The following is a 57671-nucleotide window of genomic DNA, read 5'->3' as shown; positions in this document are numbered from 1 at the left end:
ATAACAGATGAAAAAATCACGGCTCCTCTTACCCTTGTAGGCATTGGCCTTGGTACAATAGGTTTTGGACAACTGTTTACTAACTTAATTATCAAGGCATTTGCTGGTACAGAAATATTAAAAAGTTCCATGGACCTCTTACAAAATGTCTTTAACGCAAAGGGACTTGTTGACGGAATTGCTATACTTATAGTAACAGTAATAGGAGCTCCTTTAGTCGAGGAATTACTTTTCAGGGGAGTTTTATTTGAGGAATTAAGAAAAGAGATTTCGTTAAAAGTCACTATATTTTTAACAGCTTTAGTTTTTGGGATATACCACTTTAATATCTTACAAAGCTCTAACGCTTTCTTCTTAGGTCTTGTCCTAGCTTATGTATATTACAAAACTAGATCTATTAAAGCTTCTATAATAGTTCACGCTACTAACAATATGATTGCCATGATTCCATTTTTGGATCAGGGTTTGAGTCCTATCGGAATTTGTATCTACACAGTATTTCTAATAATTGGAATATATTCACTAATAACACTTAGGCAAAAAGCCTAGGTGTTTTTTTGTTTCACAAAATTAGATTTTACCAACATTGGGAGTAAAATATAGGTATAAAAGTTTCGTGTGAAACATTAAGGTGGATTTATGAAAGCTATAATTTATTCGGTAGGAACAGAAATCCTACTAGGTTCAATTTTGGATACAAATTCTAAATTTATTGCAGAAAGGCTACAAGACCTTGGCATAAATTTATATAAGATGGTGACTGTTGGAGACAATCCAGAAAGACTTTACCAAGCACTCAAGGAAGCTAATGGAAAGTATGATTATGTATTTGTAAGTGGAGGGCTTGGGCCAACAGAAGATGACCTAACAAAGGAAACTGCAGTAAGAGTGCTGGGATTAGAGGATGAAATGGTCCTAGATGATGACTCTTATGAAGAATTAAAAAAATATTTCAACGACGAAAAGAAAGCGATGACTGTCAACAAAAAGCAGGCGATCTTTCCTAAGTCAGCTACTATTTTAAAAAATAACCAAGGCACTGCCCCTGGTTGCATAATTGGAGATAAGACAAAATATATTTTGATGCCAGGGCCACCAAATGAAATGTGTCATATGTTTGACGAAGAGGTGGTGCCAAGAATCCATACCGACCTTATGATAAAATCAGTTAATTGTAAGATTGCGCTCTTGTGCGAGTGGGAAATATCAAAAAGGATCGACATATCTGGCTCAGACCCAACCATTAGTCCCTATGCAAAAACAACTGGCGTTGAGTTGAGGGTAACTGCAAGTTCAACTAATAAAGACCACTTGGAAGCTTCGCTTAAAAAGGGCGTTGACTTAGTGAAAAATACTTTTGGTCCCCTATTATTAACTACAGAAGATAAATCTCGTGAAGAAGTTTTAATAGATGAACTAAGAGCGAAAGGCGAGTTTGTTTCGGCTGCAGAATCTATAACAGGAGGCTTGGTTGCTTCTTCTATAGTAGATATTCCAGGCGCGAGCGATGTTTTAAAAGAATCTTACATCACCTATGCGAACGAAATAAAACATAAGTTGCTAAATGTTTCATATGAAACAATTGAAAAGTATGACGTAGTTAGTCCGGAAGTTGCAGGAGAAATGCTTGATGGACTACATAAGGCTACGGGCTCTGACTTGTGTCTAGCAACAACAGGCTACGCTCATTTGGGAGTTGCTTATGCTGGCGTCCTATATAAAGGAAAGAAATATATTAGAAAAGTTAAAGCCAAGGGTGACCGAAACAAGGTAAGAAGAGTTGTGAAAAATAAACTGATAGATATGAGTATTTTGATTGTGAGAGGTGAATATGAAGACTATATCGGTATTTAATCAAAAGGGAGGGGTAGGCAAGACTACTACGGTTGTGAACTTGGCTGTAGCTCTCTCCTACTTAGACAAAAAAGTTTTAGTAATTGATATGGATCCCCAAGCTAACGCTACAACAGGACTAGGTATTGATAAAAACAAAGTTGATACTTCTATTTACGACCTCTTCTATATTATGGCTGAAGAAGTTCAAAATAAAGAAGCCAACCATGATGAAGAAATAAGTAAAGAAACTAAGGAAGAGGACAAAGAGGTTGCTGATGAAGGAAAGAAAGCTAGGTTTATTGATCTAACTGGCAAAAAGGATTCAGAAGCAAAAATCGAAGAAAAAACCGAAGAAAAAATTAAAGAAAATGATAGGGGGGGACTTGCTCAATACATTATAAGAAGTAAGTCCGGTGTAGACTTAATCCCTTCTGAAAACTCCTTGTCAGGTCTAGAAGTTGAGCTAGTTGACCTTGATCCCCTAGAAAGAACTCAAAAACTTAAAGAAATAGTTGAAGAAATAAAAGCACCTTATGATTTTATCCTTATAGATTGTCCACCATCCTTGGGACTCTTATCTATAAATGCTCTTGTAGCGAGCGATTCAATTATTATCCCAATCCAAACAGAATACTACGCTCTAGAAGGTGTTAGCGAATTAATGAATACCTTCGAACTTGTAAAGGAAAGTTTGAATAAGGACCTCTATGTAGAAGGCGTTTTGCTTTCAATGTTTGACAAAAGGACAAAGCTTGCTTATGAGGTAGTTGAAGAGGTCAAAAAGTTCTTTAAGGATAAGGTGTTTATGACTATGATTCCTAGAAATGTTAGACTTGCAGAGGCTCCATCACATGGAGAATCAGCGATAGAATATGATACAAAAAGCCAAGGGGCTATGGCCTATATTAGCCTTGCATCAGAATTAATAAAATAGGAGGGGATATGACCAACAGAAGATCTTTAGGGAGGGGTTTAAGTTCCCTAATACCGGATATAAAGGAAGAAAGAAAAGACTCTATTCGTGGATTTGATGAAGTAGATTTTTCAAAAGTGGCAAGCCTTCCTATAGAAAAAGTAAAACCAAGGCCAGGGCAACCAAGAAAAGATTTTGATTCAAAGGCTCTTGAAGACCTAGCCCATTCTATAAAAGAATACGGCCTCTTAAACCCTATTACAGTTACAAAGAATGGTGATTACTACGAAATCCTTGCAGGTGAAAGAAGGTATAGGGCGACTCTTCTAAATCAGGCTGATACAATTGATGCGATTGTAAAAACCTATGAGCAAAAAGATATTGAAGTCCTATCCTTAATTGAAAATGTCCAGAGAGAAGACCTATCTGCCATAGAAGAAGCGACAGCTTATAAAAAGCTAATTGATTCTTATGGCTTAACCCAGGAGGAAATAGCTAAGAAAATGGGTAAGTCACGCTCTTATATAGCAAACACCATTAGGCTATTAAAATTAAATGAGGAAGAAAAAGCAGCCCTAAGGGACGGGTCTATATCACCATCACAAGCTAGAAGCCTCTTGTCTCTTGATGATGGAGAAAAAAGGGATAAGGCCCTTGATGATTATATAAATAAAAAAGTTGTAGTTCGAGATGTTGAGAAAATTTCGAGGGAAGATAAAAACCCACCTCGCAAAAATTTTATAGACCTAACAGGCAAGTCCGATAATAAGCCAAAAGAAGAAAAAATTCCAAACCTTGACAGTCTTTTATTTGATGATTTTGAAGAAAAATTCATGGATAAACTAGCAACCAAGGTTGCCATAGAAAAAACCAAGGATGCCTATAAAGTGGTTATAGATTGTTATTCTATAGAAGATATAGAAAAAATTTACGACAGGATTTCTTATGAAGATTAATGACCTAAGGGTGGGAGAACTCATAGAAGAAACGCGAAAGGTCCATGCCAAACCAGGTGGGGGCGCTATTGTAATTCTGACAGCAAATCTTGCAGTAAACTTAGGTCTTATGATGGATAAAAATAATTGGGGAGACTTTGAGGAAAAGGCGAAGGAAAATCGCAAGGTCATGGAAGAAATCTCGGATTTGTTGACTAAGTGTGCTGACGATGATATCTACTATGCAAATCTTTTGATAGACCAATATAAAACGAAGGCACCAATAGATGAGAAGTTTTATGTAGATGCGTCAAAACCCCAGATAAGGTTAAATACTCTTGCCCTTAAGGCTTTGGAAGTATTAAGTTTTTTTCTAAAGTACGGCAAGGCATCAACCTTAGCTGACGGAGAGATAGCTAATGAGTTAATTTACAACTCAATAAAATCATCTGAGCCTACCCTAAAGGCAAATTTAAATGAAACAAACTATAAGTATAATATAGGGGAAGTTTTAGATGAAGCTTATAGATTATATCAAAATAATAGGAATATTATAGAAAGAAGGAAAGCTTGACTGGAATATATGTAGGATTGGGCTTGTTGGCCCTCATAGTAATCTTGCAATTTGCGATGTTAAAAAGTCTTCAAGACAGAACACGTAGGCAAAAGCAAAGATATGACCATTTACTAAGGGGCAATGACCCAGATGTAAATATTGAAGAATTGTTAAACAACTTAAATGATCAGATAGAATCCTCCCACAAGGAGCTAAGAAATATAAACAAAACTGCAGCAGATGCTAAGGATACAACCATGGGAGCTGTGTCAAATATGGCTGTTGTTCATTTTGATGCCTTTGAAGGCCAGAGCCGTGAACTATCCTTTGCTCTTTGTATGCTAGATAATTTCCATAACGGAATTATCCTTACAAGTCTATACGGAGATGACGGAGCAAATGTTTACCTCAAAGAGATTGTAAATGGGGCATGCAAGGGTGAATTATCTGAAGCAGAGACCAAGGCTCTTAATAAAGCAAAAAGATAAAAATTTGCAAATAAAGCTAGCTTTAATTGAGATTTACAATATAATAAAAGTAGTTAAAAAACAAGGAGGATTTAATGGCAAGAATTGGAATTCTAGAAGAAGCTATTAACATAATAAAAGGAAAAAACCTTACCATAGTCTTACCAGAAGGTAATGACCCTAGAGTATTAGAGGCAGCTATTAGGCACCAAGAAGAGGGACTTATTAAGCCACTTGTCTTAGGGGACCAAGGTGAAATCCAAAAAACAGCAAATAAATTAGGAAAAAGTATTTCTGCAATTAAAATTTTAAATCCAGAAACTTTTGAACACTTTGAAGAAATGGTTGATGCCTTTGCAGAAATTAGAAAAGGCAAAATCGACAGGGACGAAGCAGAATTTATCCTAAAGAGAGACCTAAACTACTTTGGCGTTATGCTAGTAAAACTTGGTTATGCAGACGGACTTGTTTCTGGTGCTATCCATACAACAGCAGATACAATTAGACCTGCCCTACAAATCATAAGAACAATTCCAGGTAGAAAGAGAGTATCTGGTGTTATGGTAATGTTAGGACCAAACGGTGAACAATTAGTATTTGCAGATACAGCAGTAAATATCACCTTAGAAGCAGATGAGCTTGCAGAAGTAGCAGTAGAAACAGCTCATACAGCAAAAACATTTGGTCTTGACCCATATGTAGCTATGCTATCATTTTCAACACATGGCTCTGCTCACCACGACCTTGCAACTAAGGTAGCCAGGGCAACAGCTATTGCTAAGGATATAAATCCAGATATGAAAATAGTTGGTGAAATCCAATTCGACGCAGCCATTGATCCAGAAACAGCAAAAAATAAAGCTCCTGAATCTGATGTAGCTGGCAAGTGCAATGTATTTATCTTCCCAGACCTACAAGCAGGTAACATCGGCTATAAGATAGCTCAAAGACTTGGTGGTTACAAGGCCCTAGGACCAATACTCCAAGGATTAAATGCACCAGTTAACGACCTTTCAAGAGGTTGTTCAGCTCAAGATGTGTATGAAATAGCTATCATCACAGCCATGCAAGCAGCAGAAAGAGCTAGAGAAGCGGCTGAAGCAGCTAATAAATAAGTAAATATTTAAGGGCAATCATTTTGGTTGCTCTTTTTTTATGAAATTTTTTAAGGAAGAAGGTGAGCGTTATTTTTTAGACGAAATAAAAAATACGTCCAAGTCCGTAATACCCATTGCGATTTTAGTAGTAATTTTAAATTTTTTTGTAGGGGTTGAAAATGGACTCCTAGTCAATTTCTTTTTAGGATGTGTCGGGGTAATCGTGGGGCTTGGAGTTTTTCTCACAGGTGTAGAAATCTCTGTATCTGAAATCGGATCTATGATGGGAGAATTTCTTGGAAGGTTTGATAAGCTAATAAAGGTAATTGTTTTTGGAGTTTTTATCGGTTTTACAATTTCAATCGCAGAGCCAGACCTTTTAATACTTGCAGGTGAGGTAACATCTGCCATAGGTATCCCTGCCCAGGTTATTGTAATGATTATTTCCCTTGGAGTTGGAATTATGATTTCTGCTGGACTTTTTAGGATTTTTAAGGATATAAGCCTTTCTACTATGATGTGTGTGATTTATGGATTGGTATTTATTCTTATGATTTTTACAGAAGAAATGGGCCACGCCATAGCCTTCGATGCCTCAGGGGCTACTACAGGAGCTATGACTACTCCTTTTATAATAGCTTTGGGGCTTGGGGTTGCAAACCTTAAGGGAGAAAAGAGCGAAGATGATTCCTTTGGCTTAGTAGGGCTTGCCTCAACAGGACCAATACTCGCAGGTTTATTGATGAGCCTATTTAAGGGTGGAGGCGGAGAAATTGTGGCAGAAGAAGTAGCCCATACCCCACTTATGTCAGGATTTATTAACTCAACCTTTGCCATAGTGCCAATTGCCCTTGTATTTTATATAATGAATCATCTTTATTTCAATACAGAAAAAGATGAGTTAAAGTCAATTACTCTGGGTCTTATCTATACCTATATCGGCCTAATTATTTTCCTAACTAGCGTTGAAGGTGGATTTATGGAACTCGCTAGAGTTATGGGCGAAGGTCTAGCTGATAGTAAATTTTTGCCACTGATTGGCTTTGTCCTTGGACTTCTTGTTGTCTTGGCAGAACCAGCTGTGGCTGTTTTGTCTGAACAGGTAGAAGACGTGACCGGTGGCTCAATTCCAAGGAAAAATATCCTAACCGCCCTTTCAATAGGAGTCGCCTTTGCAGTAATGCTTGCGATTTTCAGGATAAGGATAGAAGGTTTTGCTCTTTGGATGCTAATTGTGCCAGGATTTTTGATTTCCCTTATCCTTTCTAGGAGGGTTGATCAAATTTTTGTGGGCATTGCCTTTGACTCAGGTGGAGTTGCATCAGGGCCTATGACTGCGACTTTTATTCTAGCTTTCTGCCAGGGCGTTGCTGGAAATATTGCCGATGGTTTTGGAGTAATATCCTTTGTAGCCATGATGCCAGTTTTAACCATTATGATAATGGGCAATTTGTATAAGGGGGCAAGATAATGCAATTATTAAGAATAATCCTACCTAGGGGTAAGGGCTCTAAGTTTATGAAAATCCTCAAAGACGACGGGGCAACAGCTATTGGTTGTTTTTATGGAGAAGGCTCGGCGCCAAGTGAAATTCTAAATGCCCTTGCTATAGATAAGACAAAAAAAGAAATAGTTACAGCTCTTATTGAAGAAGAATCTGTAAAGAAGATAATAGAAGAAATTTCTGAAAAACTAGCAGCAGTTAATTCGGCTGTGGCTTTTTCAACATCATTAGAGGGAGAAAATAAAATGGAATATGTTTGTTTGTATGTAATTGTCGACAGACACCAAGGCCAAAAAGCCATCCACATTGCCCAAGACCATGGTGCTAGGGGTGCAACAGTTATCCACGGCAGGGGGTCAGGAGAGGCAGTTAAAAGCAAGTTATTTTTGTCAATGAATATAGAACCAGAAAAAGATTTGGTAATTATGCTTGTAAAAAAAGACCTAGCCGAAAAAATTCGCCAAGAAATTTATGATCAGATGGATTTAGCAAGCCAAGGAAAGGGTATAATATATTCACTACCAGTTAATCATGTAGCTGGTCTAGTAGAACAAAGCGACAATTAAAAAATTAAGGAGCATATATGCAAAAATTAGATACATTTGAATTTAGAGAAAAGGTAGAAAACGGAACAGGACTCTCTCTAGTAGATTTTTCTGCAACTTGGTGTGGGCCATGCAAGATGCAAGCGCCAATCCTAGACCAATTAGCAGGCGAAGTTGACTATAACATTTATACAGTAGATGTGGATGAGTCAAACGAGATTGCAGCCCAATATAATATAAATGCAGTGCCATCTCTCCTAATATTTAAAGATGGAGTTTTAAAAGGAAACCTAATAGGCTTCCATCCTAAGGAAGCTCTTGTAGAGGAAATGGCAAAATATCTCTAATGACCTATGATATTGCAATAATCGGCGCAGGTCCCGCAGGACTTAGCGCCGCTTTAAATTCTAAAATAAGAAATAAGTCGGTAATAATTTTTGGAAAAGATTCCGAAAAACTTGTTAAAACTAAGAAAATCGCTAATTATTTGGGTTTTAAAGATATTACAGGCTCTGACCTGAATGAAAATTTCAAAAATTCCATAGAAGGTTTTGAAATTAAAAGGGATAGCAGAAAGGTCAAAACTATTTATGCCATGGGAGATTTTTTCGCTATAGAAATCGAAAATGAAAGCGAAATGCTAGAAGCAAGGTCTGTGATAATGGCAACAGGCATAGAACTAAAAAAAGACTTGCTTAATGAAGATAAGTTTTTTGCTAAGGGAGTAAATTATTGCGCAACTTGCGATGCTGCCCTCTATAGGGGAAAGAAGGTCGTAGTTATAGGATATAATGACGAAGCAGTAGGTGAAGCAAACTTCACTTCAGAGATTGTGGGAAGTTTGGTATTTGTAAACATGACAGGCAAGGAAGTTTCCCTAAATTCAGGTATAGAAGTGATTGAGGGAGAAATTCCTATTGGCTTTGATGGTGAAAAAAGAGCCGAGAAACTAATTTTTAAATCTGGCAAAGAGATAATAGCTGATGGTTTTTTTATAGAAAAAGATTCGTCCAAGCCAGAAAGATTGGTGCCAGGTATAAAAATGGAAGGAAACCACATTCAAGTAGCAAGGGACTTATCAACATCAATCAAGGGACTTTTTGCGGCTGGAGATATCACAGGCAAGCCATATCAGATAATGAAAGCTGTTGGCGAAGGCCAGGTCGCAGCTTTGAGTGCAGCTAGTTACCTATCTAAAAACAATTGATAAAAATATAATATGTGTAAAATATAGCTATTTATATTGAAATTAAATTTAAGATATGTAAAATAATATAGTAAATAGGAGGTGGCTATGCCAGATAAACACATAAACTTTTTTGAATTTAACAATACTATTTTCTCTATGATTAGAGAAATATCACACAAAATAGATTTGTTACTTCAGGACACAGCCAATAAATTAGACCTTACACCTTTACAGTTAAAGATAATAATAGCCCTGTATTCATCCGATGAAGACGTATCTATAGGCAATCTTGGTAAGGCCATAGGAGTAACAGGTGGAAATATATCTAACATCTGCAAGAAGCTTGAGAAAAAAGGCTTTGTGGATAGGATAAGAAGCGAAGAAGACGAAAGAGTGGTTAATGTCAGGTTGACCAAGACTGGTATTACAGCAAGCAAGGACTTGGGAGAATATTTCAATAAGATAAGGAAAGAATTCCCAGACGATGCTGTAGAGGTAAATTTAGAAACCATAGTAGAAGAATTAAAAGAACTTGACTTATTACTTGATAAGTATATATCAAGGAGACTTATATGAATCAAAAACCAAGAAAAAATAGGCCCTTACTCTATTATTGGGTAGGTGCTATAATAATTTATTTCATATTTTCATATGTATTCAGCCCTATTTCAAGCCAAGATGGCGCCAAGGAAGTGTCCTATAGCCAATTTGTAGAGATGATTGACAATGATCAGGTTACTGAAGTTAGCAAGGATAACTTAAAATACACTTTCAAGGCCAAGGTTGAGGGAGTTGAAAAGACTTACCAAACTGGTCTTTGGGAAGATACAGACCTTACAGAAAGGCTGCTTGCGGCTCAAAAGCGCAACGATAAATTGAGATTTGGTAAGGAAATAGAAACAAAAATGAATCCATACTTGTCACTTTTCCTTACAAGTGTGTTGCCTTTTATTTTCCTAATCGGTATTTTCTACTTTGCATCTAGGTCCCTATCAAAGACCATGGGTGGCAGAGGTGGAGCCGACTTTATGAATTTTGGTAAATCGAATGCCAAGATTTATATGGAAAATGAAACAGGTAAGAGCTTTAAAGATGTGGCAGGCCAAGAAGAAGCCAAGGAAAGTTTGGCAGAGATTGTTGACTTCCTCCATAATCCAGGAAAGTACAAGGAAATCGGAGCAAGAGTGCCAAAGGGAATTTTACTTGTAGGCCCTCCAGGAACTGGTAAGACCCTTCTTGCAAAAGCTGTTGCCGGTGAAGCCAAAGTACCATTTTTCACTATTTCAGGATCTGAATTTGTGGAAATGTTCGTAGGTATGGGAGCTTCTAAGGTAAGAGATTTATTCAAACAAGCCAAGGAAAAGGCCCCATGTATAGTCTTTATAGACGAAATCGACGCGATCGGTAAAAAACGTGACGTTTCTGGATATTCTGGTAATGACGAGCGTGAACAAACCCTAAACCAATTACTAAATGAAATGGACGGTTTTGATGCAGCAGAAGGAGTTGTTCTTCTTGCTGCAACTAATAGGCCAGAAATCCTAGACCCAGCCCTCACCAGACCAGGCAGGTTTGATAGGCAAGTCCAGGTAGAACTTCCAGACCTAAAGGGTCGTGAGGATATCCTAAAAGTCCACGCCAAAAAGATTAAAAAAGAAGAAAATATAGACTATGAAGAAATAGCCAAGAGGACTGCAGGAACATCTGGTGCAGACCTTGCTAATATCGTAAACGAAGGTGCTTTGAGGGCTGTAAGGGAAGGCAGAAAGAAACTAAGCCAAGAGGACCTAGAAGAATCAATCGAAACAGTAATAGCAGGTATGCAAAAGAAAAATGCGGTAATATCAGATGACCAAAAGAAAATCATAGCCTACCATGAGGTTGGCCATGCCCTAGTAGCAGCTATTCAAACCCACAAGACCCCAGTTACAAAGATAACCATAGTTCCAAGAACTGGTGGGGCCTTAGGTTACACTATGACAGTCGACAAGGACGAGAAATATATCATGACCAAGCAAGAGTTAATCGACGAAATCGTGACTTTTGCAGGTGGTAGGGCAGCAGAAGAGCTAATCTTTAACACCAAGACTACTGGTGCTTCAAATGATATAGAAAAAGCCACAGCTATGGCAAGAAATATGGTCACAATCTACGGTATGGACGATGAATTTGACTTTATGCAGTTAGAACAGATCCAAGGAAGATACCTTGGTGGACAAAGAGCCATGATTGTCTCAGACGGCACAGGCAACAAGATTGACCAAAAGGTAGCAAAAATCATAGCCGATGCCCACTATAGAGCTATCGAAATTCTAAAAGAAAACATCGACAAACTCCACGAAATCGCAGCCTACCTCCTAAAAGAAGAAACCATAACTGGAGAAGAGTTCATGGAAATTCTTGAAGGAAAGAAAGATAAAGAAGTAAGCGAAGAAAAAATCGATGAAAATACCGATGTAGATGTTAAAAATCTAGAAAAGTCAGAAGAAGAAAATCAGCCACAAGGAGATTCTAAAAGTTCAGAAGAATCAGAAAAGCCAGCTGAAAACGAAAATGAAACTGGAAATCATTCTGAAAACGAAGCTAGAGAAAATGTGGAAGATGAAAATAAAAGATTTATAGACTTATCAAAAGAAGATGAGTAAAAAATATAAAAAGGTTATGAAAGGATAGGCTTCCTATCCATTCATAACCTTTTTTGTTTGCACCTTGCAAGTTTGTAATTTTATCTTTTAAAGAATAAATTAAATAAAGAGATATCAATCCAAGTGATATTTTTCTATAATATCCTGAGGAGTGTCCTTGAGATCTCCAATAATATACTTGCTATAAACTTCTGTAAAGTTCTTAAATTCGATATCATCTAGTATTTCATAATAATCGATTATATTTACAATCTTGTTATTTACCAGTTCCTCATAAGAATTTTCCCATGGTGATTCTTTTAGTTTTTCGTTGAAGTAGGCTAAAAGTTCAGATTTTTTATTATCAAAAAAATCTTCTTGCACTCTTATTAAGACCAGAGACAGTTCAAAAATTTTTGCCCTATCCTTATTTTTTCTTTCTTCAATTTTCGATTCTTTTAAGAGCAAAACAGAGAAATTTTTATGATTCATAAAAATTGACCCTCCTCTTACTTTATAAAATTTAGTTAAGAAAAAAACTAAGTTTAGTCATCAACTTTAAAAACTATAGTGTAGTTAATAAAAGAGTAAGACGACCATTTTTCATTGGTAACTGGGACAATTTGAACGAGTTCCCATCCATCCTTTGCCTTTTCATTTATAAGATCTTTGCATTTTTCAAAGGTAACTGTTGTTCCAGCCTTAAGGCCTCCTTCAAAAGGGACTTCGATAAATTCGTACTTAAACATGAGTGCCTCCATATGTATTATCCTAATAACTATATACCCAGTTTAATTTCAATAATAAATATTTAGCAGAACATTTTGGCTCAGGATTTATAAGCGCCATTTCGATAGAGTTAGACTAGCGAACGATGAGGAATAAAATCAATTTAAAAGATGATGTTGCAGAATAGGTAAATCTGTTCTGCAATATCATCTTTTTTATTTGAAATATATGTGCCTATTACCATCAAAGTCCCTAATGTCGGTTTCCATATCAAATATGTCCATGAACATTTTTTCGTCCATAACTTCCTTGGATGGACCTTGCCTATAGATTTTTTTATCATTAATTAGGATAATATTGTCGGCAAATTTTTCGATTAGGGCTATTTGGTGTAGACTTATTAGGGTAGTGAGTTTTAGTTTATAGGTTAAGTCTCTGATTATTCTCATTATTTCGTATTGATTTTTTAAGTCTAGGGCACTTACTGGTTCGTCTAGGAGGAGGATTTTTGGTCTTGCTACTAGGGCCTGGCCTATGAAAACTTTTTGGACCTCGCCTCCTGATAGCCTATTTATATATTTGTTTCTATATTCGTGGATATTTAGTAAATCTATGATTTCTTCAACATCCCTTACGTCTTCTTCTGTAATCCTTAGGGATAGGTCCGCTACCTTGCCTAACAAGATAGTTTCAAATACTGTAAATCTTATTTTGGAGTTTATATTTTGGTTGAGGTAGGAAACCTTGCCGTCAGTTATAATTTCTCCATCATATTTTTTGATCCCAGATATGGCATTAAGGATGGTTGATTTTCCTGAACCATTCCTGCCCATTAGGATATTAACCTTACCAGCGTCAACAGTAAAGGAAATGTCATCTATTATTTTCCTGTCATAGGAGATTGAAAGATTTTTTGCCTTAATCATTTCTACCTCCAAAGAAGAATATAAAAATGAGTGGTAGGCCAATCAAACTTGCAATTATACCAATTGGAAGGATGGTGCCTGGCTTTATCATTTTTGATAGGGCTGAAGATATAACCAAGAGGCCTGCTCCTATGAGGGTTGAACCTACTATATAGTATCTTTGGTCTTCGCCTAGGATTTTTCTAGCAAGGTGAGGGGCGATTACGCCTACAAAACCAATGACTCCTGCAAAACTAACTCCGATTGAAGATAGGATTGAAACAATCATAAAGGTCCTTACCTTAAGACCCTTAACATCAACGCCAAGACTTCTTGCCCTGTCTTCTCCAAATCTTAGGGTGGTTAGCTTGTGACTATCTTTTATGATAATGATAAAGGCCACTATGAAGGATATTAGTAGGATTATAATTTGTCTTGGTTTGGTATTTGAAACTGAACCAAAAAGCCAAAATACAATAGATGATAGGGTTTCATCTGTAGAAACATATTGCATCAAGCTTGTTAAGGAGTCAAAGAAAAACTTAACTGCTATACCTGCGAGAATCATCGAGCTTGTGTGGGCAAAATTTCTCTTCGAGATGAGGTAGACAAAGATTATAGCTATTAGGGAAAATCCTATTGCTCCTATAGCTATAAAGTTAATAGAAATTCCCATTAAGAGGAAGAGACTGGCCCCGAAGCCCGCTGCAGATGAAACACCGAGGGTGAAGGGACTTGCAAGCGGGTTATCAAGGATGGTTTGCATACAAGCACCAGAAAGCCCCAAAATCATTCCCAAGATAAGGGCTGTTGTCATTTCAGGAATCCTTATCTTAAAAAGAATTGTTTTTTGTAGGTCAGTTAAGTGTGCCAAATCCCCAACTCCAAGCTGACCTACCCCGATAAATAAATCTATTATAGAGATAGCCATAGCTAGGAGAATGAGGAGAAAAATTTTCTTATTTTTATTCATACTTAGTATACCAGCATCCAGAATAGTCTATTGGCATAAATTCTTTGTAGAATTCTTCCATGTCTTTATCTGGATCAAGGTCTTTAAATAAGTCTGGGTGGAAGGCCTTGGCTAGGGCTTCGTAAGAATAAAAGTCAGACATGTCACGGGCAACGTTGTGGCCTATAGCAAATACTTCCTTATCTTTCATAGCCTTAAGACTTGACCAACCATTTCTTTCATTGTATTTTTTGATTTTTTCTTCTACTTCTTTCTTTGTTACGTCATAGCCCATTCTTAGAGCATCTGGTTTATTTACCCATTGAGATCCAGTAAGAACGATGATGTCTGGGTCCTGACTTAGGACAAATTCCTCAGAAATAGGGTTAGCTTGTTTATCTTCGAGGACATCGCCTGCTATGTTGTGACCGCCGCAGTCATTAACAATTTTGCCCCACATCATAACATTGCCGTAGGCGTTACCATATTTGACTTCGCCGTCTTGGCCACATTCTAGGTAGACATTTGGTTTATTTTTAACATCTTTGAGGGCATCTAGGATAAATTCCCTCTTTTCCTTGTAGAAGTTATAGAGTTTGTCAAAGTTTTTATCAAGACCTGTTGCCTTTGAAATAACTTCTGTTGATTTAAGGTGTTTTTCAAGGTCTTGGCTATGGTAGTCAACGTATATAACTGGTAGGTCTAGCTTATCCTCGATTGTATCTAGCTGGGCCTTGTAGGATACTGGGGCAATGATGCCGTCAGCATCTATTGACAAGAGGTCTTCTATAGAAAAGTCATTGTCAGTGAAGTTTGTAACCCTTCTTAGGTCTTCTAGTTCTGGAATTTTTTCCACAAGCCTTTGGTAAAGGTCATTCCTATTTTGGCGTAGACCGTCATCCATGGCTGCAATTTTTTTGTAGAAATTTTCCTTATCTAGGTACATCATTTGCATGAATGGGCCACCTGAACCAGAACCTTGGATAATGACTTTCTCGAGTGGCTTATCAAGCTCTATAGTGCGACCAAGGACGTCTTCAACTATTAGTTTTCCTTCCTTAGCTTCTTCTTTACTTTCTTCATTTGTTTCTTGTACTTTTTCTGTTTTTGCTTCTTCTTTTGTAAGATTTTCTTTCTTATCTGCTCCCCCACATGCTGTTAGGGTCAAGATAAAGATTAATATTAGTGCTAATTTTCTTAAATTAATTTTTTTCACAATTTCCTCCATAAATTAATTTCATTTTATCGAACGCTTCTTTGATCGATAAAGAATTTTGTGCTGCCAAGTCTTTTGCAGACTCGTATTCAGGATATACATAGGATTTATCCTTGTGAAAAACCTTCTTGTAAGAAAGCCTTAGACCTTCATAATCTATATTTATTATCATTCTTTCGAGAACAGATCTTTCTACTTCGATTTTTCTAATACCAATTGAGCTGGTGTTTGAAAAGATAATGTCTTCTACATCTTCCAACTTGTCCTCATCGCAAAGGACTGATAATTTATAGGCAGGGCGATTTTTTTTCATATAAATCGGGCTATAAAAACAATCTCTTGCGACCTTCATTAGTTCGTCCATCACAAAGCCTAGGACTTCTCCTGTAGAGTCGTCAATATTAGTTTCAGCTAAGATTAGGCTTTTTTTTTATCTCCTGTAATTTCAATTACTCTTAGGATATTAGTTGACTTTTCGAAGTCCTTGTTGCCGGCGCCTAGGCCGATTTTTTTGATTTTAAAACTTTCTGGAGCTTTTTTATAGAAGTATTTGACGATTGCAGCCCCTGTTGGAGTGATGTGCTCGCCTTCTTCTCCGATGAAGTTAAGATTAATTTTAGAATCTGCTAGGATATTGGCTACAGCTGGTACAGGTATTGGCATTGGGCCATGAGCGCACATTTGATAGCCAAATCCTTCATAGAGGTCTGAGAAGTAAATATTTTCCACACCTAGGTCATCTAAGCATATACAAGTGCCGACAATATCTATAATAGAATCAATAGCTCCAACTTCGTGGAAGTGGACTTCAGATTTGTCGATGCCATGGGCCTGGGCTTCTGCATCACCGATTATATCGAAAATTCCTAAGGCATTTTTCTTGATATTTTCATTTAGGTCAGAAGTATTGATTATTTTTTCAATATCGTTTAGGTTTCTGTGAACATGGCTGTGAATGTGGTCATGGTCGTGGTCATGATCATGGCAATGTTCGTGTGTATGAGTATGGCCATCTTCATGAGTGTGTTCGTGGCAATGTTCGTGATCGTGGTGATTATGGTCGTGGTCATGGTGGTCATGGTCATGACAATGTTCATGAGAATGAGTATGGCCATCTTCATGAGTGTGTTCATGGCAATGACGGTGGTCGCCTTCATGGTCGTGGTGATGATCGTGGTCGTGACCTGCTAGGATTACGTCAAAGTTATAGGAGTCAATCCCATTTTTCTTTACTCTTTCAAAAACTAAGTCGTAGCCAGTAAGGCCGAGAGATTTGATTCCTTCGATTAATTTTTCCTTGCTTGCACCGAGGTCTAAAAGAGCTCCTATGGTCATATCACCAGCTATTCCTGAATACATTTCAAAATATAGGTCCATTATTTATTTCCTTTCGTGATTAGCCTATTGATTTGGCAAGCTTGGTAGGCGGCTCCGTAGCCGTTGTCGATATTAACTACGCTTACGCCTTCGGCACAGGAGTTGATCATTGACAAAAGGGCGGTAATCCCTCCAAGGTTTGCTCCGTAGCCGACTGATGTTGGGACAGCTATAATTGGCTTATCAACAAGGCCTGCAAGGACTGTGGCAAGGGCTGCTTCCATACCTGCTATGGCTATAATTACATTTGCTTTTTTTATTTCTTCTGTCTTATCTAAGAGCCTATGGACTCCAGCAACTCCCACATCCCTGTAGGCTTTTACTTTTGCCCCAAGAAAGCGCGCTGTAATTTCAGCTTCAAGGCTGATTGGCAAATCAGATGTGCCAGCAGATACTATGGCGATTTCGCCGATTTTCTCGCTTTCTTTGGAGTAGTCCAGGCTAATAATTTGGGCAAGGTCTGAATATTCCACGTCATCGATGACAGCTTTTACGATTTCGTATTGTCTACGGCTTGCCCTGGTGCCGATTACAGATTCGCCTCTTTCGTAAAAGGACTTAAAGATTTCTATGAGGCTCTTGTCATCTTTTGATGCGCAGTAAATTGCTTCTGGAAAACCACGTCTGTCTCTTCTTGAGAAGTCGATTTTGGCGTTTTCACCTACGTCTGCATATCCTTTGTCTTCAAGGATTTTAAGGGCATCCTCTTCTGAGATTAGCCCTTCTTTGATTTGTTTGATTAAGTTTTTTTTATCCATTATAAGACCCACTTTTTCTTTTCTTCTTCACTTAGACCCTCATCCATTGACCCTGACCTAAAACCTTCTAGGTCGATTGTCACATAGGAAAAGCCAAGGGTTTTAAATTCTTTTATGACAAGGTATCTCTTGTCGATAAATTTTATAAAGTCATCTGGCTCTAGTTCTATCCTAGCAATATTTGAGTGGTCTCTTACTCTAAATTTGATAAAGCCTAGGTCCCTTATAAAAGCTTCTGCTTTTTCAAGTCTGTCTAGTTTCGCTGGGGTAATCTTTGTACCGTAAGGAAACCTAGTCAAAAGACATGGGGCTGATGGCCTTTTGGCAACACTTACTCCAAGCTCGCCAGCAAGAGCCCTCACCATTTCTTTGGAAAAACCTGCCATATTTAGGGGGCTTACAACACCAAGATTCTTTAGAGCCATAAGACCTGGTCTATAAACCTTGTGATCATCAGTATTTGTTCCATCTATGACATAGCCGTAACCGAGATCGTCCTTAAGTTTTATAGCTTGGTTAAAAAGGTGGCTCTTGCAGTGGTAGCACCTATCTTTTTCGTTGTTGGTAATGTGGTCATCTACAAAGATATCCACATCTTTTATATATAACTTAACTTGCATTTCTTCTGCCAAATTTTTGGCGTTAATGAGGTCCTCTTCTGTGCTCGATGGAGCTTCAAAAAACATAGCGACTACATCGTTTTCATTTTGTCGTAAAGATGTTGCTATTCTTAAGAGCAAGGCAGAGTCTACCCCACCAGAAAAGGCCAATACTATTTTTTCTTTTAGCAAGTCTTCTATAATTTTGTAGAGTTTTTTGGTATTTTTTTCCATATAAACACTCCTTTTGAAATATAAAAAAATAATTAAGCTATATTAAAAATACAGCTTAATTTTTTATGTAAATAGCTCCGGGCAGGAGCTATACATAACAATGTAATCGAGTGTTAACGATAATTGTAATGCATATTCATTGTACTGATTGGTATATAAAAATGCAATCATCTTTACTAAGTCTTGATTTATTTTGGGGTATAATGAAGAAGTGAAAATGAAATTTAAGGAGATACTATGAAAAACAATGCAAAAAGATGGATAGCAGTAGGCCTTGCAGTTCTTGTTCTTGTTGCTTCTATGTTTATGAAAGATACCAGTGAAGAAAAAGAAGCAAAGGGCTTGGCTTACCTTAGAAACTGGGGCAAGTCTACACTCTTTGACCAAGAAGTTATCCAAGGAACAAACCCTGCTGAAAAAATCAGAAAAATTTCTCTAGAAGGTGTAATCCAAGGTGATGAGAATAGTGAATTTGTAATAAGCGAGCTTAAGGATGCTGCGAAAGACCCAACCACTAAGGGTGTCATCCTTGCTGTAAATTCACCAGGTGGATCTGTTTATGTGTCAGAAAAAATTGCCAAGGAAATCAAAAACCTAAAGGCAAAGAAAATCCCAGTTTATTCTGTTATGGAAGAGATGGCTGCATCTGGTGGTTACTATATATCTGCTCCAACAGATAGGATTTATGCTTCAAACGAGACCCTTACTGGTTCAATCGGTGTAATCATGGGTGGTCGTTCCTTCCAAGGACTTTTTGAAAAATATGGCATAAAGGAACAAAATGTAGTTTCAGGCAAAATGAAAGATACAGGCACCATGGGTAGGGACTTAAATGCTGAAGAAAAAGCCTACCTTCAAGGCCTAGTAGATTCAGCCTTTGGTCGTTTTGTAAAAATTGTATCAGAAGGTAGACATATGAGTGAAAAAGACGTCAGAAAACTTGCCGATGGTAGGGTTTATGATGGAGCTCAAGCTGTTAAAAATGGTCTTGTAGATAAGATAGGCGATATTGACATGGCAATAGATGATATGATTAAGGAAAATAAGTTAAACGACCCACAAGTTGTGGAGAGTTCTTATGCAAATCTCTCACTCAGACAACTTTTCCAAAAGGTTGAGGATTTGAAAAAATCTTCATCAGACCTAGCCATCCTCAAGGAATTAATGGAAGAAAATAGGCAAGCTCCTATGTATATCTACGGGGGAGTCTATGGAAGATAAAAAAGTTTTTGTAGAAAGAGATTTTGCTTATGCCTACTCATCATTTGGCCTAAGATTTTTGGCCTATATCATAGACATGATGGTCATATCTGCCATCTTTAGCATAGGTAAATTTATCTTTCCTATAGATCCAGAGGCGAAAGTATTAGGCCTAGAGCTTACCAATGTCATCTACACTATTGTTAGCCTAGCCTACTTTACAATCTTATCCTTAATAACTAGAGGCCAGTCCCTTGGCAAGATTATAACAGGACTAAGGGTGGTATCTGTTGGTGGAGAAAATTTATCAACAAGTCAAATTTTAATAAGGGAAATAGCTGGAAGATACATTCAAAACAAGTTTGTTTTTCTTTATGCCCTAGCCCTAGTCACTCCAAAAAAACAAAGTTTTATCGACCTTTTTACTGATACATCTGTTGTAAAAGAAGATGCCTTTAAGGCCCTATACACAGAAGAAATTTAGATAAATTTGTTTTTGTCAACAAATAAACTTTTAAAAAAGAAGAAAAATTACAAGTAATAGCACAAAGATAAGCTTTAAAGGTCTTTGTGCTTTTTTTTGGCTCGATTGCATACCAGCCCCTATATAAGGTATGATAGATGTAGATTTTGATAAAATACCACTATATATAGTAGTTAATTTGGAGTTATGAATGAAGATAATTAAAAGAGACGGGTCAAAAGTTGACTTTGAATTAGAAAAAATTAAAAGAGCTATATTCAAAGCCTTTAAGTCAGTGGATTCTACGATAACTGACGAAAAACTTGAATACATCGCCCAAAAAATTGTAGGAACTATCGAGGAAAAATTCCCTGTTGACCACGTAGTTACGGTTGAGGAAGTCCAAGACTTAGTTGAATTAAGTCTTATTGATGAAAATTATTATAGGGAAGTTAAGTCCTTTATCCTCTACCGCGCCAAGCATAACATGGACAGGAAGGTAATATCCGACTTTACTAAATATGTAAGTGATAAGGATCTAATGGAGATCATTTCTAAGGTGCAAAGGGAATTTGATAGTCAAAGGTATCCAATAGAATCACTTTATTTTAAATTTGAATCTTTCACTAAGCCAGAAATGAACGATAAGGAAGTGCTTGACGCAGTCATTCGTGCGGCAAGCGAGCTAACTAGCAAGGAAGCTCCGGATTGGGAAATAATTGCAGCGAGATTTCTAGCCTATAAGATAAATTTAGAAATTAGACAAGAGGAAGAACGATATGATATCTATGATTTCAAGTCAAAGATAAGGTTTTTGACTGAAAAAGGTCTATACGGAGCCTATATTTTAGAAAATTATTCTTCAGCTGAAATTGATGAGCTCGAAAAATACCTCGACTATGATAGGGATGACATCTTCACCTATTCAGGCCTAGACCTACTCAGAAAAAGATACCTAATTACAAGCTTTGATGGCCGTCTTCTAGAAAAGGTTCAAGAGATGTTTATGGGCATTGCCATGCATCTTGCTATTCCAGAAAAAGACAAGGTTAGCTTTGCCAAGAGACTTTATGATATTTTATCAACCTTAAAGGCAACCATGGCGACCCCAACTATGACCAATGCAAGAAAGCCTTTTAACCAACTTTCATCATGCTTTATAGAAACTGTTCCAGATACCCTAAAGGGAATCTATAGGTCCATTACCAATTTTGCCGAAGTCTCCAAACATGGTGGTGGAATGGGACTTTATTTTGGCAAGGTAAGGGCAAATGGCTCTGATATTCGTGGTTTTGAAGGAGTTGCAGGTGGGGTTATCCGTTGGATTAGACTTGCCAATGACACTGCTGTAGCTGTTGATCAACTTGGTGTGCGCCAGGGAGCTGTGGCTGTTTATCTTGATATTTGGCATAAGGATATGCCAGAGTTTTTGGGCCTTAGGACAAACAACGGCGATGACAGGATGAAGGCTCACGACGTCTTTCCTGGAGTATGCGTGCCAGATCTTTTCTGGAAACAAGTCAAAAATAATATGGAAGGCGATTGGTACATGTTCGACCCACATGAGGTAGAGAAAAAATATGGCAGGGCCATAGAAGATACCTACGGGGAAGAATTTGAAGAATTTTACAAAAAATTAGTCGATGATAAGGAAATTTCAAGAAGGATCATGCCGATCAAGGACATGGTAAGACTCTTAATCAAGTCTTGGTCAGAAACTGGCACACCATTTATTTTCAATAGGGACTTGGTAAATAAATATAATCCAAACAAGCACAAGGGAATAATTTATTCATCAAACCTTTGTACTGAGATTGCGCAAAATATGAGCCCATCAGAAACTGTTTCTACAGAAATAGTCACAGAAGATGGGGATGTGGTTATAGTTAACAAAACCAAACCGGGAGATTTTGTAGAATGTAACCTAGCCAGCCTCACCCTTGGCAAGCTAGATGTGAACAATCCTAAAGAGCTTGAAGAAACTGTAAGAACAGTTGTAAGAGCCTTAGATAATGTAATTGACCTAAACTATTATCCAACCCCATATGCGGAAGTAACCAACAAAAAATATAGGGCAATTGGCCTTGGCACCAGTGGCTACCACCACATGCTAGTAAAAAATGACATCAGGTGGTCAGACGAAAAAGCCCATGCAGAACTTGTAGATAGGGTATATGAAGACATAAATTATTACGCCATCAAGGAAAGCGTGGAAATCGCCAAAGATAAGGGGTCTTACAAGGTATTTGAAGGAAGCGACTGGCAGAAAGGCACCTACTTCACAGACAGGTCTTACACATCAGAAAGATGGGAGAAGCTTGCCGCAGATGTTAAAAAATACGGCCTTAGAAATGGATATTTAATGGCAATAGCTCCAACAGGATCAACCTCAATCATCTCCGGCACCTCAGCAGGTGTAGACCCAATTATGAGCCGCTACTTCCTAGAAGAAAAGAAGGGAGCCATAGTCCCAAGAGTGGCACCAGGACTAACAACAAAAACCTTCTGGCTCTACGAAAATGCCCACGACATAGATCAAAACATCTCAATGCGTATGGCAGGAGTAAGACAACGTCACCTAGACCAAGCCCAATCAGTAAACATCTACATCACCACAGAATACACCATGAGGCAAATTTTAAATGTCTACCTAACAGCTTGGGAAAGTGGAGTAAAGAGCATATACTATGTGAGAGGTAAGTCACTTGAAGTGGAAGAGTGTGATACTTGCTCCGCATAGGATTTATACAATATAAATAAATTTTTGGGAGGGCTCCCAAAAGCCCTCTTTTTTTCAATCCGAGATTGACTGCATCTATTATATTTTCTCAGTCATTAACATGACTGCTCCGTATCTGGGGGAACCCCAAGGGACCTTCCGCAGGGTCCCTCACTGGGTTCCCCCAGGCCCCCTTTCCGCTACACCCCCGAGCGGCTCCTTAGCGGAGGGCGAAAAAAGAAGCTTGCCTTTTCGGCAAGCTTTTTTTGGTAGAGAGAATATCCTTGTATAAGATTATGTATTTCCCCACTGATTTCTAATCATCGGGTTGCTAAAAACTGATAACTCGGCTACGCCTCAGACAATCAGTTTTCTTAACGCAACCCTTGATTAGAGATCTTTCCCCGACAGAGTGGAGATTTTGTCTCGAAGTCCCAGAGTCGCAAGGCTCGTTTGGCTTTCGCCAAACATTGCTAAATTAGTTTTATCTTTCTTATACGAAGAGTTAGAAACTTAAGACCTTGTATTTTTGTAAATGAAGGAGGCGTCAAAAAATTTGATTGTTTGAGCGATAGCGAGTTATCAAATTTTAGCCGACTGAATGTCAAAAAAGTTAAAAGCTAGTCCAACTTGAACAGAGGTATCTCTATATCAATAGTTTGCTGAAGGCAAACTCCTTATCCCCCGAGAGGGGTCGCCCGGAGGGGGTAGCCGAAGGGGGTCTAAGGGGGAGCGGGTTGGGGAACGTGCGAAACGTTCCCCTGGGCTCCCCCCTTGTACGGAGGGGTCATGTAGATGACCTTTAATCAATATAAGATAAAAATAATCTCGAATTAAAAAATGATAACTTATCTCGGATAAAAAACACAAATATCTGGTATAATATTATTAGAGAATACTTCGTCTTGGATTAAAGAACTATTTGTCTTTTATGAAAAGGAGTTTATTTTGAATAGACGAAGAAAATAATCTTTAAGTAAGAAAAGGAGTTTATTTTGTTGATTTTATTTATAGCAAATGCTATTTCATTATTTTTGATGAGTAAGTTTATTAGCCATATTTCTTTTGATAAGACTTCGGCGCTTATTATTACAGCTATTGTTTTGACTCTGCTTCAGAGGGTTGTTGAGCCTATTCTTAGGTTTTTTGCCTTTCCTATTAGCTTTTTGACCTTGGGTTTATTTCACCTTGTGATTTCTGCTTTTGTCTTGTATTTGGCTTTTAAATTTGTTGATGGGGCCTATATTGACTCCCATTTATTTAGTTTGATTTTTGCATCTATTGTACTTTCAATAGTTTCATCTATTGTGTTGAATATTATTTCTTAGGAGGTAGAAATGGAAGAAAGTAAAAAGAAAGAAGTCGAGAAGCGTGGCATTTTCAATGAAAATGGCGATATTGATCTTGCTAAGAGAAAGATTATTCAAGGTAACACAACAAACCTTAATGATTTTAACAACTTAAAATATACCTGGACATCCGATTGGTACAGGCAGGCTATGAATAATTTTTGGATTCCAGAGGAGATTAACCTCAATCAAGATATCAAAGATTATAGGAAGCTTGACCAACACGAAAAGAGAGCTTTTGATAGGATTTTATCATTTTTAACCTATTTGGATTCTATCCAGACAGCCAACTTGCCAAACCTACAAACTTATGTGACTGCAAATGAGATTAACCTTTGTCTTTCAATTCAGACCTACCAGGAGTCAATCCATTCTCAGTCTTATTCATACATCCTTGATACCATCTGCTCACCTGAGGAGAGGACAAGAATTTTGTACCTTTGGAAGGAAGATGATCACCTTCTAAGACGTAATGAGTTTATTGGTGAACAATACAACGAATTTTTGGTTGATGATAATGAGTTTAAATTTGTGAGAGCGCTTATAGCAAATTATATACTTGAGGGAATCTACTTCTATTCAGGCTTTTCCTTCTTCTACAATCTAGGAAGAAATGGCAAGATGCCAGGAACTGTCCAAGAAATCAGATACATAAACAGGGATGAGAATACCCACCTTTGGCTTTTTAGGTCCCTAATTAACGACCTAAAGAAGGAAAGACCAGATCTTTTCACACCAGAGGCAACAATTGTTTATAGAGATATGCTAAAAGAAGGCGTACGCCAGGAAATCGAATGGGGCAAATACGCTATCGGCGATAATATTGCAGGACTATCTACAACCATGATTGAAGACTACATCAAATATCTTGGCAACCTTCGTGCTAAGGGCCTAGGATTTGACCCACTATTTGAAGGTTACACCGAGATTCCACAATCAATGAAATGGGTAGATGAATATTCAGATCCAAATAGAGTTAAGACTGACTTCTTCGAAGCAAAAGTAACTGCTTATTCTAAATCATCTATAATCGAAGACGACCTATAAAAAACAGAGCGATTTTTCGCTCTGTTTATTTTTTGAAAAAATCAAAATTGTATTTCTCATAAAATAATGTTTCACACGAAACATTATTTTATTATAGATTCCTTAATTGACTCTGCCATAGAAATGGCCAGGGACTTATTGGCAAGGGGACCCACAACTATTATTGTAAGGTAATTTTTCTTTTTTAATACAAATTTTTTTCCTGTGAGGGTGTTTTCCCTTGAATAAAGTCTGATTTCTCCTTCCAAAATACCGTTATTAAGTGAAACTTCACCCATATTTATCAGCTGGGTTGGGTAGATTATATCTCCAGAATTTAGGCTGTATGCATCATAAAGACTACCATCGAGCCTATCTTCTTTCATGATGATTTCTCCTAGGACTTCATTATCTTCCTTGGCCAAGAAATATTTAAAACCATCGCCCTCTTGTTTTAGGAGAAAATTTTCTGGGATTTTTAGGGATAGGTCAGCAAAATCTACATCGCTTGTGGCAAAAATTGATAGGCTGTCCTTAAAGTCTTCAAAGGTTTTTCTGACTTCAAATGGGTCGTTGCCGGTCACATAGGAAGTCATTAAGATGTCGGACATAATTTTCCCACCAGCCCTTGTTCCGTTTTCCTTGATTGTAAAATATAGGGTGGAGTTGGCGCTTTTTATAAAAAAGTGGGTGTAGGTGTACTCATCGTCCCTGCTTATAAAATAAGCGCTATCCAAGTCTGTAAACTTATTTCTGACAGGTTGGGATATGATTTTTGCTGCTAGATTTTCCTCCTTAATTAGAACGTTAGAAAGGTCGATAAGGTCATAAGTCGCATCGAGCTTTTTAAAGCTAATTAAGATATTATAGGATGAGTCTAGGGGAAAATCAATAAAATAGCTGTCTTCTTTTTTGAAAATCTCGCACTTAGAAGGGATTCTAAAAAATATATCATTTAGCCTTACTTCTTTGTCATAGTCTAAATTATCCAAATCTTTTTTCGAATAGGTTTCATTTGTTTCTTTAATTGATGTTGGGTAGGTTATTAGTTTTTCGCCAGTATAAAGGCTATCATCTTGTTTGAATTTATCAATTTTTGCTAGGGGATAAATTTCGGTATTTGCCTTATTTTCTTTTTCACACCCTGGCAAAAATAACATAATTATGAGTATCAGCAAGTATTTTTTCATAAATTTTCCTCTAAATTATAAAATATAAGTCTTATTTTGTCTAGACTATACCCGAATTGGGTAAAAATATGATATAATTTAATTAACTAGGGGGTGAATTATGACTGATGACATTTTGAATCAAGTCAAATTAGCCGAAGAGTCGGCTGCAAAAGAACTTGATTTGGCCAAAGAAAAAGCCCGAAAGCTAGTAGAAGAAGCTAAGATCAAAGCAGATGAGTCCTACAAAGAAGAGATTGATCGAGCTAAGGTAAAGGCAAAAAAACTAGTAGAGGAAGCTAAGCTTAAGGCCCTTGAAGAAAGCAAACCGGTGTTAGAAAAAGCGAGTGAAGTTGCAGAGGAAATCAAAAAAAGAGATTTAGGCGACATTAAAAAGACTGTAGACTTGCTTGTAGAAAGGATAGTAAATAATGGCAATAGTTAAGATGAATAAGTTTAGCTTGCTTAGTTTTTACAATAAGCGATCTAGCCTGCTTGATATTCTTCAAAATTTTAACTATGTGCATTTTAATGACCTTAAATTAGAAGAAAATGAATCTTACCTAAAAGAGGTTGAAAATTCAGTTGCCCTTAAGTCTTTGGAAGATAGGCAGGATAAGCTTAAATACGCTGTTGAGACTGTCAAAAAATATTCCAAAGAAGAAAGCCCAAACGAGCTTAAGAGATTAGATATAGAAAATGTCTATAGGGATTCTGAGAATTTTGATTTTGACCTTATTTATGATAAGTTAATTAAATTAGTTAAAGAAAGGGAAGGCCTGGTTGATAAAAAACAGGCGAATGATTCTAAAATCGACGATTTATTTCCATGGAAGGACATAAACCTAGATATAAATGACCTCTACAATTCGACAAGGGTCTTGGTAGAAACTGGCTCGATTTCAAGTCAATTTTACGATGGCCTAAGAAAAGAGCTTGTAGAAAAACATTTGGAAAAATCTCTAGTCTATAGGCTAAGCGAAAAAGATAAGGTTAGCTACATAGTTGGAATTTCTTCCCTAGATGAAAAAGAAGAATTTAAAGAGATCCTAAGGGAGTTTGGTTTTACCAGGATAAGGGTAAAAGCAAGTGGCCCAGTAGGCGATGAGCTTGAAAAACTAAAAGCTGATTCGTATAAATATAAAAACGATATCACTAAACTTGAAGAGGAAATTGCAGGATTTTTTAAGTACATGGATGACTTCTACCTCTACGAATCTTTCCTTGAAAACGAAAGAAAAAAGGAAGCAAGCGCCGAGTATTTCTTAAAAACTGAGTCTATGGATGTCATAGAAGGCTTCGTGCCTGCTGATATGGTGGATGCTTTTAAGGAGGACCTTACAAGTGTTCTTGGCGAAGAGTTTATGCTTGATATAAGAAAAGCCGACCTTGATGATCCAGACGTGCCAATTATCCTTGAGAATAATTCGATAGTTGAACCTTTTGAGTCGGTAGTTGAAACCTATGCCCTACCAAAATACAACGAAATAGACCCATCCTTGCTTGTGGCAATATTTTATACTATCTTTACTGGGTTTATGATTGGTGACTTGGGCTATGGACTTCTGGGAGTGATTGGAACTGTTGCCATGCTTAAGATGAAAGATCTTACAAAGTCAAGCGAGAAGATGGTCAAGCTATTTTTTGCTATTTCACTTTCAGCTTGTTTCTTTGGAATACTTTTCGGTTCAGTCTTTGGTGGCATAATCGAAGTTCCATTTGGCTGGGTAGATACCCAAAAAGATGTCTACACCCTCATTGGCATGAGTTTTGCTATTGGTACAGTTGCCTTGATGGTAAGTGTAGGTATGACCATAATTATTAATCTTAAAAATAACAGACCACTAGATGCCATTTACGATTCGCTATTTACTTATATGTTCCTTGGTGGAATAGGTTATTATGTTTATAGCAAGTCAAAAATCGGCCTTTATGTGATGGCAGCCGGCATGGTTGGTATCCTCCTATTTTCAGGAAGAGATGCGAAAACAATCGGTGGTAGACTTGGTTCTGGTTTTTATAATGTGTATGGACTTACATCCTGGATAGGAGATTTTGTATCCTTCCTAAGACTTATGGCCCTTGTTTTATCAGGTGGCTTTGTAGCCTATGCAGTAAATGTAATTGTTAAAATGGTAGGAGGCGCAGGTATTGTTGGCATCCTTGGTGGCATATTAATTTTTGTAATTTTTCAAATATTTAATATGTTCCTATCCTACTTATCAGCTTATGTCCACGGCCTAAGGTTAATTTACGTAGAAATGTTTAACAAGTTCTATGAGGGTGGTGGAGTTAAATTTAGAGAAATGTTAGAAGATACTAAAAAGATTATCATTAATAAAAGGAGGAAATAATGAGTAACTTTTTTATTGAAAATGGCGGAATTATACTAGCAGTACTTGGAATGGCAATGGCTACATTTTTACCAGGCTCAGGATCAGCCAGGGGAACAGGTATGGCAGGTGAGGCTGCAGCAGCCCTCACAGTAGAACAACCAGAAAAATTTGGTAAGGCATTAGTACTTCAATTATTGCCAGGTACCCAAGGCCTTTACGGCTTCGTAATAGCTTTCTTTATCATGCTAAGACTTGATGGGAATGTTGATTTTGCAAAGGGTCTATACTTCTTTATGGCTTCTTTACCAATAGCTATAGCAGGTTATACATCAGCAATCGCTCAGGCAAAGGTAGCAGTAGCAGGTATTAATATCCTAGCTAAGAAGGAAGACGAATTTATCAAGGGCGTTGTTTACGCAGTAATGGTTGAGCTTTACGCAATCCTAGCCCTAGTTATCTCCCTACTCCTTGTTTTAAGAGCGTAATATTAGGATAAGATTATGAATAATCTTGATTTAATATTAGAATCTATAAAAAATAAAGCAGAAGAAGAAAAAAATCAGATATTAGACGAGGCAAGGGCCGAAGCGAAAGAAATCACTGACCAAGCTAAGAGTAAGGCTAGTGAAGAAGTAAAAATCATCATGGATAAGGCAGAAAAAGAAGCTGCCACAACCCTTACTAACGAAGAACTCTCTTCATCTCGTAAGGGCCGTGATATAAAAATAAGAGCCAAAAATGAGCTAATAGACCAAGTTATTGACAGGGTGTTAGCTGAGCTTAAAAATTTGGATGGCCCAGCCTACAAGAAATTTGTCCTAAATAGACTCGAGGGCTTTCCACATTCAAGTGCAGAAATCATCCTTAAAGAGGGAGAAGATTTCGCCTTCGATTCTAGCGACCTAAAGGGACTTAGGGTGGCAAGTGAAAGTACAAACGATGGTTTTATCATAAAAGATGGTAATGTCACCTACGATAATTCTTTTTCATCAATCATAGAATACGAAAGAGATGAAATCAAAAAAATAATATCTGACGCACTTTTTACTAAGGAAGAAATATGAAAAGAGAAAACTTCATAGCAGCTTCTACTTCCACTAGGATTTATGAAGATGATCTGCTTAAGGCCCGTGACCTTGAAAGACTAAATGACTATGAAAGTTTAAGCGAAGTGTTAAATGCTCTAAATGATTCATCCTATGCCAGCGCAATAGGAGAGCTTGACAGGGATGAGGAGTATGAGAAAATCCTAAATAAGGAATTAGTTAAGGTCTATGGGAAAATAGCTGATGTGACTCCTGATAAAAATATCAGCCAGTACCTAATCGAAAAATATAATTTCCATAACCTAAAACTTTTGGTAAAAGAACTTATCCAAGAAGAAGATTATTCCAAAATCTATTCGCCTATGGCAAATGTGGATACAGCCTTCATCAAAAGGGAACTTTTAAAGGCTACAGATGGGGATGTTTCTGTTGGTTCTATTGGAAAAAAGGAAGATAGGGAAATTTATCTTGCCTATGCCCAAAAAGCTCTTAATGCTTATAGGCAAAGCGAAAACCCTGCCATGATAGACATATCCCTTGATAAGTCCTATTATGAAAGGGAGCTTGATCTTGCAGAGGCGACTGGAATAGAAAGTTTGCTTACTTATACAAAGGAAGCAATCGACCTTGCCAATATCAAGACTCTCCTAAGGATTAGGGGACAAAAACTTGACTTTGATCATTTGAAAAATGCCCTAATCGAAGGAGGCAACCTCGATAAAAATGATGTTCTTGCTATGATAAGCATGGACGAAAACGAGATTGTATCCAAGACTTCAAGCCTTAAGGTGAATTCCTACCTCAAAAAAAGTTTGGATAGGGATAAAAATGACAAGGAAAATCTTCTTGACCTTGAAAAGGCCATCGATGATCACTTTATGGACTTTGCCAAAAAAGCAAAAGCCATGACCTATGGCCCAGAAGTTTTGTTAGGATTTTTGATTGCCAAAGAGCAAGAGATTAAAAACCTAAGGATAATCTTTATCTCTAAGTTAAATTCACTTCCAAAAGACTTTACTAGGGAAAGGTTAAGAGAAACTTATGTATAAAATAGGAGTAATTGGCGATAAGGATTCGATTTTAGCGTTCAAGGCTATTGGAATTGACGCCTTTACAGCCATTGACGACAAAGACGCAAGTAAACTAATAGACAAGCTTGCCGGTGAAGGCTACGGAGTGATTTTTATCACTGAAGCCATGGCAGAGCTTGTAAGCGAAACTATAGATAAATACAGAGAATCTATGACTCCAGCCATTATCCTAATTCCTTCTAACAAGGGATCACTTGGTATTGGCCTTGCTGACATCAACCGTTCGGTTGAAAAGGCAGTTGGAGCTAACATTCTAAATTAAAGGAGCTTAATTTGAATATAGGTAAAATTACTAAAGTATCTGGACCACTTATAGAGGCAGAGGGTCTAACCGATGCTAATATCTATGACGTGGTTGAGGTATCAAAAGATAAGCTCATCGGTGAAATAATAGAGATGAGGGGAGATGTCGCAAGTATCCAAGTTTACGAAGAGACAACTGGTATAGGCCCTGGCGATGAAGTTAGATCAACTGGCAGACCTTTGTCAGTAGAGCTTGGACCTGGTATGCTCGAGAGAATGTACGATGGTATTCAAAGACCACTTGAAAAACTTGAAATGCTTGCAGGAAATTTCCTAGAAAAAGGAGTAACAGCACCAGCCCTAGACAGGGAAAAACTATGGGATTTTGAGCCGGTAGCAAAGGTTGGAGACGACCTTGTAGCAGGTGATATCCTTGGAATGGTAGAAGAAACTACAGTTATTACCCACAAGGTTATGGTGCCTTACGGAGTAAGTGGAAAACTTAAAGATATAAAAGCAGGTCAGTTTACTGTAGCTGACACCATTGCTGTCGTCGAGACAGAAGACGGCGATAAGGAATTAAATATGATCCAATATTGGCCAGTAAGGAAGGGAAGACCAATCAAGGAAAAAATCGACCCTAACGAACCACTAATCACTGGCCAAAGGGTAATAGATACCTTCTTCCCTGTTGCCAAGGGTGGTACTGCAGCCATTCCAGGACCATTTGGTTCAGGCAAGACCGTTGTTCAACACCAGATAGCAAAATTTGCTGATGCTGATATCGTAATTTACGTTGGTTGTGGCGAGCGTGGTAATGAGATGACTGACGTACTAAATGAATTTCCTGAACTAGTTGACCCAAAAACTGGCGAATCAATCATGAAACGTACAGTGCTAATTGCAAATACATCAAACATGCCAGTAGCTGCCAGGGAAGCGTCAATTTATACAGGTATTACTCTTGCAGAATACTACAGAGACATGGGTTACAATGTAGCTATGATGGCTGATTCTACATCAAGATGGGCAGAAGCCCTCCGTGAGATGAGTGGTCGTTTGGAAGAGATGCCAGGTGATGAAGGATATCCTGCTTATCTTGCCAGCCGTGTTGCTGATTTCTACGAAAGAGCCGGCAAGGTCAGGGTTTTAGGTAAAAGAGATGACATCGGTACCCTTTCAGTAATAGGAGCCGTATCTCCTCCAGGTGGAGATATGTCAGAGCCAGTAACCCAGGCAACCCTACGTATTGTTAAGGTCTTCTGGGGACTTGATTACGATTTGTCCTACCAAAGACACTTCCCAGCTATTAACTGGTTATCATCTTATTCTCTCTACCAAGACAAGATGGATAAGTTTATAGACGAAAATGTTGACGAAGAATTCTCAACTATGAGAAAACGCGCCATGAGTCTCTTGCAACAAGAATCAGGACTCCTGGAAGTAGTAAGGCTTGTTGGACGTGACGCCCTATCTGATGATGATAAGTTAAAATTAAATGTTACTAAGTCAATCAGAGAGGATTACCTCCAACAAAACGCCTTCCACGATGTGGATACCTACTGCTCACTAGGCAAACAAGATAAGATGCTAGGTCTAATTTTATATAACTATGATAAGTGTCTAGAAGCCTTGTCAAAGGGCGTTGAGATTAAGAAACTTGAAGGTCTTGACGTTAACGAATCAATTTCAAGATTAAAACTAATTAGCGAAGACAACAAATTAAGATTTGATGAAATCAGATCAGAGATTGACTCAGCAATTAGCAAGCTAATAAAGGAGGCATAGACGGATGTTAAAAGAATATAGAACTGTAACAGAAGTAGTTGGCCCTCTTATGCTTGTTGAAGGCGTTGAGGGAGTAAACTTCGAAGAATTAGTAGATATAAAACTTCAAACTGGCGAACACAGGAGAGGCAGGGTTATAGAAATCGATAAGGATCGTGCCATGGTTCAGCTTTTTGAAGGTTCAAGCGGAATCAACCTTGAAGGCACATCTGTAAGATTTTTAGGTAGACCCCTAGAACTTGCAGTAAGTGAAGACATGATTGGTCGTGCCTTTAACGGTCTAGGTGAAGTTATAGATGACGGCCCAGAAATAATTCCAGAAGATAAGAGGGATGTGAATGGTACAGCTATAAACCCTGTATCAAGAGATTACCCATCAGAATTTATCCAAACTGGAATCTCAACTATAGATGGCTTAAACACTCTTGTAAGGGGTCAAAAGCTTCCAATCTTTTCTGGAAATGGTCTGCCACACAACCAAGTAGCAGCTCAAATTGCCAGACAAGCTAAGGTATTGGGAGATGACGAGGGATTCGCTGTAGTCTTCGCTGCTATAGGTATTACCTTCGAAGAAGCCCAATTCTTTATGGATGACTTTAAGAAAACAGGAGCCATTGACCGTTCGGTTTTATTTATAAACCTAGCTGACGACCCAGCCATCGAACGTCTTTCAACACCAAAAATGGCCCTTACTTGTGCAGAATACCTTGCCTTTGAAAAGGACATGCAAGTATTAGTAATCATGACAGACATGACCAACTACGCAGAAGCCCTTCGTGAAGTATCTGCAGCCCGTAAAGAAGTGCCAGGCAGACGTGGCTACCCAGGATATCTATACACAGACCTTTCTACAATCTATGAAAGGGCAGGTAAACTTCGTGGCAAACCAGGAACTATTACTCAAATTCCTATTTTATCAATGCCAGAAGATGACATTACCCACCCAATTCCAGACCTAACAGGTTATATTACCGAAGGACAAATTATCCTAAGTCGTGACCTTTACAACCAAGGCATAGCACCACCTGTATCTATCCTTCCATCCCTATCAAGGTTAAAAGATAAGGGTATAGGTAGGGGCAAGACTAGAGAAGACCACGCAGATACCATGAACCAAATCTACGCAGCCTACGCTTCAGGTGTGGATGCTAGAGAGCTTCAAAAAATCCTCGGTGACTCTGCCCTATCAGCTGCCGACCTAGCCTTTGCAGAATTTGCTAAGGCCTTTGAAGAAAAATATATAAACCAAGGTTATTACACAAATAGGTCAATCGAAGAGACTCTTAACTTGGGTTGGGAACTCTTAAAGATAATTCCAAAATCAGAGCTTAAGAGAATTGACGACGCCCTAATAGAAAAATACATGGACTAGCCTATGGCAAAGCTAAAAGTAACCCCTACTAGGATGAACCTAAACGCTCTAAAGGGAAGACTTGCCACTGCCAAAAGAGGATACAAACTCCTTAAAGATAAGCAAGATGAGTTGATGAGGCAATTCTTGGAGCTTATCAGGGAAAATAAAAAACTTAGAGAAGATGTAGAAAAGGAATTATCAGACTCTTTTGCAGCCTTTTTGATGGCATCAGCCTTCATGAGTCCAGAAATCCTCGAAGAAGCAGTAAGCTTTCCTACCCAGGAAGTTGGCGTTGACATTACAAGTAAAAACGTCATGAGCGTTAGGATTCCTAAGATGGAATTTAAGGTAAAGGTAAACGAAAAAGCTTCGATGTTTCCCTACGGCTACGCCACAACAAGCGTAGGCTTAGATGAAGCAATCCTAAAGCTAAACCATGTAGTAGATAGGCTTTTGCAATTAGCTGAGCTTGAAAAAACAACCCAGCTAATGGCAGATGAGATTGAATCGACAAGAAGAAGGGTAAACGCCCTAGAATACAGGACCATCCCAGATCTTGAAGAAACAATCAAATACATCAGAGCCAAACTAGAAGAAAACGAAAGAGCAACCATATCAAGACTAATGAAAGTCAAAGATATAATTTCAGAAGAAAGATAAGAACACCACCGATTTTTCGGTGGTTTTTTTCTGTGTGAATTTATAGTGTTATCCGCCATTTCGACGACCGAAGGGAGGAGAAATCTTATAAAGAAAAGAAAGACTCAGATAAGGAAAATCACCATCAGATTTTTTAAATAAATTAGACTAAAAATTTCAAAATAATATTTATTAGGTAATTTCCTTCCGATTTTAGGTAAAACTAGATATAGTCGATGTTTTACCCTTTCTTATATTTTTAAATTCAGTATAATGTTAAACGTGCTTATTTTAAGCTTTTATTTTTATTATAGATTATTTAGATAGAGGAAGGTTTTTATGAAGAAGAAAAATATGAAACTTGCCCTTTGTGTGGGGCTTGTTTTGATAATTTTATCAATATATATTTCCCTTACAGAGGCCAATACTTTTGCTACTGCTTGGGCGCTTTTTCCGCCTGTGCTTGCTATTTTTATGGCACTTTTGACCAAGGAAGTTTATTCGTCCTTGTTTTTGGGAATCATAGTCGGAGGGATTTTAGGATCTGGTGGTTCACTTTCTAAATCCCTTGATAATGTAGTTGAAAAAGGGCTTATAACTTCTGTTTCCCAAACTGCGGGGATTTTTATTTTCCTTGTTGTTTTGGGAATCATGGTTGTTTTGATAAATCATTCGGGTGGGTCAAGGGCCTTTGGTGAATTTGCCCACTCAAAGATAAAATCGAGAAAGGCCGCCCAACTTTCGACCTTTTTCCTTTGCTCCATGCTTTTTATTGACGATTATTTTAATTGCCTGACATCAGGCTCTGTCATGAAGCCGGTGACTGACTCCTACAAGATTTCAAGGGCCAAACTTGCCTATATCATAGACTCAACAGCAGCTCCAATTTGTATGATTGCACCGATTTCATCTTGGTCAGCGGCGGTTTCTGGCTATGCTGAGGGGATTTCTGGCATAGAAATGTTTGTAAGGTCTATTCCCTTCAATTTCTATTCGCTTTTGACCTTGGTTTTTGTAGTGTCAATCATACTTTTTGACAACGACTTTGGTCCGATGAAGGATGTTGAGAAAAAAGCTATGGAAACAGGGGACCTTGGAGCTCTTAAGACAAGTAAAATTACAGCAGAAGACGGCAATCCAAACGGAAAAGTGATTGACCTTATCTTTCCGATTTTGGTTTTGATCCTTGTTTCTGTTTTATCTTTAGTCTACGTTGGGGGATTTTTTGATCCTGCAAGTGAATTTTACAGAGACTTTGTGAATGCCTTTGCCAATACAGATTCATCTGTAGCCCTTGCAATGGGGTCTCTTTTTGCCCTTATCATTTCCATAATTTATTTTGTAATTAGGGGCGTGATTAGCTTTGAAAAGTCAATGGAAAGTCTGTCTGAAGGATTTTCTTCTATGGTTGGGGCGATTTTAATCCTAACTATGGCTACAAGCCTCAAAAATATTTCAAACGACCTCTTGGGTTCCCAAGAATTTGTTGGAAATCTAATGAAGGGGGCAGTTGGAAGCCTAAATTCATTTTTACCTGCAGTTATCTTTGTGGTTGCAATCTGCCTTGCCTTTGCCACAGGAACAAGTTGGGGAACTTTTGGGATTTTGATTCCAATAATAACTGCCATGTTTGAAATAGGTCAACCTTTGTTTTTCATAGGCATTTCTGCTTGCCTATCTGGGGCAGTTTGCGGTGACCACATTTCGCCAATTTCAGATACAACCATAATGTCATCAGCAGGTGCAGGTTGTGTCCATGTTGACCACGTCAAAACCCAGTTAGCCTATGGGCTCACAGTCGCAGGCATTGCCAGTATTTCCTACATCATCGCTGGCTTTACCCATTCGGCAATAATTTCCCTTGCCTTTGGGATTTTTGCAATCATGGTCTTTATGGTGGTTTTAAAATCTATAAATAAATCGCTAGCCTAAGTGCGGGGATTTTTTGACAAGGAAGTTACTATCCCATAGAATGATTAAGATATTTGAAAAATAGGAGTTTACATGGAATATATTTATAAATTTGATACGGATAATGGTTTTGAAGAAACGACCATGCCAAAGTTTTATGATGCCATAGAAGACGACGACTTTTATCTAATGTATTTAGGAAAGGCTGATTTTATTGACTTTGCTAAAAAATATAAGCTTGATAATGCCTTGGTCGACCTCCTTGTCACAGAAAATAGCAAAAAATCCTATGTGGCAGTTGAGGATACCTACACCTTTGCGATTTTAGAGCTTTTAGACATAAGGGGCAATCTTGATACATCAGACCTCATTGGTTTTTATATAGAAAATAATAGGCTAGTTGTGGTTGATATGTACGACAAGGACGATTCCACAACTCGAGCCTTCAACAAGATGGTGGCCAAGAGATTTTCATCAAGGTCGCCAGGCCGTGCCCTAAAACACTTTATAACAGCCCTAATTGATAAACATACAAAGATTTTTGATCAGATAAAAGATTCAACAGCCCAAATAGAGGATTCGATAATAAATAACAAGTCAAACAAGGATAAGATTGGAGTGATTTCTGATAATAGGCACAAGGCTCTAAATCTTTACACATCCTACGAGAGACTCCTAGATACAATCGAAGTTTTTGTAGAAAATGAAAATGAAATCTTTGATGATGACGACATCAAACACTTAAAATCCCTAGCCTATAGGGTTGAAAGATATTCGGCGAATATTTCCTATTTGTCCGACTACATTACCAATGTCAAGGACTCCTACGATTCAAAAATGGACCTAACTATGAACTCAACTATGAAAATCCTCACAGTTGTAACTACGATTTTCACCCCGATTACAGTCCTAACTGGCTGGTACGGGATGAATTTTGAAAACATGCCGGAACTTAGCTGGGAATTTGGCTATATGTATATCATCGGCCTATCTATCCTAAGCGTAATAATTTGCTATCTTTTATTTAAAAAGATTGACAAATAGGCTCTGCCTTTGACAAGGGCGATGATTGTTGATATAGTCAAAGAGAATTATATATAAAGGAGAAAATATGGACTCTGTTCCCTACCACAGTTTAATTTTGGTTTTAATAGTAATTTTTTTAATTTTGATAAATGGGTTTTTTACAGCCCTCCATACTGGAGTGATCAGTCTTTCCCAGGATAGGCTTCGTGATTTAGAAGAAAAGGGCAGCAAGGATGCTGAAGTGTTGTTGAAAATAACTTCCAACCAAGACAGGCTAAACCAGTCTTTTTCTATGATAAATTCGGTCCTATCTCTTGTCACAGTCGCTTTTATAGCTGATATGATAAGGGATTGTAAATTTATTATGAATTATGTTTCCATGAAGACTGCGCTTTTAATCACTATCTTGCTTTACATAGTAATAAAAATAATTTTTGTAGATAAGATTCCCCAAAGGATAGGTGTTAGAAATCCTCTGGGTTTTGCCCTTAATACCACAGGCACTTTGAGGCTGGCCCTTGCCTTAACCAAGCCTTTTGTTCTTATCACAGACTATGTGACAAATTTTATTATGAAAATTTTTGGCATAGAGGCAGGCGTTATCCAAAAAGAAGTCACCAACGAACAGATAAAGTCAATTGTTCAAATCGGTGAAGACCAGGGCATCATTAGGCCTATGGAATCAAAGATGATTCATTCTATAATGAATTTTGACGACATTATTGTAGAAGAAATCATGACAGCAAGGACCGATGTTTTTATGATTGACATCAACGACAAGGACAGGGAATACATGGACGAATTTATTAAAATTCGCCATAACAGGATTCCTATTTATGAAGACGATGTTGACAATATCTTGGGAATCCTATATACCAAGGACTACCTCTTGGAGGCGACCAAGGTGGGGCTTTCTAATGTAGATCTCGAAAAATTAATCAGACCTGCCTACTTTGCACCGGATAAAATCGAAGCTGACAAGCTTTTTTCTGACATGCAAAAGGGTCACATTCATATGGCGATTTTGATTGACGAATACGGTGGTTTTTCAGGTGTAATCACCATGGAAGATTTGATTGAAGAAATCGTAGGCGATATGGAAGATAGTTTTGACTACGATATTCCAGAAATAAAAATCAACAGCAAAAATGTCTTTGTGGTCAAGGCTTCAATTGGCATTAAGGACTTAAATGAGAAAATTCCAATAAATATTGACGAAGAAAACGAAAATTACGATTCGCTCGGTGGCTTTATTATAGACAAGCTCGGATATATACCAGAAGCAGGTGATAATGAAACCATAATCTACAACGGCTATGAAATAAAAATCCTCTACATGGAAGATAACAGGATAAAGGCTTGTAGGATTAGAAAATTAAAAGACAAGCCAGACGAGCATAAAACCGAAGAAGAATCTGAAGAAAAAAACGAAGAAAAATAATAACGTCCAGCCAAGACCTGTTACTGTATCCCTATGACGGATTTAGGACTCAGGTTATGGCTGGGCATTTTTTATTCTATCATTAGCAAAAAGAGACCTTCACCTTAGACTTGTCTGTAAGAGGCCTCCCAGCCATTTTTAGGTCAGACCTAAGTCCCTCGTACATCTTATCAAATCTTTCGCTATTAAGACCCAGTCCCCTTGAGTATTTTCAAAAAGACTTTTGTCATCATTAGTCAGGGCATCAACAATTTTATAAGACCTATCTACAAAATCATGGTTGTCTTTTTTTTATTTTTTGTTTTTAGAAATGCTTTTTAATATAGTTTTCCTAAAATCTACTGAAAACTTTTATTAGTTAAAAAATTATTAAGAAAGCCCTTGCATTTTATAGAGATATGTGATATATTAAAATCACGAAAACGATACCGAGAATGTTTTCGAAATCTTGCTTGATTATCTGGATTTCAAAGCATGGATATATAAATGATTCGGTAGAGTGAAATAAACGGAGGAAAGTATATGAAAATCAAGAAAACGTTACTAGCAGGTGCCCTAGTCCTTGCAGGCGCTCTTGCCTTTACAGGTTGTGGCAAATCAAACGATGGTGGAAAAGATGCTGGAGAAAAGAAAGAAGCTGGCAAAGCATCAGTTTACTACCTAAATTTCAAACCAGAAGTTGAAGAAGTCTGGAAAGAAATAGCTGCTAAATACGAAGAAGAAACTGGCGTTCCAGTTAAGGTTGTGACAGCTGCATCAGGAACTTATGAGTCTACTCTTAAGGCAGAAATTACAAAAGATGATGCACCAACCCTATTCCAAATCAATGGTCCAATCGGCTATCAAAATTGGAAAGATTATACAAAAGATCTAAAGGATACAGAAATTTATTCTCACCTAGTAGATAAGGACCTAGCTGTTAAAGACGGTGAAGGCGTTTATGGTATTCCTTATGTAGTTGAAGGTTATGGTATAATTTATAATGACGCTTTAGTTCAAAAATATATTGGTCTTGATGGAGCAAAGATTAAATCTGTAGATGAAATTAATAACTTTGCTAAACTTAAAGAAGTTGCTGAAGATATGCAAGCTAAGAAAGACAAACTTGGCATCCAAGGTGCTTTTGCTTGTACATCACTTAAACCAGGTGAAGACTGGAGATGGCAAACTCACTTAGCTAACCTTCCAATCTTCTACGAATATAGAGATAACAAAACAAAAGATATGGCAGAAGTTGAATTTAAGTATGACAAAGAATACAAAAATATCTTTGACCTATACCTACAAAACTCAACTGTAGCTCCAGAAGTACTAACAGGTAAAGCTGTTACAGACTCAATGGCAGAATTTGCTCTTGAACAAGCAGTATTTGTCCAAAACGGTAACTGGGCTTGGAGTCAAATATCAGAAGTGTCTGGCAACAAGGTTAAAGAAGAAAATATTAAATTCCTTCCTATCTATACAGGTGTAAAAGGCGAAGAAAAACAATCTATCTGTGTTGGTACAGAAAACTTCTTCTCAATCAACTCAAAAGCTAGCGAAGAAAATCAAAAAGCTACAGAAGATTTCCTAAAATGGTTATTCACATCTGACGAAGGAAAAGACTTTGTAACAAATAAACTTGGATTCATTGCACCATTTGATACTTTCAAAGAAGAAGATCAACCAAAAGACCCACTTGCTAAAGAAGTAGCAAGATATATGTCAAACAAAGACCTCTACAACGTAGACTGGAACTTCACATCATTCCCAAGCCAAGCTTTCAAAGATTTCTTTGGTCAAGCTCTTGGACAATATGCATCAGGCTCAATGAAATGGGACGAAGTTAAAGAAGCCTTTGTAACAAGTTGGAAAGACGAAAAAGCAGCAACAAGTCAAGAAAAATAAACTTTAGCTGAATGAATATATGGTCTGAATGTATTGACTAAGCTTACGGCATGAAGATACATTCAGACCTTTTTTTAAAAGTATAAAAAAGGAGGTTTTTATGCAAAAGATTTTAAAGAAATATTTCCCAGTCTTTGTCCTCCCTACTTTTTTGGTATTCATGATAGTGTTCATAATTCCCTTTATTCTAGGTGCGGGCCTATCCTTCACCCAGTTTACAACTATCTTCAATGCTAAATTTGTAGGTCTACAAAATTATATTACAGCCTTCTCACGTGGACAGAGATTTGGATCTGCTTTTATATTTACTGTTATTTTTACAATAGTTTGTGTAATTAGTATAAATATCCTAGCCTTTGCCCTAGCCCTAGTTTTAACACGCAAAATCAAGGGAGCTAACCTATTTAGAACAGTATTTTTTATGCCAAACCTTATAGGTGGTATAGTTCTTGGTTATACTTGGCAGGTAATGATTGATGCAGTATTGTTAAGTTATGGCAAAACTATGCTTGCTGATGCTAAGTTTGGTTTTTGGGGTTTGGTAATTCTTATGAATTGGCAGATGATCGGTTACATGATGGTAATTTATATAGCAGGTCTTCAAAATGTACCTCAAGAATTAATCGAAGCAGCAGAAATAGACGGAGCAAATAAGTGGCAAATTCTAAAGAGCATTACCATCCCTATGGTTATGCCATCAATTACAATTTGTACCTTCCTAACCCTTGCTAATTCCTTTAAGCTCTACGATCAAAACCTTGCCCTAACAGCAGGTGCACCATTGTATAAGACAGAGATGTTGGCAATGAATATAGTAGATACTATGTTCTCTAGAGTTGGTTTTGAGGGTGTTGGCCAGGCCAAGGCAGTTATATTCTTCCTAATAGTGGCCTTCATTGCCTTTATTCAAATAAAACTTACAAGCGAAAAAGAGGTGGAACATTAAATGAAAGAAAAAACTATAAATAAAATTTTATTTATCTTACTACTTGTCTTGCTTGTGGTATTCTTATTCCCAATAGCCTTTATAGTTATGAACTCTTTTAAGGGCAAGTTCTTTATATCAGACTCGCCTTTTACCATTCCAAGTGGAGAAGCTTTTGCAGGGTTGGAGAATTATGTGGTAGGCTTAGCTAAGACTGGATTTTTCCAAGCAGCAGGTTGGTCATTTTTCATAACCCTAGTTTCTGTTGGCGTCGTTGTAGTTTTTTCTGCTATGACAGCTTATTATTTAACCAGAGTTAAGACTTGGTGGACAAAAACTATCTATTATTTGTTTGTATTTTCAATGATAGTGCCTTTCCAAATGGTAATGTTCCCTACAATAAAGGTTGCAGACTACCTTCACCTAAATAACCCAATCGGTATGGTTATCCTATACCTAGGCTTTGGTTCGGGTCTATCTGTGTTTATGTTTTCAGGCTTTATCAAATCAATCCCAATGGAGATAGAAGAAGCATCTATGCTAGATGGCTGTTCACCTATCAAGCACTTTTTCTATATCATATTTCCGATTTTAAAGCCAACAGCTATAACAGTTGCGATTTTAAATACCATGTGGATATGGAATGACTACCTCCTACCATACTTGGTTATAGGAGTGTCTACTCCATACAAGACTATCCCAGTTGTTGTGCAGATGCTTGTAGGATCAAATGGTAATAAGGATATGGGAGCTATGATGGCTATGCTGGTTTTATCGATGGTTCCAGTAATAGTCTTCTACCTAACTATGCAAAAATATATAGTAAAATCCGTAGCAGCTGGGGCTGTGAAAGGTTAAGCTTATGACAACTCCAACTATTAAGGACATAGCATCTATTTGTGGAGTAAGTGTAAGCACAGTTTCTAGAGCTATAAATGACGCCGAAGGGATAAGCTCGACAACAAGGAGAAAAATTCTTGCAACAATTAAAAAAACTGGCTATGTGCCAGATGCGAATGCAAGAAACCTAAAGATAAGCAAAAACAAAATCATAGCAGTCTTAATCAAAGGTATAACCAACCCCTTCTTCACACCTCTTATAAAGGTAATAGAGGAAGAAATAAGTAAGACAGACTATTCTTTTGTCCTAACCAAGGTTGAAGAGCACTTATCAGAGGTTGATGTTGCAACTAGAGTTGTAAAAACTTTAAAACCAGAAGGAATTATTTTTCTAGGTGGTCATTTTGTGAGCGATCGTAAGGAATTAAACGCCATTGGTGTCCCTTATTCGATGACAACCATAGTAAATAAAGACATAATTAATAAAAATTCAACATGTGTAGGAATAGATGATTATAAGGAAAGTGCCAGGATGGTTGACTACTTAGTTAGCCTGGGCCATAAAAAGATTGCCTTCATAGCTGCAAGGTCTGATGACTTAAGTATCGGTCACCTAAGACTTGAAGGATACAAGAAGGCTCTTGCCAAGCATGGCATAGCCTTTGATCAAAGTCTAGTAATCTATCCACCTAAGGGATTAAATCCATATTCCCTCTACCACGGTTATGAATCAGGTAAAAAAATTGTGAAAGATGGGTTAGACTGCACAGCTATCTTTGCCATATCTGACTTAGTAGCAATTGGCGCTATAAAAGCTTTAAATGATATGGGAAAATCAGTTCCTGGAGATTTTTCGGTGGCAGGTTTTGATGGACTTGAGATAAATGAATTTCTAATCCATCCAATTACAACTATAGCCCAGCCAACAAGCAAGATAGCCTACACATCTGTTAAGGAATTATTTAAGATAATCAATAAGAAAGAATATAATGAAGTAACAAGTTTTGATGCCGATCTTTTTATCGGCGAAACAACAGCAGAAATAAGAAAGGTGTGAATATGGAAAAAGCAGGAATTTTATGGCCCCTTGCTAGCCTGAATGGCAACCATGGTATAGGTGATTTTGGCAAGGCGAGCTATGACTTCATAGATATTAGTAAAAAAGCAGGATTTGATATGTGGCAAATCCTTCCCCTAAATCCTCTAGGATATGGTAATTCACCATATCAACCTTACTCATCTTATGCAGGAGATGAGGTCTATATATCCTTGGATATGCTTTATGAAGATGGTCTACTAGATGAAAAAGTAGCTCCACTTAAGCAGGAAGATAGGATAGACTATAATTTTGTAAGAGACTTTAAGGGTAAATACCTAAAGAAAGCTTATGAGAAATTTAAGGAAAAGGGCCTTGATAAAACTGAGGCCTACAAGGAATTTTTAAAATTCGACTTTGTATATGATTATGCAGTTTTTATAAGCTTCAAAAAAGATAATGACCTTATAGCTTGGAATGAATGGCCACAAGAACAAAAGTCATGGATAATTGACAGGAAGCTTGACCTAAGCCCTTATGAAGAGCAAATAGGTTATGAAATTTTCGTCCAATATATTTTCTATGTTCAATGGATGAAATTAAAGGCTTATGCCAACAAAAAAGGTCTTAAAATCATCGGTGATATTCCATTCTATGTAGGACTTGATAGCCTAGATGTTTGGCAAAATCAAAAATATTTTGAGATTACCGAGGAAGGCAAGCCAATCCTAATAGCAGGAGTGCCACCAGATGCCTTTTCAGACCTAGGACAAAGGTGGGGAAACCCAATCTATAAGTGGGATGAGCTTGAAAAAGACGATTTTAAATTTTGGATTGATAGACTAGCTTACAATGCAAAATTGTATGACATCGTAAGACTTGATCACTTCAGAGCCTTTGACACCTATTGGCAAATTGATGCGAAAAACGACACAGCTGTAGAAGGTGAATGGATTTGTGCACCTGGCTTTAAACTTTTTGACAAAATCACAGAAGAACTTAAAGATGTAGAATTTATCGCAGAAGACCTCGGCACAATGATGCCAGGAGTCTACAAACTTCGTGACCACTATGACCTTAAGGGAATGGTAATTATCCAAGAAAACCTAAGACCTTGGGAAGACCACCTAGTTGATGCTAGAGAAAATTCTGTTGCATACCCAGGCACCCATGACAATAAGACCCTTTTCCAATGGTATGGGGAACTTAGCAAGGATCAAAAAGAATCTATTGTAAAATATTTTAGAGATTTAGGTATAGACAACGGAGACCTAGCGATAGATTTCTTTGACTATAGCATGGGCCTACCTAGTGAATATGTAATAGTATCTCTTGGAGATATCTTAGGCTTTGGTGAAGAAGCAAGGATAAATGAGCCTTCAACTTTAAATGACAAAAACTGGTCTTTTAAATTAAAAGACTTAAGTGCCTTTGCCAATAAAGAAGAAGCTATAAGAAAAAGTATAGAGAAAAACAAGGCTTGTAATTAAAGCTAAGGGAGGAAATATGGCGAATTTAAGCCTAAGAAACATAAATAAAATTTATGATAATGGTTTCCATGCTGTAAAAGATTTCAACATGGAAATTGAAGATAAGGAATTTATTATTTTTGTAGGCCCATCAGGTTGTGGTAAGTCAACAACCCTAAGGATGATAGCAGGTCTTGAAGAAATATCAAATGGTACCCTTGAAATAGATGGCGTAAAAATGAATGATACCCTACCAAAAGATAGGGATATAGCTATGGTTTTTCAAAACTATGCCCTTTACCCACACATGACAATCTATGACAACATGGCTTTCTCACTTAAGATTAACAAGATGAGCAAGGATGAAATTGACAAAAAAGTTAGGGAAGCTGCAGAAATTTTGGGAATAACAAATCTTCTTGATAGAAAACCTAAACAACTTTCAGGTGGTCAAAGACAAAGAGTTGCTATGGGAAGGGCAATTGTTCGTAATCCAAAAGTATTCTTAATGGATGAGCCTCTTTCAAACCTTGATGCTAAATTAAGGGTTCAAATGAGGATAGAAATTGCAAGGCTCCATAAAAAGCTTGGCACAACTATGATCTATGTCACCCACGACCAAACCGAAGCTATGACTCTTGGCACAAGGATAGTTGTAATGAAAGATGGTGAAGTCCAACAGATAGACAGCCCACAAATGCTTTACGACCACCCAAACAATCTTTTTGTAGCAAGTTTCATAGGTTCTCCTCAGATAAATTTAATAGAAACTGAAGTTACAGAAGTAGATGCAAAAATTTATCTAGCAAACCCTTACTTTAAGTTTGAAATGCCTGCTGACAAGGCCAAGGTCCTAAAGGACAAGGGCTATGTAGGCAAGAAGGTAATCTTTGGTATCAGACCAGAATCAATTCACGTTGCTGACGAAGTTCCTGGAGATTGCCTACCAAGCTCACCTGTAAAGAGCGTGGTAAAAGTTTATGAGCTAATGGGATCAGAAGTTCACCTATACTTTGACCTAGGCGAAACTCAGATGATAGCTAAGGCATCTTCAAGAACCAAGGCCAAAGAAGGCGAAGAAGTAGACTTCATCTTTGCCCTAGATAAGTCTTACCTATTTGACCCAGAAACAGAACTATTAATTCAATAATAAAAATCCCGCGACCATGCGGGATTTTTTGTGTGAATATTATTTTTCTTTCCATATATCATCTGGGTATATTCCATCTTCAAACATTTCTCCAAAGGCTTCTTGGGCTGGCCTTAGGTCTTCTTTGTAGGTAATTCCTATCCATTTTTCGTTGGTAGGTATAATTGTAATATCAGCAAGGTCTTCTTTAATCCATTCCCCAATCATGTCTGGCAAAACGTACTCACAAGTTTCCAAATTATTTTTGTTTTTTTCTAAATAGGTCACAAAATGTCTTTCTGCAAGGTCTATAAATTTTGGGAAAGACGCCCAGAGGTTCATGGAAACAAGACTTTCTAAATTAAGCAAGTCTGGGGCAAGCTTTTCTTTTGAAGAAAAAGTCCCGTCTTCCTTGTTATATTTTATTTCGTGAGTTTCAATGATATTTATGAGTTTATTTTCGTTATTTCCTACAGAAACGCCCCTGGTAACTGTGCCGTTATCAGAAAGGGTGTTTTTTAACTTGTAGCCTGCCATGGCAACTTGGAGTCTTCCTTCTTTTTCGGCTGGTGTCTTTAGTAAAAAGTTACGAAGGTCAATAAAAACCCCCTTGCCGTAGTAGTCATCAGCATTTATTACTAAAAATGGTTCGTTGACCAGCCCTTTGGTTGCAAGGACGGCATGGACTGTGCCCCAAGGTTTTTTCCTAGTTGTTGGAGAAATAAAATCACCAGGCAAAGTCAATTCCTGATAGGCGTATTCGACTTTGATAAATTTCTCGATTCTAGAGCCGATTACTTCCTTAAAATCTTTTTCTATATCTTTTCTTATAATAAATACAACTTTGTTAAAGCCGGCTTCGATTGCGTCAAAGATTGAATAATCAATGATTGTATAGCCGTTGGTATCCATTTTTGCAAGCTGTTTGATGCCCGCCTTATACCTTGAGCCAATCCCTGCCGCTAGAACAACAAGGGTAGTATCCATTTTATTTCCTTTCTTCATAGCCGTTAGGATTTTGAGATTGCCATCTCCAGGAATCTTCGCACATTTCTTTGATTCCATTTTCTGCCTTCCAGCCTAAAATTTCGTAGGCTTTTTTTGCATTGGCGTAGCATTTGGCAATGTCACCTTCCCTGCGGCCAACAATTTTATATGGGACCTTCCTTCCGGAAGCTTCTTCAAAAGCCTTCACTACTTCTAAAACAGAATATCCATTGCCTGTGGCAAGGTTAATTATAGAAACTCCGTCGAGCTTATCAAGCTTATCTATAGCACAAACATGGCCCTTGGCGAGATCTACAACGTGGATATAATCCCTAACGCCAGTACCGTCAACAGTGTCATAGTCATCCCCAAAAACTCTTAAGTAGTCGAGTTTTCCGACAGCAACTTGGGCTATATATGGGAGAAGGTTGTTTGGAATGCCCCTTGGGTCTTCGCCAATCCTGCCTGACTTGTGGGCACCAATTGGATTAAAGTACCTTAGTAGAACAATTTTCCAATCTGGATCTGATTTTTGAAGGTCAATCATAATTTGTTCCATCATAGACTTTGACCAACCGTAAGGGTTGGTGCATTCGCCCTTTGGGAAATCTTCTGTAATAGGTACACTCGCTGGGTTGCCATAAACAGTGGCAGATGAAGAAAAGATTAGGTTTTTACAGCCTACTTCCTTCATGGCTTCGAGAGTTGTAAGTGTGCCTGTGAGGTTGTTGTGGTAATATTCAAGTGGTTTTGAAACTGATTCGCCAACAGATTTGAGGGCTGCACAGTGGATTAGGACGTCGATTTTTTCCTTGGTTAAAACTTCTTTTAGTTTGTCTTTATCAAGAATATCTGCCTCGTAGAAGCTAACCTTCTTACCAGTTATTTCTTCTACCCTGTCAACAGCAATTTTTGATGAATTTGATAGGTTGTCGTAGATTACAACCTTATAATTTTTGTTTAATAATTCTACAGCAGTGTGGGTGCCAATATAGCCAGCCCCACCGGTTATCATTATATTTTTCATTATTCCTCCTATCTCTAAGGAAATACTTGCTTACTTAAGTATATCAAATATTGGGGCTTTTATTCAAGTTTTAATGCTTTAAAAAATTTTAAGAATAAGCAAAGAAATTTTATATATTAGATTTTGATTTGCAATATTATAAGGATTGAGTAAAGTAGTTACATAATATAAGACGATGATGGGATTAGTAGGTCGGATTTAACTTACAGAGAGAGGTGTAGCTGAGAAGCCTTAGTGACATTTTGACTGAATACCAACCCTGAGTTTCTTGTGACTAAGCAAGACGTACGACTACGATACAGTCCTAATGAGTAGTAAATTAGGTGGAACCACGGAATATTGCCGTCCTATTATCCTTTTGGATAGTAGGGCGTTTTTTATTCGTGATTTATAAAAATAAGGAGAAGATATGATTAAGATTAAATTACCAGACGAATCAGTAAAAGAATACGAAAAAGGTGTCCTTGTTGGCGATGTGACAAAAGACATCTCAATGGGTCTTTACAGGGCAGCTGTTGGTGCTGTTGTAAATGGAAAAGTTATGGGCTATGCTGAGCCAATCGAAGAAGACTCAGACTTTAGAGTTGTAAAATTCGAAGATGCAGAAGGCAAGGAAATTTTCTGGCACACAACAAGCCACGTTATGGCTGCTGCCATCAAGGAGCTTTGGCCAGAAACAAAATTTGCTATAGGACCTGCCATAGCAGATGGTTTCTACTATGATATGGACCTTGAGCACAGATTTACTCCAGAAGATTTAGAGAAAATCGAAAAGAAAATGAAAGAGATTGCTAAAAAAGATCTCAAATTAGAAAGAATTGAAGTTTCAAGAGACGAAGCTCTTAAAATGTTTAAGGAAGAAGGCCAAGACTACAAAGTAGAGTTAATCGAAGACCTTCCAAAAGATGAATTAATCACTCTTTATAAGATAGGCGATGCTTTCACAGACCTTTGCAGGGGACCACATCTTGAATCTACAAAGGAAATCAAGGCTATAAAACTAAAAGCAATTGCCGGTGCTTATTGGAAGGGAGATTCTGACAAGGCTATGCTTCAAAGAATCTACGGTATTTCTTTCCCAAAGGCAAAAGATCTTGAAGAATACGAAGAATTACAAAAAGAAATCGCTAGACGTGACCACAGAAAGATTGGTAAGGAAATGGACCTATTTGCTTTCCACGAAGAAGGACCAGGTTTCCCATTCTTCCATCCAAATGGCATGATCCTAATGAACGAGCTTCTTGGTTGGTGGAGAGGTGTCCTTGACAATTCTGGCTACGGAGAAATCAAAACTCCACTTATCCTAAATGAAGACCTATGGCATAGATCAGGCCACTGGGATCACTACAAGGAAAATATGTACTTCACAAAGATAGATGACGAAGATTACGCAATTAAGCCAATGAACTGCCCAGGTTCAGTTTTAACTTATGCATCTCGTCAACATTCTTATAGAGACCTACCAATCAGACTTGCAGAATTTGGACAAGTTCACAGACACGAATTATCTGGTACTTTACACGGTCTATTCAGAGTAAGAACATTCACCCAAGACGATGCTCACGTTTATTGCCTTCCAAGTCAAATCAAGGAAGAAGTTTACAAAATGATTGACCTTGCAGACCTTCTTTATTCTACATTTGGTTTCAAATACACAATGGAATTATCTACAAGACCAGATGACTACATGGGAGATATCAAGGATTGGGACTTCGCAGAAGAACAGCTAAAACTTGCCCTTGAAGAACGTGGCATTGATTATCAAATAAACCCAGGCGACGGTGCCTTCTACGGTCCAAAAATCGACTTCCACTTACTAGATGCAGCTAAGAGGGAATGGCAATGTGGTACAATCCAACTTGACTTCCAACTTCCTGCCAACTTTGAGCTTGAATATATAGACGAAAATGGTGAAAAGAAGAGACCAGTAATGCTCCACAGGGCCCTACTTGGTTCAGTTGAAAGATTTATCGGCGTTCTTACAGAACACTTTGCAGGTAGGTTCCCACTTTGGATTAACCCTAGACAAGTAGAAGTAATCCCAGTAGCAGACAGATTTGCTGACAAGGCTCATGAAATTGCAAAAGAAATCGAAAAAGCAGGTTTCAGGGTAGGAGTAGATGAGAGAAGCGAAGGCGTTGGCTACAAGATTAGGTCTGCTCAAATGATGAGAACAAACTACATGCTAGTAGTAGGTGATAAGGAAATTGAATCAGGTCTCCTAACAGTTAGAAATAGGGACGGCGAAGAAACAAAAGACGTTAACCTTGCTGACTTCATCGCAAAAATCTCTGAAGAAAGAGATTCTAAGTCAAGAGAATCAATCTATTAAGCCATGACTTTTAATGCGATTATCCTAGGCACTGACCACAACTCCTATTCGGTTGCCAGAAGTTTTTATGAAGCCTTTGACAAAAAACCAATAGTAGCTGGGTCAGCAGTCCTAGTTCCCTTTTATAAAACAAAAATTGCAGACGTTTATACTGAGAAAAATTTTTCGGCAGATGATAAGATTTTTATCGACACCCTAAATAAGATAGCGAAAGCTAGGCCAGAAGAGGACTTTATCTTCTTTGCACCTACCGAACACTATGTAGACCTCTTGGTAAGAAATGCTAAGGACTTTGATTTTTCCTACCATATCCCTTACCCAAACCCAGACATGGCAAGTAAACTCCTCAAAAAATCTGAGTTTTATAAGATTCTAGAAGAAATTGGAGTTTCCTACCCTAAGTCCTATGTGGCTGATAGGGAAAATTATAAAAATTTAAACCTTGATGGAGAATTATTCTTAAAGGCTGATGAGTACGATGACTTCATAGCAAGCGACATAAAGATTAAGCAAAAGGGCTACCATGCCAAAGACAGGGCTGAGGCTATAAAAATCTTGGATAATATCTACGATAGCGACTACCAAGGCCATGTCATAGTTCAAGTCTTTATTCATGGAGGCCAGGGCACTGAATATTCCCTAAATGGATATAGGTCAAAAGATGGCAAGGTATCAATGGTGCTTGCGAGAAATCTTTTATCTGACATGAGACCGATGTGGGTAGGCAACCACCTAGTTCAAGTCGATCACGAAGACAGCGAAATGTATGCTATTGCAGAAAAAATTACAAATAGCCTTTCCTACGAAGGACTTTTTAATTTTGACTTTAAAAAAGATTCAAAGAGTGGTAAGGTCTATACCCTAGAGATGAATATTAGACAAGGCAGGACCTTTTATTATTCAACCCTAGCTGGGGTGAACCTAATAAAAATTGCCACAGAAGATATGGTTTTAGGAAAATCTGTAAGCGAGAGGACCAAAAGAGCTTTCATGCTTACAGCAATAAATAAAGACGTGGCGAGAAATCACGTTGACCCAAGTCTTCTAGGAGAATTTGATGATAAAAAAAGAAATGAAAATTCTGCCATCCATATAATCAATAGTGATGATGACGGAATTATGAGAAATCTCAGGGTGAAAGATGCCCTAAGACGTCAAGAAAAAGAGCTATACGATTAAAAAAAGAGATAGTAGCCTAGGGCTCCTATCTCTTTATATTGTTATTAGCGAGAAAGGAGCTTATATGAGCGAAAAAATAGAAAATAAAAATAGGATGGGAACTGAAGCCATACCCTCCCTCTTATATAAAATGAGTCTGCCGATTATCATTTCATTTTTGGTCCAATCGGTATACAACCTTGTGGATTCGATTTTTGTAGCGAGACTTTCAGAAAAGGCTCTCACAGCTGTTTCCCTTTGCTTTCCTGTCCAAAACATAATGGTGGCTTTCGCAGTTGGAACAGGTATAGGTACAACAGCCTTGCTTTCAAGATATCTGGGCATGGATGATAAAAAAAGAGTCGGAGTAATAGCGACCCATGGCTTAATCTTAGCGGCAGCATCCATGGCAGCCTTTATGTTATTTGGTATATTTTTTACAGATTTTTATGCGAAAAGCCAGTCCACAGACCCAGAAATCATCCAGTACACCAAGGATTATTTATATGTGATTCTGCTATTCTGTGGTGGTGTATTTTTCCAAATATTTTTCGAAAAAACCCTCCAATCAACAGGCAACACTGTCTACACCATGATTACCCAGGGGACAGGAGCGATATTAAATATAATTCTTGACCCGATTATGATTTTTGGTCTTTTTGGTTTTCCAAAACTTGGCGTTACAGGCGCTGCTCTTGCGACTGTAATCGGTCAGACTGGTGGATCTTTGGTAGGAGTTTATTTCCATAGCAAGAAAAATAGGGATGTGAATTTTATTTTCAGAAATTTAAGCTTCCACATGGATAATATCAAACAAATTTTTTCAATTGGTCTTCCTTCTGTTTTGATAAGTGGGATTGGCTCTGTGGTTTTGTTTTTTATTAATAATATGCTCTACACTTTCGGCGCTTCAGCCGTAGCGGCCTATGGAATTATGTATAAGCTCCAGTCCTTTTCTTTTATGCCTATGTTTGGGATTTCAAATGCACTTTTAGCTATAGTTTCCTATAATTATGGGGCGAAAAACAAGGAGAGGATTAGGGAAGCGATTAAAATTGCCTTTGTAGCATCCTTTGTTATTGTTGGTTTATCAGTTGTTTTGATGTGGATATTTTCCAAACAATTGTTTGACCTCTTTTCTGCGACAGATGTCATGAGAGAAATCGGCGTGCCAATGATTAGGATTGTTTCACTTTCCTTTATAATTTCCATCCCATCAGTAGTGGGCGTGGGAGGAATATTTCAGGCTATTGGAAACTGGAAGTTTCCTGTGATCCAGTCATTCTTAAGACAGGTTATCCTTCTTCTGCCAATTTTTTATATTTTTACAAGGCTTGGAAGTCTAAATTTTGCTTGGTGGGCCTTTCCTATAGCTGAAATTTTAAATGCCATAGTTTGTGTGATATTTTTAAGAAAGGATATCAGAGAAAAAATTGATGTCCTCTAGGATTTAAAAAAGACCAGAAGTCTTTAGCTTTTCCAAAGGTGGGAAAGCTAAAGACTTTCTGGTCTTATTTTTATTTTCTATTTTGTAGCTGTCTTGTAGATTTCATCTAGGTAGCCAACTGTACTTGATAGAGTTGCTTCTGAGATGGCGTCTACTGGTTTGCCAGGTTTGCTGCCGTCAATTAGGCCCTTGATTTCATCAGGAGTCTTACCTACAACATAGGCTTCGATAGCGTTTAGGCTTTCTCTTAGGGTATGGGTAGCCTTGGCAATTTCCTTCATTTGTTTAGAATATTCTTCGTTGTTTTCTAGTTTAGATGCTAGGACTTTTTTGGAATCAGCGTAGTTTTCACCAAATTTCTTATCAGAGTTTGGCACACCTTTGCCTTCCATGTATTGGTATTCATCGATATTTGCTGCTATAATTTTGCCGTCTTCCATGACAACAAAGGTATCTGTGATGGCATTTTTGTTGCCAGCTGTACCAAAGTTTTGCTTGATTTGTATATCATCATCCTTGTTAGCTTCAAAAACTGTTGTGTTTTCGTCATCCTCTGCTGTTTCGATTATGGCTTCTAGGTAGCCTTTTGTATCAACAAGAGTAGCTCCTGTGACGGAATCAATAGCCTTGCCATCTTCTGCCCCAGCTACAACTTTCTTAAGCTCATCAAGGGTTTTATCCTTAACAAAATCTTGGATAGCTTTGAAGTTATCTGCGATTGAAACTGTAGCCTTAGCTTTTTCCTTCATGAGGGCTGAATATTTTTCATCATTCATAAGCTTTGATCCTAAGAACTTGCCTTCCTTATTGCCAGATTTAAATTCTGTATCAGAATCTTGGTTTGGGAGAGCGAGGAAACCTGAACCTTCATCGAAAAATTGGAACTCATCGATTGCTGCATCTACAATTTTATCCCCATCTGTAATAACAGCGATTCTTGCAAAAGAACCTTCGCCATGAGGTGCTCTTAGGCTTCTTCTAAGAACGAGTTTGCCCTCTAGGGTTGACTTTGCTTTATCTAAAGCATCGCTTGCCTTATCCTTTGCTTCATCTTTTACATCTTCTGCCTTATCTTTAGTATCTTCTACAGCTTCTTCAACTTTTTCCTTAGCATCCTTAGCTGCATCATCTACTTTTTTGCCGGCATTTTGAGCACATCCTGCAAAACCTAGTGAAAGGGCTACAAGTAGCGCTGTTAATTTAAATTTATTTTTCATAATATCCTTCCTTTTCAAAATATTCTTTTCGTGTGAACATTTACCATATGAATTATACGGAAACGACAATCAATTGCAATTAATCGGTAAAGATGTCAGAAAAACGTATGAAAAACAATCCTTTTTAAACAAAAAATCCTTGGCCCTCCACAAAAAAGTGGGGTTTGAGATTAAAGCTAAGATGGAAAATACTTTGCTATTGGCGATTGTAAGTTAAGAGGATTTGATATTGAAAAAAGATTCGACTAAGAATAAAAATTTTGGGTAAAATATTAAAAACAAATCTTATATGGAGGGTTTATGTTTGGTGTGTTAGAAGCTGGTGGCACTAAGATGATTTGTGCTGTTGGCAATCGAAATTTAGAGATTTTAGATCAAGTTAGGATTGCTACAAGACGTCCAGAAGAAACTTTCGATGAAATTAAGGAATTTTTTGCCAAATACAAGACAGATATAGAATCAATAGCTATTGGCTCTTTTGGGCCTATTGAGGTAAATCCAGATTCGGATGATTATGGGAAGATTTTAAATACTCCTAAAGAGGGATGGAAAGATTTCAATATTATAAAATGTCTTGAGGAAGATTTTTCTGTGCCAATTTATGTCACAACAGATGTGAATGCTTCAGCCTATGGTGAATACAAGGTTGGATGCGGTGAGGGTAAGGCTAGCCTTGCTTATTATACTGTTGGAACAGGTGTGGGTGGCGGTCTTGTCCAAAATAATAATTTCCTAGGTGGAGCTAGCCATCCAGAAATGGGCCATATGATTATTAAAAAAGACCCAAGAGATACGTACGAGGGCGGATGTATGTGCCACGGTGACTGCCTTGAAGGCCTCGCATCTGGTCCAAATATTGAAAAAAGACTTGGCAAAAGTGGACAAGATCTTGAGCCAAATGATGAATTTTGGGATATAGAGGCGGGTTACCTAGCCCAGGCCGCCTACAACACAAGCCTTATGTTTAGTCCTGATGTCATTGTATTTGGCGGTGGGGTTATGCAAGTTGAGGGATTAATTGAAAAAGTTAGGGAAAAATTCAAAGAATTGATGAATGGATATATAGAAATAAAGGAGCTGGAATCTTATATAGTAAGACCAAAATATGATGGAAAGTCAGCGACATACGGACTTTTAATCCTAGCCCAAGAAATTTTATAAAAAAACGGGGCTGTTGCATAAGTCCCAACATAGAAAAAAGACGAGGAAACTAAACATCCTCGTCTTTTTCTGATACAATGTATTTATGAAACAAAATAGTAATACATCATCACTAACCAATTTTACACTAGTTAATGATACAATTCAATTAAAATTAAACTTTAACACAGAAATATACGTCCAAGATGATATAAAACTAAGGCTTGTAAAAAATATAATTGAAAGGATAGAACTAACAGAACTAAATAAAGTCTACTCATCATTTGGAAGAAAACCTACTGTAAATCCAGTAACCATGCTTCAAATAATAGTATTCTGCTATTCAGAAGGAATATTCTCATCAAGGGAAATAGAAAAATCATGCAAATATGATCTAAGAATAAAATATCTCCTAGATGGACAAACTCCACCAGATCACTCCACAATAAATAGATTTAGACAGAAAATAGTAAAACTAGCTCCTAATCTATTAAATCAAATGGTCCAAATACTAATAGAAGAAAAACAAATAGACCTATCAAGCATCTACATAGATGGAACAAAAATAGAAGCCTATGCCAATAGATACAGCTTTGTATGGCGAGGAAGCATAGAAAAATGGCAAGAAAAATTAAGAGTAAAAATAATAAAACACTTTGATTTAAATAAAGACTTAAGTCCATCTCAAGTACTAGAAGTAGTAAAAATAGCCTTTAATCAAGTAAGTAAAGAATGTACAGAAAAGAAAATAAACTTCGTATATGGGCAGGGCAAAAGAAAACATCAACTTCAACGAAACTATGAACAGCTAAAAGATTGGAAAACCAAGCTAGAAACTTATCAAGAGCATTTAGAAATAATGGGAGATTACAGAAACTCCTACTCAAAAACAGACCATGATGCAACATTCATGAGAATGAAAGAAGACCACATGAGAAATGGTCAGTTAAAACCAGCCTACAATATTCAACTAGCAAGTGCCTCAGGCTTCATCATAGGAGAAAATGTATCTCATCACCCAAATGATATGTATACCCTAAAACCATTCTTAAAAAAACTAATAGAAAAATATCCAAATAGTTTAGATAGGATAGTAGCAGACGCAGGGTATGAAAGTGAAGAAAACTATGTATACTTAGAAGAAAACAATCTAAAATCCTACATAAAACCATCAAACTACGAACAATCCAAAACAAGAAAATATAAAAAAGAGCAAGAATTTAGGGAAAGCTTAGTCTATGATGACATTCAAGACAAATACATATCACCAGAAGGAAAAATCTTTGTTAGATGTAAAGACAAGTACGATAAAAAGAAAAGTGGTTATGTAAGTATAAGTAAAGTCTACAGATGCTTTGACCGGAACAAAGGTGGCCAAAAAACCAAAGGAATCTACATAGCAGAAACATTCCAAAAATACAGAAAAGAATCCTTAGAAAATATAAAATCTGACCAAGGAATAGAAGAAAGATTAAATAGATCAATCCAAGCTGAAGGAGCTTTTTCTAAAATAAAGTCAGGCTTAAACTACAATAGATTTCATCACAGAGGAAAAGCAAATATAATAAGTGAAATATGCCTTCTATCAATGGCACTAAACTTAAATAAATTAGCTTCAAAAATTAAAAATAGGAACTTAGAAATCATAAAATACAAAGCTGCCTAAGAAAAAAATGTTAAAATGAGGAGCTCTATTACTTGAGCCTATTTTTAGGAAAATTGTGGAAAAATTTATCTTTACCTTTAAAATTTCTATATAATTAAATAGCTTGATACAAATATCCAAGAAAAAAGTGATGAGCAGAATAGTTTTAACTATTCTGCAACATCACCTTTTTTA

54 protein-coding genes (1 of these 54 running past the window's edge) are annotated in these 57671 nt (G+C 37.4%); 41 read left to right on the top strand and 13 right to left on the bottom strand.

Annotated elements, in window-relative coordinates; translation table 11 throughout:
* The 13 genes from HMPREF1630_RS00800 to ftsH form a co-directional block, all read left to right on the top strand.
* Nucleotides 1-549, top strand: the 3' portion of a protein-coding gene (locus tag HMPREF1630_RS00800) for a CPBP family intramembrane glutamic endopeptidase (protein WP_037326137.1). Its footprint begins 255 nt before the window's first position; 549 of the gene's 804 nt are visible here — the last part of the coding sequence; its start codon lies off the left edge, out of view; its stop codon occupies nucleotides 547-549.
* A gap of 90 nt (nucleotides 550-639) precedes the next feature.
* Nucleotides 640-1854 carry a CinA family nicotinamide mononucleotide deamidase-related protein gene (locus HMPREF1630_RS00795; RefSeq protein WP_037326134.1) on the top strand — a complete coding sequence of 405 codons (1215 nt, stop codon included), beginning with the start codon at nucleotides 640-642 and terminating at the stop codon, nucleotides 1852-1854.
* Nucleotides 1832-2770, top strand: coding sequence for a ParA family protein (locus tag HMPREF1630_RS00790; protein ID WP_037326132.1), 939 nt, complete (start codon nucleotides 1832-1834; stop codon nucleotides 2768-2770). The genes HMPREF1630_RS00795 and HMPREF1630_RS00790 overlap by 23 nt, the downstream gene beginning before the upstream one ends.
* 8 nt (nucleotides 2771-2778) lie before the next feature.
* A complete protein-coding gene (locus HMPREF1630_RS00785) occupies nucleotides 2779-3705 on the top strand; it encodes a ParB/RepB/Spo0J family partition protein (protein ID WP_004827205.1) in 927 nt (308 codons plus the stop codon).
* On the top strand, nucleotides 3695-4258 hold the full coding sequence (locus HMPREF1630_RS00780; protein ID WP_037326127.1) for a cyclodeaminase/cyclohydrolase family protein: 564 nt from the start codon (nucleotides 3695-3697) through the stop codon (nucleotides 4256-4258). Before HMPREF1630_RS00785 ends, HMPREF1630_RS00780 begins: the two co-directional genes overlap by 11 nt.
* Nucleotides 4255-4728: a DUF4446 family protein gene (locus tag HMPREF1630_RS00775; RefSeq protein WP_004827203.1), complete on the top strand. Its 474-nt coding sequence runs from the start codon at nucleotides 4255-4257 to the stop codon at nucleotides 4726-4728. The genes HMPREF1630_RS00780 and HMPREF1630_RS00775 overlap by 4 nt, the downstream gene beginning before the upstream one ends.
* A 74-nt stretch (nucleotides 4729-4802) precedes the next feature.
* Nucleotides 4803-5822, top strand: coding sequence for a phosphate acetyltransferase (gene pta, locus HMPREF1630_RS00770; protein ID WP_037326122.1), 1020 nt, complete (start codon nucleotides 4803-4805; stop codon nucleotides 5820-5822).
* A gap of 40 nt (nucleotides 5823-5862) precedes the next feature.
* The gene (locus tag HMPREF1630_RS00765) at nucleotides 5863-7275 is read left to right on the top strand and encodes a DUF1538 domain-containing protein (protein ID WP_037326120.1); all 1413 of its coding nucleotides are present in this window, start codon (nucleotides 5863-5865) and stop codon (nucleotides 7273-7275) included.
* Complete coding sequence (locus tag HMPREF1630_RS00760) at nucleotides 7275-7874, top strand: P-II family nitrogen regulator (RefSeq protein ID WP_037326119.1); 600 nt, start codon at nucleotides 7275-7277, stop codon at nucleotides 7872-7874. Before HMPREF1630_RS00765 ends, HMPREF1630_RS00760 begins: the two co-directional genes overlap by 1 nt.
* A 17-nt stretch (nucleotides 7875-7891) precedes the next feature.
* Entirely contained in the window at nucleotides 7892-8200 is a 309-nt protein-coding gene (locus HMPREF1630_RS00755; protein WP_004827199.1) for a thioredoxin family protein, read from the top strand.
* Nucleotides 8200-9060 (top strand): NAD(P)/FAD-dependent oxidoreductase, encoded by an 861-nt coding sequence (locus tag HMPREF1630_RS00750; RefSeq protein WP_004827198.1) that lies wholly within the window; start codon nucleotides 8200-8202, stop codon nucleotides 9058-9060. The genes HMPREF1630_RS00755 and HMPREF1630_RS00750 overlap by 1 nt, the downstream gene beginning before the upstream one ends.
* 87 nt (nucleotides 9061-9147) lie before the next feature.
* The gene (locus tag HMPREF1630_RS00745) at nucleotides 9148-9618 is read left to right on the top strand and encodes a MarR family winged helix-turn-helix transcriptional regulator (protein ID WP_037326117.1); all 471 of its coding nucleotides are present in this window, start codon (nucleotides 9148-9150) and stop codon (nucleotides 9616-9618) included.
* Nucleotides 9615-11687 carry an ATP-dependent zinc metalloprotease FtsH gene (gene ftsH, locus HMPREF1630_RS00740; RefSeq protein WP_037326115.1) on the top strand — a complete coding sequence of 691 codons (2073 nt, stop codon included), beginning with the start codon at nucleotides 9615-9617 and terminating at the stop codon, nucleotides 11685-11687. Before HMPREF1630_RS00745 ends, ftsH begins: the two co-directional genes overlap by 4 nt.
* Before the next feature lie 114 nt (nucleotides 11688-11801).
* On the opposite strand, the gene HMPREF1630_RS00735 is transcribed toward ftsH, so the two are convergent.
* From HMPREF1630_RS00735 to larE, 9 genes are all read right to left on the bottom strand, one after another.
* Nucleotides 11802-12158, bottom strand: coding sequence for a hypothetical protein (locus HMPREF1630_RS00735; protein ID WP_037326112.1), 357 nt, complete (start codon nucleotides 12156-12158; stop codon nucleotides 11802-11804).
* Nucleotides 12159-12211: 53 nt separating this feature from the next.
* A complete protein-coding gene (locus HMPREF1630_RS00730; protein WP_037326111.1) occupies nucleotides 12212-12415 on the bottom strand; it encodes a DUF4177 domain-containing protein in 204 nt (67 codons plus the stop codon).
* Nucleotides 12416-12610: 195 nt separating this feature from the next.
* Nucleotides 12611-13321: an ABC transporter ATP-binding protein gene (locus HMPREF1630_RS00725; RefSeq protein WP_037326109.1), complete on the bottom strand. Its 711-nt coding sequence runs from the start codon at nucleotides 13319-13321 to the stop codon at nucleotides 12611-12613.
* Entirely contained in the window at nucleotides 13314-14273 is a 960-nt protein-coding gene (locus HMPREF1630_RS00720) for a FecCD family ABC transporter permease (RefSeq protein ID WP_037326106.1), read from the bottom strand. Before HMPREF1630_RS00720 ends, HMPREF1630_RS00725 begins: the two co-directional genes overlap by 8 nt.
* A complete protein-coding gene (locus HMPREF1630_RS00715; RefSeq protein ID WP_231549494.1) occupies nucleotides 14266-15468 on the bottom strand; it encodes an ABC transporter substrate-binding protein in 1203 nt (400 codons plus the stop codon). Before HMPREF1630_RS00715 ends, HMPREF1630_RS00720 begins: the two co-directional genes overlap by 8 nt.
* The gene (larC2, locus tag HMPREF1630_RS09700) at nucleotides 15455-15886 is read right to left on the bottom strand and encodes a nickel pincer cofactor biosynthesis protein LarC2 (protein ID WP_081931843.1); all 432 of its coding nucleotides are present in this window, start codon (nucleotides 15884-15886) and stop codon (nucleotides 15455-15457) included. Before larC2 ends, HMPREF1630_RS00715 begins: the two co-directional genes overlap by 14 nt.
* Complete coding sequence (gene larC / locus HMPREF1630_RS00705) at nucleotides 15886-16845, bottom strand: nickel pincer cofactor biosynthesis protein LarC (protein WP_037326101.1); 960 nt, start codon at nucleotides 16843-16845, stop codon at nucleotides 15886-15888. Before larC ends, larC2 begins: the two co-directional genes overlap by 1 nt.
* Complete coding sequence (gene larB / locus HMPREF1630_RS00700; protein ID WP_037326099.1) at nucleotides 16845-17603, bottom strand: nickel pincer cofactor biosynthesis protein LarB; 759 nt, start codon at nucleotides 17601-17603, stop codon at nucleotides 16845-16847. Before larB ends, larC begins: the two co-directional genes overlap by 1 nt.
* Nucleotides 17603-18436, bottom strand: a complete 834-nt coding sequence (gene larE, locus HMPREF1630_RS00695; protein ID WP_037326096.1) for an ATP-dependent sacrificial sulfur transferase LarE — start codon at nucleotides 18434-18436, stop codon at nucleotides 17603-17605. The genes larB and larE overlap by 1 nt, the downstream gene beginning before the upstream one ends.
* 237 nt (nucleotides 18437-18673) lie before the next feature.
* Here larE and sppA point away from each other — a divergent pair, with 237 nt between their 5' ends.
* From sppA to HMPREF1630_RS00670, 5 genes are all read left to right on the top strand, one after another.
* Nucleotides 18674-19657: a signal peptide peptidase SppA gene (gene sppA, locus HMPREF1630_RS00690; RefSeq protein ID WP_037326093.1), complete on the top strand. Its 984-nt coding sequence runs from the start codon at nucleotides 18674-18676 to the stop codon at nucleotides 19655-19657.
* Nucleotides 19647-20120: an RDD family protein gene (locus tag HMPREF1630_RS00685; protein ID WP_037326086.1), complete on the top strand. Its 474-nt coding sequence runs from the start codon at nucleotides 19647-19649 to the stop codon at nucleotides 20118-20120. The genes sppA and HMPREF1630_RS00685 overlap by 11 nt, the downstream gene beginning before the upstream one ends.
* A 190-nt stretch (nucleotides 20121-20310) precedes the next feature.
* Complete coding sequence (locus tag HMPREF1630_RS00680; RefSeq protein ID WP_037326084.1) at nucleotides 20311-22839, top strand: ribonucleoside-diphosphate reductase subunit alpha; 2529 nt, start codon at nucleotides 20311-20313, stop codon at nucleotides 22837-22839.
* A gap of 974 nt (nucleotides 22840-23813) precedes the next feature.
* Nucleotides 23814-24146: a phage holin family protein gene (locus tag HMPREF1630_RS00675; protein WP_231549493.1), complete on the top strand. Its 333-nt coding sequence runs from the start codon at nucleotides 23814-23816 to the stop codon at nucleotides 24144-24146.
* 9 nt (nucleotides 24147-24155) lie between these two features.
* Nucleotides 24156-25214, top strand: a complete 1059-nt coding sequence (locus HMPREF1630_RS00670) for a ribonucleotide-diphosphate reductase subunit beta (protein WP_004827187.1) — start codon at nucleotides 24156-24158, stop codon at nucleotides 25212-25214.
* Between the two features lie 83 nt (nucleotides 25215-25297).
* Here the strand turns inward: HMPREF1630_RS00670 and HMPREF1630_RS00665 are convergent, their stop codons facing one another.
* Entirely contained in the window at nucleotides 25298-26383 is a 1086-nt protein-coding gene (locus HMPREF1630_RS00665; RefSeq protein WP_037326081.1) for a hypothetical protein, read from the bottom strand.
* A gap of 100 nt (nucleotides 26384-26483) precedes the next feature.
* On the opposite strand from HMPREF1630_RS00665, the gene HMPREF1630_RS00660 reads away from it, so the two are divergent.
* The 18 genes from HMPREF1630_RS00660 to HMPREF1630_RS00575 all read left to right on the top strand — a co-directional run bounded on the left by HMPREF1630_RS00660 (nucleotide 26484) and on the right by HMPREF1630_RS00575 (nucleotide 46544).
* Nucleotides 26484-26807 carry a hypothetical protein gene (locus HMPREF1630_RS00660; RefSeq protein WP_004827185.1) on the top strand — a complete coding sequence of 108 codons (324 nt, stop codon included), beginning with the start codon at nucleotides 26484-26486 and terminating at the stop codon, nucleotides 26805-26807.
* A complete protein-coding gene (locus tag HMPREF1630_RS00655) occupies nucleotides 26794-28716 on the top strand; it encodes a V-type ATP synthase subunit I (RefSeq protein WP_037326078.1) in 1923 nt (640 codons plus the stop codon). The genes HMPREF1630_RS00660 and HMPREF1630_RS00655 overlap by 14 nt, the downstream gene beginning before the upstream one ends.
* Nucleotides 28716-29183 carry a V-type ATP synthase subunit K gene (locus HMPREF1630_RS00650; protein ID WP_004827183.1) on the top strand — a complete coding sequence of 156 codons (468 nt, stop codon included), beginning with the start codon at nucleotides 28716-28718 and terminating at the stop codon, nucleotides 29181-29183. Before HMPREF1630_RS00655 ends, HMPREF1630_RS00650 begins: the two co-directional genes overlap by 1 nt.
* A 15-nt stretch (nucleotides 29184-29198) precedes the next feature.
* Nucleotides 29199-29762, top strand: coding sequence for a V-type ATP synthase subunit E (locus HMPREF1630_RS00645; protein ID WP_037326076.1), 564 nt, complete (start codon nucleotides 29199-29201; stop codon nucleotides 29760-29762).
* Nucleotides 29759-30793, top strand: coding sequence for a V-type ATPase subunit (locus HMPREF1630_RS00640; RefSeq protein ID WP_004827181.1), 1035 nt, complete (start codon nucleotides 29759-29761; stop codon nucleotides 30791-30793). Before HMPREF1630_RS00645 ends, HMPREF1630_RS00640 begins: the two co-directional genes overlap by 4 nt.
* Entirely contained in the window at nucleotides 30786-31097 is a 312-nt protein-coding gene (locus tag HMPREF1630_RS00635; protein ID WP_004827180.1) for a V-type ATP synthase subunit F, read from the top strand. Before HMPREF1630_RS00640 ends, HMPREF1630_RS00635 begins: the two co-directional genes overlap by 8 nt.
* Nucleotides 31098-31108: 11 nt before the next feature.
* Entirely contained in the window at nucleotides 31109-32866 is a 1758-nt protein-coding gene (locus HMPREF1630_RS00630; protein WP_037326074.1) for a V-type ATP synthase subunit A, read from the top strand.
* Nucleotides 32867-32870: 4 nt separating this feature from the next.
* Nucleotides 32871-34238: a V-type ATP synthase subunit B gene (locus tag HMPREF1630_RS00625; RefSeq protein ID WP_004827178.1), complete on the top strand. Its 1368-nt coding sequence runs from the start codon at nucleotides 32871-32873 to the stop codon at nucleotides 34236-34238.
* A gap of 3 nt (nucleotides 34239-34241) precedes the next feature.
* Nucleotides 34242-34880, top strand: coding sequence for a V-type ATP synthase subunit D (locus tag HMPREF1630_RS00620; protein ID WP_004827177.1), 639 nt, complete (start codon nucleotides 34242-34244; stop codon nucleotides 34878-34880).
* 318 nt (nucleotides 34881-35198) lie between these two features.
* Nucleotides 35199-36791: a Na+/H+ antiporter NhaC family protein gene (locus HMPREF1630_RS00615; RefSeq protein WP_037326072.1), complete on the top strand. Its 1593-nt coding sequence runs from the start codon at nucleotides 35199-35201 to the stop codon at nucleotides 36789-36791.
* Nucleotides 36792-36863: 72 nt separating this feature from the next.
* Nucleotides 36864-37814 carry a magnesium transporter CorA family protein gene (locus HMPREF1630_RS00610; RefSeq protein ID WP_004827175.1) on the top strand — a complete coding sequence of 317 codons (951 nt, stop codon included), beginning with the start codon at nucleotides 36864-36866 and terminating at the stop codon, nucleotides 37812-37814.
* Nucleotides 37815-37881: 67 nt separating this feature from the next.
* The gene (locus HMPREF1630_RS00605; RefSeq protein ID WP_037326070.1) at nucleotides 37882-39237 is read left to right on the top strand and encodes a hemolysin family protein; all 1356 of its coding nucleotides are present in this window, start codon (nucleotides 37882-37884) and stop codon (nucleotides 39235-39237) included.
* 522 nt (nucleotides 39238-39759) lie between these two features.
* Nucleotides 39760-41124 (top strand): ABC transporter substrate-binding protein, encoded by a 1365-nt coding sequence (locus HMPREF1630_RS00600; protein WP_037326068.1) that lies wholly within the window; start codon nucleotides 39760-39762, stop codon nucleotides 41122-41124.
* Nucleotides 41125-41224: 100 nt separating this feature from the next.
* Entirely contained in the window at nucleotides 41225-42070 is an 846-nt protein-coding gene (locus tag HMPREF1630_RS00595; protein WP_037326067.1) for a carbohydrate ABC transporter permease, read from the top strand.
* Nucleotides 42071-42907: a carbohydrate ABC transporter permease gene (locus HMPREF1630_RS00590; RefSeq protein WP_037326066.1), complete on the top strand. Its 837-nt coding sequence runs from the start codon at nucleotides 42071-42073 to the stop codon at nucleotides 42905-42907.
* Nucleotides 42908-42911: 4 nt separating this feature from the next.
* Nucleotides 42912-43946, top strand: coding sequence for a LacI family DNA-binding transcriptional regulator (locus HMPREF1630_RS00585; protein WP_037326064.1), 1035 nt, complete (start codon nucleotides 42912-42914; stop codon nucleotides 43944-43946).
* A gap of 2 nt (nucleotides 43947-43948) precedes the next feature.
* Entirely contained in the window at nucleotides 43949-45415 is a 1467-nt protein-coding gene (gene malQ, locus HMPREF1630_RS00580; RefSeq protein ID WP_037326062.1) for a 4-alpha-glucanotransferase, read from the top strand.
* Between the two features lie 16 nt (nucleotides 45416-45431).
* Entirely contained in the window at nucleotides 45432-46544 is a 1113-nt protein-coding gene (locus HMPREF1630_RS00575) for an ABC transporter ATP-binding protein (protein ID WP_037326059.1), read from the top strand.
* Between the two features lie 39 nt (nucleotides 46545-46583).
* Here the strand turns inward: HMPREF1630_RS00575 and HMPREF1630_RS00570 are convergent, their stop codons facing one another.
* Nucleotides 46584-47510 carry a nucleotidyltransferase family protein gene (locus HMPREF1630_RS00570; RefSeq protein WP_037326160.1) on the bottom strand — a complete coding sequence of 309 codons (927 nt, stop codon included), beginning with the start codon at nucleotides 47508-47510 and terminating at the stop codon, nucleotides 46584-46586.
* 1 nt (nucleotide 47511) lies between these two features.
* Nucleotides 47512-48537, bottom strand: coding sequence for a UDP-glucose 4-epimerase GalE (gene galE / locus HMPREF1630_RS00565; RefSeq protein ID WP_037326056.1), 1026 nt, complete (start codon nucleotides 48535-48537; stop codon nucleotides 47512-47514).
* A 409-nt stretch (nucleotides 48538-48946) separates the two neighbouring features.
* Between galE and thrS the strand changes: the two genes are divergently transcribed.
* The 3 genes from thrS (at nucleotide 48947) to HMPREF1630_RS00550 (ending at nucleotide 53474) form a co-directional block, all read left to right on the top strand.
* A complete protein-coding gene (gene thrS, locus HMPREF1630_RS00560) occupies nucleotides 48947-50869 on the top strand; it encodes a threonine--tRNA ligase (RefSeq protein WP_037326054.1) in 1923 nt (640 codons plus the stop codon).
* Between the two features lie 3 nt (nucleotides 50870-50872).
* Nucleotides 50873-52048 carry a carboxylate--amine ligase gene (locus HMPREF1630_RS00555; protein ID WP_037326051.1) on the top strand — a complete coding sequence of 392 codons (1176 nt, stop codon included), beginning with the start codon at nucleotides 50873-50875 and terminating at the stop codon, nucleotides 52046-52048.
* A 64-nt stretch (nucleotides 52049-52112) separates the two neighbouring features.
* Nucleotides 52113-53474, top strand: a complete 1362-nt coding sequence (locus HMPREF1630_RS00550; protein ID WP_037326049.1) for an MATE family efflux transporter — start codon at nucleotides 52113-52115, stop codon at nucleotides 53472-53474.
* Between the two features lie 77 nt (nucleotides 53475-53551).
* Here HMPREF1630_RS00550 and HMPREF1630_RS00545 read toward each other — a convergent pair whose 3' ends face one another.
* Nucleotides 53552-54691: a YtxH domain-containing protein gene (locus tag HMPREF1630_RS00545; RefSeq protein WP_052039337.1), complete on the bottom strand. Its 1140-nt coding sequence runs from the start codon at nucleotides 54689-54691 to the stop codon at nucleotides 53552-53554.
* Between the two features lie 300 nt (nucleotides 54692-54991).
* On the opposite strand from HMPREF1630_RS00545, the gene HMPREF1630_RS00540 reads away from it, so the two are divergent.
* Complete coding sequence (locus tag HMPREF1630_RS00540; RefSeq protein ID WP_037326047.1) at nucleotides 54992-55852, top strand: ROK family protein; 861 nt, start codon at nucleotides 54992-54994, stop codon at nucleotides 55850-55852.
* A gap of 85 nt (nucleotides 55853-55937) precedes the next feature.
* Nucleotides 55938-57497: an IS1182 family transposase gene (locus HMPREF1630_RS00535; protein WP_037325895.1), complete on the top strand. Its 1560-nt coding sequence runs from the start codon at nucleotides 55938-55940 to the stop codon at nucleotides 57495-57497.
* Nucleotides 57498-57671 lie beyond the last annotated feature (174 nt).

Source organism: Anaerococcus lactolyticus S7-1-13 (assembly GCF_000758765.1).
GTDB lineage: Bacteria > Bacillota > Clostridia > Tissierellales > Peptoniphilaceae > Anaerococcus > Anaerococcus lactolyticus.
Note: the sequence above shows the minus strand (reverse complement) of the source record. Positions and strands in the feature narration are given on the sequence as shown.

Coding starts and splice junctions, on each gene's coding strand:
- HMPREF1630_RS00795 (WP_037326134.1), top strand. CDS start 640: ATGAAAGCTATAATTTATTCGGTAGGAACAGAAATCCTACTAGGTTCA.
- HMPREF1630_RS00790 (WP_037326132.1), top strand. CDS start 1,832: ATGAAGACTATATCGGTATTTAATCAAAAGGGAGGGGTAGGCAAGACT.
- HMPREF1630_RS00785 (WP_004827205.1), top strand. CDS start 2,779: ATGACCAACAGAAGATCTTTAGGGAGGGGTTTAAGTTCCCTAATACCG.
- HMPREF1630_RS00780 (WP_037326127.1), top strand. CDS start 3,695: ATGAAGATTAATGACCTAAGGGTGGGAGAACTCATAGAAGAAACGCGA.
- pta (WP_037326122.1), top strand. CDS start 4,803: ATGGCAAGAATTGGAATTCTAGAAGAAGCTATTAACATAATAAAAGGA.
- HMPREF1630_RS00765 (WP_037326120.1), top strand. CDS start 5,863: ATGAAATTTTTTAAGGAAGAAGGTGAGCGTTATTTTTTAGACGAAATA.
- HMPREF1630_RS00760 (WP_037326119.1), top strand. CDS start 7,275: ATGCAATTATTAAGAATAATCCTACCTAGGGGTAAGGGCTCTAAGTTT.
- HMPREF1630_RS00755 (WP_004827199.1), top strand. CDS start 7,892: ATGCAAAAATTAGATACATTTGAATTTAGAGAAAAGGTAGAAAACGGA.
- HMPREF1630_RS00750 (WP_004827198.1), top strand. CDS start 8,200: ATGACCTATGATATTGCAATAATCGGCGCAGGTCCCGCAGGACTTAGC.
- HMPREF1630_RS00745 (WP_037326117.1), top strand. CDS start 9,148: ATGCCAGATAAACACATAAACTTTTTTGAATTTAACAATACTATTTTC.
- ftsH (WP_037326115.1), top strand. CDS start 9,615: ATGAATCAAAAACCAAGAAAAAATAGGCCCTTACTCTATTATTGGGTA.
- HMPREF1630_RS00735 (WP_037326112.1), bottom strand. CDS start 12,158: ATGAATCATAAAAATTTCTCTGTTTTGCTCTTAAAAGAATCGAAAATT.
- HMPREF1630_RS00730 (WP_037326111.1), bottom strand. CDS start 12,415: ATGTTTAAGTACGAATTTATCGAAGTCCCTTTTGAAGGAGGCCTTAAG.
- HMPREF1630_RS00725 (WP_037326109.1), bottom strand. CDS start 13,321: ATGATTAAGGCAAAAAATCTTTCAATCTCCTATGACAGGAAAATAATA.
- HMPREF1630_RS00720 (WP_037326106.1), bottom strand. CDS start 14,273: ATGAATAAAAATAAGAAAATTTTTCTCCTCATTCTCCTAGCTATGGCT.
- larC (WP_037326101.1), bottom strand. CDS start 16,845: ATGGACCTATATTTTGAAATGTATTCAGGAATAGCTGGTGATATGACC.
- larB (WP_037326099.1), bottom strand. CDS start 17,603: ATGGATAAAAAAAACTTAATCAAACAAATCAAAGAAGGGCTAATCTCA.
- larE (WP_037326096.1), bottom strand. CDS start 18,436: ATGGAAAAAAATACCAAAAAACTCTACAAAATTATAGAAGACTTGCTA.
- sppA (WP_037326093.1), top strand. CDS start 18,674: ATGAAAAACAATGCAAAAAGATGGATAGCAGTAGGCCTTGCAGTTCTT.
- HMPREF1630_RS00685 (WP_037326086.1), top strand. CDS start 19,647: ATGGAAGATAAAAAAGTTTTTGTAGAAAGAGATTTTGCTTATGCCTAC.
- HMPREF1630_RS00680 (WP_037326084.1), top strand. CDS start 20,311: ATGAAGATAATTAAAAGAGACGGGTCAAAAGTTGACTTTGAATTAGAA.
- HMPREF1630_RS00670 (WP_004827187.1), top strand. CDS start 24,156: ATGGAAGAAAGTAAAAAGAAAGAAGTCGAGAAGCGTGGCATTTTCAAT.
- HMPREF1630_RS00665 (WP_037326081.1), bottom strand. CDS start 26,383: ATGAAAAAATACTTGCTGATACTCATAATTATGTTATTTTTGCCAGGG.
- HMPREF1630_RS00660 (WP_004827185.1), top strand. CDS start 26,484: ATGACTGATGACATTTTGAATCAAGTCAAATTAGCCGAAGAGTCGGCT.
- HMPREF1630_RS00655 (WP_037326078.1), top strand. CDS start 26,794: ATGGCAATAGTTAAGATGAATAAGTTTAGCTTGCTTAGTTTTTACAAT.
- HMPREF1630_RS00650 (WP_004827183.1), top strand. CDS start 28,716: ATGAGTAACTTTTTTATTGAAAATGGCGGAATTATACTAGCAGTACTT.
- HMPREF1630_RS00645 (WP_037326076.1), top strand. CDS start 29,199: ATGAATAATCTTGATTTAATATTAGAATCTATAAAAAATAAAGCAGAA.
- HMPREF1630_RS00640 (WP_004827181.1), top strand. CDS start 29,759: ATGAAAAGAGAAAACTTCATAGCAGCTTCTACTTCCACTAGGATTTAT.
- HMPREF1630_RS00635 (WP_004827180.1), top strand. CDS start 30,786: ATGTATAAAATAGGAGTAATTGGCGATAAGGATTCGATTTTAGCGTTC.
- HMPREF1630_RS00625 (WP_004827178.1), top strand. CDS start 32,871: ATGTTAAAAGAATATAGAACTGTAACAGAAGTAGTTGGCCCTCTTATG.
- HMPREF1630_RS00620 (WP_004827177.1), top strand. CDS start 34,242: ATGGCAAAGCTAAAAGTAACCCCTACTAGGATGAACCTAAACGCTCTA.
- HMPREF1630_RS00615 (WP_037326072.1), top strand. CDS start 35,199: ATGAAGAAGAAAAATATGAAACTTGCCCTTTGTGTGGGGCTTGTTTTG.
- HMPREF1630_RS00610 (WP_004827175.1), top strand. CDS start 36,864: ATGGAATATATTTATAAATTTGATACGGATAATGGTTTTGAAGAAACG.
- HMPREF1630_RS00605 (WP_037326070.1), top strand. CDS start 37,882: ATGGACTCTGTTCCCTACCACAGTTTAATTTTGGTTTTAATAGTAATT.
- HMPREF1630_RS00600 (WP_037326068.1), top strand. CDS start 39,760: ATGAAAATCAAGAAAACGTTACTAGCAGGTGCCCTAGTCCTTGCAGGC.
- HMPREF1630_RS00595 (WP_037326067.1), top strand. CDS start 41,225: ATGCAAAAGATTTTAAAGAAATATTTCCCAGTCTTTGTCCTCCCTACT.
- HMPREF1630_RS00590 (WP_037326066.1), top strand. CDS start 42,071: ATGAAAGAAAAAACTATAAATAAAATTTTATTTATCTTACTACTTGTC.
- HMPREF1630_RS00585 (WP_037326064.1), top strand. CDS start 42,912: ATGACAACTCCAACTATTAAGGACATAGCATCTATTTGTGGAGTAAGT.
- malQ (WP_037326062.1), top strand. CDS start 43,949: ATGGAAAAAGCAGGAATTTTATGGCCCCTTGCTAGCCTGAATGGCAAC.
- HMPREF1630_RS00575 (WP_037326059.1), top strand. CDS start 45,432: ATGGCGAATTTAAGCCTAAGAAACATAAATAAAATTTATGATAATGGT.
- HMPREF1630_RS00570 (WP_037326160.1), bottom strand. CDS start 47,510: ATGGATACTACCCTTGTTGTTCTAGCGGCAGGGATTGGCTCAAGGTAT.
- galE (WP_037326056.1), bottom strand. CDS start 48,537: ATGAAAAATATAATGATAACCGGTGGGGCTGGCTATATTGGCACCCAC.
- thrS (WP_037326054.1), top strand. CDS start 48,947: ATGATTAAGATTAAATTACCAGACGAATCAGTAAAAGAATACGAAAAA.
- HMPREF1630_RS00555 (WP_037326051.1), top strand. CDS start 50,873: ATGACTTTTAATGCGATTATCCTAGGCACTGACCACAACTCCTATTCG.
- HMPREF1630_RS00550 (WP_037326049.1), top strand. CDS start 52,113: ATGAGCGAAAAAATAGAAAATAAAAATAGGATGGGAACTGAAGCCATA.
- HMPREF1630_RS00545 (WP_052039337.1), bottom strand. CDS start 54,691: ATGAAAAATAAATTTAAATTAACAGCGCTACTTGTAGCCCTTTCACTA.
- HMPREF1630_RS00540 (WP_037326047.1), top strand. CDS start 54,992: ATGTTTGGTGTGTTAGAAGCTGGTGGCACTAAGATGATTTGTGCTGTT.
- HMPREF1630_RS00535 (WP_037325895.1), top strand. CDS start 55,938: ATGAAACAAAATAGTAATACATCATCACTAACCAATTTTACACTAGTT.